The following is a 49962-nucleotide window of genomic DNA, read 5'->3' as shown; positions in this document are numbered from 1 at the left end:
GGGGAATGGGTAGAGTTAACAAGGGTTAGATCTCTTTTGAATGAAATTAAACTAAATAAAATCAAACTTAAACTTAAAAAAAACGTAGGCGTGTAACTTTAAATCATATCTAATTGCACAACTCAAAAATATGCTGTAGTTTAGCCATTCATTGATTCAGTATTAAATCCAACTATTTGATAAATGAGTACAAATAAAGAAGCCTGGGGTTCTCGGGTCGGACTGGTATTGGCTATGGCTGGAAATGCCGTAGGTTTAGGAAACTTTCTTCGCTTTCCTGTGCAAGCTGTTCAGAATGGTGGAGGAGCTTTTATTATCCCCTATTTGGTATGTTTTGTATTAATGGGTATTCCTCTCCTTTGGGTTGAATGGTCAGTAGGGCGTTTTGGGGGGCGTCAGGGTAATCACTCTACACCGTTTATCCTTGATACCATGGGTAAACGTAAGTTTTGGAAGTATTTTGGTGTATTTGGTATTTTTACCAACATTGCAGTAGCTGCCTATTACACCTATATCGAATCCTGGACACTTACTTATGTTTGGAAGTCTATCACAAGGGGTTTTGCCGGATCAAGCCCTGAAGCAGTTTCAGCCTACTTCGATTCCTATACCGATTCTTTTATGGGTATTCCTGTACCTGCACTTATCATTTATGTTATTACGCTATCTCTCAATATATATATATTATCTAAAGGCTTAAGTGGCGGGGTAGAAAAAGTGGCCAAATTTGGTATGCCTATGCTTGTCTTGTTTGGAGCTTTTCTTGCCATTCGCGGCATTACCCTGGGGCCATCTGGTGCACCAGAAGGTTGTACTGACTGTAACTCTTTCTTAGCATTAGATTTCTTATGGAAACCACAAGTATCCAGTATCTGGGACTTTAAAGTATGGATGGCCGCTGCCGGGCAAATATTCTTTACGCTCTCGGTAGGTATGGGTACTATTCAGTGTTATGCTTCTTATGTACGTTCTAAAGACGATATTGCCCTCAACGCAATGTCTGCCGGATGGATGAACGGTTTTGTAGAAATTGTATTGGGTGCATCTGTTGTTATTCCTATTGCAGTGGGTTACCTGGGGCTTGAGTGGGCACAAAACAATGCTGGTTTCTCTATGGCTTTTCAAACCATGCCTTACCTGTTTGACCAATGGGGCAGCGTACTGAGCGTAGTAGCTGGAGTAATGTGGTTTGGCTTGCTCTTTTTTGCGGGCATTACCTCATCATTGGCCATGGGTACTCCCTGGATGGGCTTTATGCAAGATGAGTTTAATTGGGGACGAAAAAAAGCCGCCTTATCGTTTGGGGTCATTACGCTTATTGTCGGTTTGCCATCAGTGATGTTCTACAGTCAAGGGGTCTTTGGAGAGTATGACTACTGGGCAGGAACCATTGCTTTGGTAGTATTTGCCCTGGCCGAAGTAATTTTGTTTGCCTGGGTGTTTGGCATGACCAAAGGCTGGGCAGAGATCAACGAAGGAGCTGACATTACCATTCCATCATTTTTTAAACCTATCATTAAATGGGTCACTCCTACGCTTTTGTTGATTGTATTCTTAGGCGCTTTGATAAAACCAGTAGGTGGCGATTGGAACAAGCTCTTTAACGGACAGTTTGCCCTTGCTGATGACAGTATCATTGGGCAAATTACTAATCAGGGAGTAAAAGCCAACAAGTCTTTCTTTGCCGATAGCTTTGAGAACGATGTAGAAGGTGAAAGTCTAGTAACCAAAATACAGGGTACTACTATACAGTTGAGCCAGAGTAAAAAGTACTACAAAACTCCTGAAGGCAAAATAAAAACATATGCCAATGAAAAGAGTATTACCCCTTTTGACTCTATGACTGTAATGCGGTCTATCAACGTGGCACAATATGGAGGCAAGAGCGCCAAGGTAATCATCAAAGAAGGAGACAAGGTGAAGTTTAAAGATAAAATAGCTACTGGTAGTTTTACCAATCAGATATTCTATATCAACCTTGGCCGTTTGCTGTTATTAGGCGTATTTATCTTTATTACGGTATTGGTATACCAAGCCAGTAAAAGAAGGACTAAAGAAAATCTGTAACCCTTCAAGTGTGAGCATTTACAAAACTAAAACATAAATTAAATGAGTACTTCAGCATTAATAATGATGATAACAGTACAAGTAACTGTTACTTTAACTATGGCTTATTTTTTTAGAAAAGTATTGACCACTCCTTCTAAGTCTAACTTAGAGGATGAATAATAAAATATAAGGAATGCGTAGCAATGAAGTCACTGCTACGCATTCTTATTTATAGAAGTCAGGTGCTAAGTTTTAAACCTCAAAAGCATCATACACGTATTCAAAATCAAGTATCTCCCTAAGATACACCTACCTTAACTAAATGCTTATGAAACGTGTAAAACTTTGGATACGTAATTATTTTGGATTTTCACGCAAAGAAACCAATGGCTTTATCATTCTTATGGCATTGTTGGTGGTACTGATTGCCATATTGCTGAGTAACCCACACCTAGGTAGTTTTAGTAAAAAGCAAGTAGACAATTCAGACCAAAGTACATTAGATAGTTTGGAAGCACTCATTGCCAAACAAACCGCTGAACTGGCGGCCGAAAAAAAAGAATACAAAAAATCTTCTGATTATATCAAAACCCCTCGCTACTCACGCAAAAAGAAATACAAAAAAACACCTGCCTACACTCCCAACGAATTTTTCACATTCGACCCTAACACTGCTACAGTACAAGATTGGCAAAAATTGGGGTTTTCGGCTAAAGTAGCCGGGCGTATTCAAAACTATGTATCCAAAGGGGGCAAGTTTCGCCAAAAAAGTGACTTAAAAAAGATCTATGGTTTTCCTGAAAGGGCTTATGATCAACTGGAGGCGTATATTCAACTACCAGACAAGTATGAAGCACCCAAAAACCGAAAGTACACCACCGCCAGTCCATTTGCTACCCAGGAAGATAAAACTGCACCGTTTGACTTAAACGAGGCCACTACCGAACAGCTGAAGCAAATCAAAGGAATAGGCGAAGCACTTTCTGAGCGAATAATCAGTTTCAGGAACCGTCTGGGGGGATTTTCTAACACTGAACAACTCAAAGATATTTATGGACTCAAGCCCGAAGTCATCTCTGCTTTATTACAATACGCTTCATTGACGCCCGCCAATATCAAAAAAATCAATGTAAATACTGCCAAATTTGAAGCCCTCAAAGCCCACCCTTATATCGGTTATAAATTGGCAAAAATCATTATCAATTACCGTGAACATCATGGCAATTACACATCAATCAAAGACTTGGGTAAAATCAAGATCATAGATGAAACCAAGCTTGCCCAACTTAAACCTTACATTGCTTTTTAACCTAAGTTAGCAGAGAAACAAAAAAATTGCATACCCTTCCCTAGAAATCAGAAAGGGCATGCAACTTTGTAGCTTATAGTCATCAACAAATCTTAACCGGTACTTGGCTAAAAACTTAGCAATTTTGCCAAAGATGCCACCACAGATTGGGTAAGCTGCCCTTCGATCCAGGGAATTTCACCCAAGCAAGGAACTTGGCTATAAGCCAGAATAGCTTCTTTGCTACTAGGCGTGGACTCACCATTAAAAATAATTCCTTTGATATCAACCTTATGTGCCTTAAGCAACTCTATAGATAATAAGGTGTGGTTAATGCTTCCCAAATAATATTTAGATACTAAAATAACCGGAATGCCTAGCTGCTTGATCAAGTGGATATTCAAAAATTCGTGGGTCAAAGGTACCATCAAGCCCCCAGCAAGCTCTACTACCAAATGGTTGCGAGTATCGGGGAGTTGTATTTTATTTGGCTCTATAGTTACCTCATCTATAGCAGCAGCAGCGTGGGGCGACATAGGTTTTTTAAACCTGTAAGCTTCAGGGTGAAATATCGCATTGTGGTTACTCACCAAAGCTTCTACTTTGTGGGTGTCGGAGTTGTCTAATTCACCCGACTGGATGGGCTTCCAATAATCGGCTTGCAATGCTTCGGCCACAATAGCTGACACTACAGTTTTACCAATTTCGGTATCTATCCCTGCAATAATATATTGATGTTTCATGTGAGATTAGTTTTTAATAGTTTCAATCATTCGTCGAAGCTCGGCTTCGGTATTAAAAGCATGTAAACATATCCGAAGTCGCTCTTGTTTAGCAGGTACTGTAGGGCTTAGAATTGCTTTTACATAAAAGCCAGCAGTTGCTAGTTTTTGCGATACAGCCATGGCTTGTGCGTTGCCTGGTACTATTACCCCTTGAATGGGTGAGGGGCTATCGAGTACTTGATAAGGTGTTTGCTGGCTCAATTGTTTTTGAAAAAAGTCAATCAAATATCGCAGGTGCTGACGTTCTGCTTTACAACCAGGCAATAACTCATAGGCAGCCTCTATGCTTAACAAAGAGTGAAAGGGCAATGAAGTGGTATAAATAAAAGAACGGGTAAAGTTGATGAGGTAGTCGCGTAGGTGATGGCTGCCTAATACTATAGCTCCATGGGTGCCCAATGCTTTGCCAAAAGTATGCATACGTAGCAAAACCCTCTCTTGCAGGTTTTCGGCTTGTACAACCCCCTCTCCCCTGCTGCCAAACACCCCCGTAGCATGGGCTTCATCTACAATCAGGTGGGCGCCATATTTTTCGGCCAAATCTGCTATAGCTTTCAATGGTGCCAGATCGCCATCCATAGAATATACCGACTCTACCCCAATAAAAACATTGCCTTCTGCAACGCCCAGCTTTTTTTCCAGATCTACCAAATTGTTATGTTTAAATCTCAACCTTTTGGCGTGGCTCAGGCGAGCTCCATCTATCATACTGGCGTGGGCAAGTTCATCAGTAATGATTGTATCTCCCCGATGGGCAAGTGCGGCAAAAATGCCTACGTTGGCATCATATCCCGAATTAAACAACAGCCCTGCCTCTGCCTGATGAAAATCGGCAATGCGTTGCTCCAGTTGTTCGGTATACTGAAGGTTGCCCGAAATAAGCCGTGATCCGGTAGCCCCTATAGTAGGGGTTATCTGGTTTGCTTGTGTTGCTTTTTGCTCAATCAACGCCTTGAAAGCGTCACTGCGTGCCATTCCAAGATAATCGTTCGAGCAAAAATCTATTAAATGGTGTTTATCTACCAAAGTACGTAGTAAACCATCTTCCCGGCGTTTTTGAAGGCGCTCATCTAAAAAATTCTGCGAAGTTTTTATCCTGTCCATATTTACTCAATTAGGCAACAAAGTTAGCAGTTAAATGCTTAAATTTGTGATAAGTTGCTCATTTAAACCCTTGCTTTATTATGTCTGAAAGATTTATTAACCCGTTTACCGATTTTGGTTTTAAAAAATTGTTTGGTGAAGAAAGCAACAAAGAGTTATTGATTGACTTTTTGAACGAGTTGCTCTACGACAAACAGCACATCACAGAGATTACTTACCTCAAAAACGAGCAAATGCCTAACAGTCCTTTAGACAGAAGGGCTATTTTTGACCTCTATTGTCAAAATGACCGGGGAGAAAAGTTTATTGTAGAGTTGCAAAAAGTAAAGCAAGAGTTTTTCAAAGACCGAAGCCTTTATTATGCTACTTTTCCTATTCAAGAGCAAGCCGTGACAGGCAGTGATTGGAATTTTAAACTAGAAGCAGTTTATACTATTAGTATTATGGATTTTGTGTTTAATAGGTTCCAGGAGGGTAATAGTAAGTTTAAACACCACATTCAACTAATAGACACCGAAACCCAAGAGGTTTTTTATGATAAACTGACCTTTATCTACCTCGAAATGCCCAAGTTTAACAAAACCGCTGATGAGCTTGAAACCCGCTTTGACAAATGGATGTATTTGCTTAAAAATTTATCCAGGTTTCACGAAGTACCACCAGCATTGCAAGAGCGTATTTTCAAAAAATTGTTTGATGCTGCTGAAATTGTTAAACTCAACCCAAAAGACCAACAGGCATACCGGGACAGTTTGAAACATGTATGGGACTTTAATAATGCGGTGAATACAGCTATAAAAGAAGGCAGAGAAGAGGGTAGAGAAGAGGGTAGAGAAGAGGGTAGAGAAGAGGGTAGAGAAGAGGGCAAAGTAGAGGCCATCAGAGAAACCGCCCGAAAAATGAAAGCCAAAGGCATAGATGTATCTACTATTCACAGCATTACTGGTTTATCAACAGAAGAAATCGAAGCACTGTAATTTTTACTTGTAAAACCCCACTACATTGCGTTAATTTGCGGGGTTTGCATAAAAACAAAAGCAGGCTAAAATCAATATCTGTTAAAATTTAACAACGTTACCATGCACGAAAATCACGAGCGTTTTATAAACAGGGCTATCGAGTTAGCAACCCAAGGAATGGATAGTAATTCGGGCGGACCATTTGGTGCGGTAGTAGTCAAAAACGGTGAAATAATTGCCGAAGGACACAATCGGGTCACTTCGACCCAAGACCCTACCGCTCACGCTGAGGTAGTGGCTATAAGAGAAGCTTGCAAAGTTTTGAACACTTTTCAATTAGATGATTGTGTCATTTACACCTCTTGTGAACCTTGCCCTATGTGCTTAGGCGCTATTTATTGGGCGCGCCCCAAGGCAGTTTACTATGCCTGTAACCGCGAAGATGCAGCACACATTGGTTTTGATGATCAGCTAATTTATGATGAGTTGGACAAAAGAATTGATCAGCGACAAATCAAGTTTATAGCTATAGGCAGAGACAATGGATTGAGGGTGTTTGAGAGGTGGCAAAGTAAGGGAGATAAGACTGAGTATTAATTGCAAATTTGAGAATCACGAATTACGAGTGAGTTCATATCATCGTAATTCGTGATTTCTATATTAGCTAGGCTTCTTTTTCCACAGTTTCTTTAGGGCGAAACTGCTCACGGTCTACATTTTTGTAGGCTTCACGAGGAGCCAAGCCCAAAATATCAAACATTTCCATATCATCCTTAAAGTCAGGATTAGGCGTAGTAAGCAATTTATCTCCAGCAAAAATAGAGTTGGCACCAGCCATAAAACACATGGCTTGCTCACTCAATGACATTTCTGTTCTTCCTGCCGACAGGCGTACTACAGTTTTAGGCATCAAAATACGCGCAGTGGCAATCATACGTACCATATCTTGTATGGGTACTTTGGGTTGGTCTTCAAGCGGAGTACCTTCTATCCTTACCAATGCATTAATAGGCACTGAATCGGGGTGAGGATGTAAGTTTGAGAGTACCTTCAGCATTCCAACACGGTCTTTGTCGGTTTCGCCTAAACCTACAATGCCTCCCGAACAAACAGTGAGTCCTGCTTCGCGTGCATTGTTGATGGTGTTCAAACGATCTTTGTAAGTACGGGTAGTGATGACCTCGCTGTAATACTCTTCCGAAGTATCTACATTATGGTTGTAAGCATACAATCCTGCATCGGCAAGCTTTTGTGCCTGGTTGGCATTGAGCATACCCAAAGTACAGCATACTTCCATGTCCATGTCGTTTACTGCCTTTACCATTTCCAGTACACGGTCAAAATCGCGGTTATCGCGTACTTCGCGCCAGGCAGCTCCCATACACACCCGCGACGAGCCAGCATCTTTAGCTTCTTTAGCCATGTTTACTACTGTCTCAAGGGGCATTAGTTTATGTACGTCTACATCGGTACTATAGCGTGCTGCCTGCGGGCAATACGCGCAGTCTTCGGGGCAACCTCCGGTTTTTATGGAAATAAGGCTGCTTATTTGAACCTCGGCATAATCTTTATTTTGGCGATGAATAGAGGCTGCTTCAAACATCAAGTCGAGCAAAGGTTTATTATAGATGGCTTCAATCTCGGCGAGCGTCCAATCGTGTTTTATCATATCACAAGTGGGTAAAATTTTATTATATAAAGAATTTACTATCAATAGCTTGGTTTGACTTGGGGCATATAAAACACCCCAAATTACCACGCAAATTAACAGACGAAGGGCAAGAAAGCGAAATTTAGGTAACTTTTTGTACAAAACCCTTATTTGAGAATCTTTCTAAATAACCCTGTAAGCTATAAAAAATGGGGCGAATGCGTTCTCAAGGGCTTTACTTGTCAAAGTAGTTTGCGCAAAATAAAGATAGGCTTTATTGTAGTAAAATAGAAGCATACCTACAGAAACTCAGGCATAGGTGCATACACTTAAACTAGGTAGAGGGGTTTTATGCCTGATGCTTATTGTTGATTTTTGCAGCTAAAAATTCACCTATATGTTTGACATAAGCAAATATATCGCAGTGATAAAACCCAATAGAATTGGCGCAACCACACTCTATAATATAGTACTCATGTTCGCCACTGCACTTTGCCACATCCATCGCAAAAATATCGTGTGGTTGGTACTCACGGCATCTTTCTTCTACAAACCTGATCATCTCTGGTGGCACATCGGTAGCTGACTTATACAACTCAAATGATTTTCGGTAAGCAGTACTTGTGACCACTTTGCCATTGACCACAATATTTCGCCATTCTTTTTCGATGTGGTAAGCAGTACTAAAGAAAATTTCGGTGGTGGCATTGACAGTTTCAGCCTCGTTTTGCACTACCTTATCATACCAGCTTTTAATTTCGGCAAATGTAAGTACCATTCCGGCAAAAGCCTTTGAATCGGCATTGGGTCGGATAAAAAACCGGGTATCCTGAGGGTAATCTCTTTCTCTCAATTGCTTGAATATAAGCACCTCGCCTTCTGAAGATAGCATAGACGCCTTCCATTGATTGATATAATTGCCCATGGTAAAAGTGGTTTCATCATAAAACAAACCCGCAGGTTGCCCCAAATCGTTATACACCCGCTCCATCATAGTGGTAGAGCCATAATAGATGTTTTCGTGGTGCTTATCTATTGAGAAATCAGGCAAAGTAGTGGCAAAAGGAATTACTTGCACCAATTCATAAGGCAGTTGCAACTGTTGACAGGCAGCTATTATTTTATCCCGGTCGGCAGTTGCATAATTATTTTCCTGAACAATCCATCTTATTTTTTTCATACCCTGCCGCTATTTTTAGTTTTACTCTTCACTATTTTTAAAGCTCAAACAACGCCTTGACCCTATCAGAAAAGCTGGCGCCAGAAGTAACTTTAGTGCCTTCTTTATCATTAAGGTGTAAGATATAGCGTCCCCGAAAGTATTTTTCAAATTGCTTGATAAACTCACTATTGACAATGTACGACTTGTGTACCCGCACAAACTGCTCTGGAAGTTTGTCATCAAGTGTAGTCAAGGTATAGTCCACCAGGTGTTTGTTTTGGTCGGGTGTGTGCAAATATACATACTTACCATCTGCCTCAAAATGCGTTACATTAGTCAATGGCACCAAACGAATGGTGTCGCCTACCTGAATAGGAATTCCCGTAATGGCTTTGGTGGGCTGTAGTTGCTGCAAAAGTTGCTGAATAGACTGGGCGTGCTGCTCGCCTGCAGTTGACTCTGCTTCAAACCGATGAAGCTTTTGAATACTGCGCTCAAGTCTTTCGGGCAAGATGGGTTTAAGTAAGTAGTCTATCGAGTTTTCTTCAAACGCCTGAATAGCGTATTGGTCGTAAGCTGTAGCAAAAATAACTATGGGCAAATGGTGAAGCTTGCGGAGCATTTCAAAACCATTCAACAAAGGCATTTCTATGTCCAGAAAGATCAAGTCAGGTTTGAGCGTGTCTACTACTTGTTGCCCTTCCTGCCCGTTTTGGGCTTCACCTATTACTTCAAAAACATCTGTATGTGCCTTTAGCAAACGTTGAAGACGGTCACGTGCCAATGCCTCGTCATCAATTATGATGGTTTTGTATCGCTTGTTTGTTTTTGGTATATTCATGGGCAAGCATTTTTTTGAGTATAATAACCAATTGTTTTTTGGGTGAGTTTTCAAAGTAAAAGTCGGCATTGCCCGGAAACAGCAACTCGAGTTTTTCACGGGTACTTTTTAACCCATAACCCGATACTAACTCATCAGAGAAAGCCGGACCGTTGTCGCCAATCATTACCTTGATCTGATCGTTTTCAGTATTTATTGTCAAGCTAAGCTTTCCCTTTTCAGCAAGTTTGGCTATCCCGTGTTTGAGGGCATTCTCGACCAAGGGTTGCAACAAAAAACGAGGAATCAGGTAGTTTTTTACCCCTGGTGGCAGATCTAGTTGATAGTTCAGCCTGTCACCAAAACGCACCTTTTCTATTTCCAGGTAAGTAGCCACCATGTCTAGTTCTTCGCCTATGGTAGTCAGGTGGTTATTTTTTCGATTGGTATTGTACCTAAAAAACTTAGACAAGAGTAAAGTCATTTGCTCGGCTTTGTCGGGGTTGGCGTGTATCAGGCTTGCAATAGAATTGAGGGTATTATACAAAAAATGAGGGTTTACCCTGGCATGTAATGCGTCCAGTTCAGCCTGAGTTTTGAGTTGTTTTAACTCCATGAGTTTCAATTCCTGCTCGGTGATTTTACTGTCCAGTTGAGCTCTTTGATGAATTTTAGTAAATATAATCATACCTAATGCAGTGTAGAAAACAATCAAAACAACGGTGACCCCTATAGAACTTGGGTTAGCCCCCCACCAGTGCACACTTATCCACCCGATGACTTTTACCCCTACAAAACAGTTGATCACCATCACCAAAAACACCAATGAAAAGCTGATTGGTTTCCAGCTGATTTTATCGGACAAATACAACGATATCTGGATAGCAAATGTAAGGCAACAACCAATGACTACTCCTTGGGTAACACCTATCAACAGGCTTACTTCGTAGTGTTTGTTCATCACACCAAATACCAATCCCACGCCTAAGCCTATGGGCAACGCTGTAAGCAATGTATGTATATAGTCTACCCAGGTAAAGTAGCGTTCGTGCCGACGCGACATTAACTTAGCAAAACGTTGTTGGCATTTTTTAAGTTTATTCATACAATTGTTTTAATCGGCTACAAATGCTTGACTATTGCTACCAACCCAATCCAACCTAAGGCTTCACCTCTGCTATAGCCATTTTTAAAATTTCATCGTGATCAAAAGCCATTTCAGGTAATTCATCCAATGCAAACCAAGTAGCATTGCGGGCATCGTCTCCTGCTATGGGCTTACAAGCATTGATGTCTACCAAGGCATAATGTGCTATAGACACTACCCAACCTCGTGGATCTCTGTCTGGTGCAGTAAAGGTGTATAACTGGTGTAGCTCTACCCCTTTCAGGTTTGTTTCTTCTTCCAACTCACGTTTTGCGGCTTGCAGAGCAGTTTCGTTGGCATCTATAAAACCACCAGGTATTGCCCATTTATCCTGAAAAGGCTCATGTGCTCGTTGAATAAGCAGTACTTTGGTAGCCTGGTTGGTATCTTGCCCAAATATGATACAGTCAACAGTAAGGGCAGGACGGGGATAATCATAAGTATGCGCCATAAATCATTTTTTTAAATTTAGTCATCTTCTATTTACCACAAGGGCAATCAAGAATCAAGTTGTATATTTTTGGTCTGAATAGGAAAAAACAAGGAGTGAAATTTACACAAGTAAGCCAGGAAAAACGAATAATGGCATTGAACAACTCTTTATACTGCCTGCCCGCTTTGTTTTTACCTCCAACTGTAATACTTGCTTTTTTGAACCGTCTTACTCACCAACAAGCTCCAGATGATGGTTTCAAGGTTACTTTTACCGCAAAGCAAATCACAGGGTTTTCCCGCTATTCAACAAAGAACGCCACCAGATTACAACTGATTCATTTGACCATCAAAAATAAGTATTCACCTAAAATATGCCCCACTTCAACAAAAATCAGTAACCTTTTTACTAAAGAGCAGTTTCTATTTTAAACAAATTACCCCTTAGGATATAAAGCACTGATTATAAACCATATACCTTAATTTACAGTGCTTATATTAAGCTTGTAACCACACTACAAAAACCAATGATATACAAATACTGCCACGAAAAAAACACCTTTGTATTGCAACCTGTTCCACCGGCCTATGTCTTTGAAATATCAACGTAAGAAATACACACATAATCCATATATTTTACTTTAAAGCATTATCAATAGATATTTACCATGAAAACTTTTACTTCATCATTCCTCTGTGTTTTACTATGTTGTGGAGGATTTTTGAGTTGGGCAAAACCTCCAAAAACAAAAAAACCCAATTCGCTCAAAGCAGTAAAAATAAAAAATAAGCCTACAATTGATGGCAAACTTGACGATGAAGTGTGGGTACGTGACCCTAGCTTTTACGTAGGAAACTTCATCCAAACCCGCCCAAGCAATGGCAAACCCTCTGCCCAAAAGACCGAAATTAAGGTGATTTATGATGACTTTGCCATCTACATTTCTGCCAAGATGTATGACAGTGAGCCCAATAAAATTCTCAAAGAGTTTGGGCAACGCGATTCGGAAGGTAAAAACTCTGATTACTTTTCAGTAAGCTTTGATACTTACAACAAACAACAAAATGCTTTTTCGTTTATAGTATCGGCGGCCGGAGTACAAACTGATAAGTTTATTTCTGCCCGAAACGAGGACGTAAACTGGAATGCCGTTTGGAAAAGTGCGGTAAAAATTACCGACGAAGGTTGGACTGCTGAACTTGAAATTCCTTATTCTGCCTTGAGGTTTCCGCGCGATGCCAACCAAACCTGGGGGGTAAACTTTATGCGTAGAGTACAGCGCAACCAGGAAACCAGCTATTGGAACCACGTAGATGCCTCTTTGAGTGGGTTTGTAAATCAGTTTGGACAATTAACCGGGCTCAAAAACATCAAGCCTCCTGTGCGTTTATTTTTGTTGCCTTATGCCTCTTTTTCAAGCCGTTATGACGATACCAATGGCAACTCAAACACTTATGGTGGAGGAATGGACTTAAAATACGGGATCAGCGAAAGCTTTACTTTAGATATGAGTTTGGTGCCTGATTTTAGCCAGGTACAGTCTGATAACGTAGTACTCAACTTAAGTCCTTTTGAGGTGCGTTTTCAAGAAAACCGCCCTTTCTTTACCGAGGGTACCGAACTGTTTAACAAAGGGGGACTGTTTTATTCACGCCGTGTAGGACAAAGTTCTTTTGACCTGAAAGATGAGCTGGGAGAAAATGAAGAGGTAGACAAATGGCCAGGAGAGACACAATTAATTAACGCCACCAAACTTTCGGGCAGAACTAAGGGCGGTTTAGGCATAGGGATATTCAATGCAGTAACCAAAGCATCGTACGCCAGGGTAAAAGATACTGAAACTGGAGAAACAAGAACAGTACTGGTAGACCCACTGACTAACTACAATACTTTTGTGCTAGACCAAAACCTGCCTAACAACTCTAACATCAGTTTTATCAATACCAATGTTTCGCGCGCAGGTGGGTTTACTCACGCCAATGTTACTGGAACCGATTTTCGTTTTCATAATAAGAAAAATACTTATCGCCTGCAGGGGTTTGCGGCAGTGTCGCAGCGTTATACCCGCGACAGCGAATCGGGTAGTTACATTCCAGACTTGGGCTATAAATACAACATCTCTTTTAGTAAAGTAAGGGGGAAGTTTCGTTTTTGGATGAATCGCAATGTAGAAAGCGACAACTACAACCCTAATGATATGGGTTTTTTGCAAGCCCCCAACGAAGTGTCACACAATGCCGAGGTAGGGTATATGACTTTTAAGCCTAAAGGCATACTCAACCGTTTTAACTGGTGGACTGGAACCTGGCACCGCATGCTTTATAAACCTTTTACTTTTAACCAGTTTGGGCTATGGACCAATATGAATTTCAACTTTACCAATTTTTGGTATGCTGGTTTTAATTTAAACACTACCCCGGTAGACAACTATGACTACTTTTCGCCCAGGGTTGAAGGACGCTTTTTTAAACGATTGCCTGCACACGAGGTAAACTTTTGGGCGGGAACCGACAGCCGCAAAAAATTTAGACTTACCGGATACGGTGGTACTTGGGCTCGCCCCGATTGGAAACAACAAGATACTTGGTTTGGTATAAGACCTCGCTACCGGGTGAACAACAAGTTGTCTTTTATTCATGACTTTAATTATACCCGCCGAAACAATGAAAGAAACTGGGCAACCAATGTAACCGATGACAACGACCACACCCATATTGTGTATGGTCGCCGGGATGTACGAAATATTACCAATACGTTTACCCTCGATTACGCTTTTAACCGTTTAACCAACTTTCGTTTGAGAATACGTCATTACTGGAGCAATGTAATATATGATAAGCTGTACTTGTTGCAACAAAACGGCGAGCTACTGGCTGATCAGGCAACTTTGAAAAGTTTGGAAACCAACTCTGAAGGGGTTAGTGAAGCCGTGACACATAACCAGGATTTCAATGCTTTTAACATTGACTTTGTATTTAACTTACAATTTGCACCGGGTAGTTTTCTTACCCTGGTATACAAAAATGCCGTATCTAATTTCTTGTCAGGACGCGAAGTAAACGACTTTAGCTTTGAGCGTAACTTCCGCAACAACGTAATGAACGCCCCCCAGGTTAACACGTTTTCGGCCAAAGTAATTTATTTCTTAGACTATCTATATGTAAAAAAGCTCTTTAAATAGAGACCCAAACAAACCATATACACAATAACCTTTGTATATTTTCTCAATAATAAATCAAAAGCCTGCCCTTGTTTTAGCGCAGGCTTTTTTGTTTTTATCAGTGGTTTGTTTGCCTGCCAAAACAACACTACCTTACAGTCACCTCAAACAGTTTTATATCAATATATTTGGGTTTGCTTCACGTTAGCCTAGACAATAAAAGTAATGCATTGACAGATATGAAGATTTTAATAATAGGCGCTTCCGGGGCGGGTACTACTACCTTGGGGCAAACTTTGGCGCAACACACCTCCTACACTCATTTAGATGTAGATAATTATTACTGGAAACCTACGAAGCCATCTTTTCAGGAAAAAATGCCTTTAGCAAAAAGAAATCAAAAATTAACCGCAGACTTCAATTGTTTACCCAAGGTAATTGTCAGTGGCTCGCTCATTAGCTGGGGCAATGAATGGTTACAAGCATTCGACCTGGTGGTGTTTCTTTACTTGCCCCAAAAAACAAGAATGGAACGCCTCAGGCAAAGGGAAATACAACGGCACGGAGAGGCGCTGCATACCCACGCACTCATTCGTCAAACTTCTCAAGCCTTTTTGGAGTGGGCAGCCCAATATGATGACCCTAACTTTACGGGAAGATCGCTGGCAGTACATCAACAATGGTTACAAAAACTTGCCTGCCCGGTGCTCAGGCTAAAGGGGGCAATAGAGCTTGAACAGAAAGTAATAAAGGTGATGGCACTGATGGAATAACACCTTGCCCATACCAAAAAAAATAGTGTAGGTAGTGGCACTTACTCACCATTACCTGCACTATTCGATTTCGCTTTAAGTTGCAGATTATAAAACAGAAAGCCCTAAAATCCAAGTGTTTGTGTTTTTTTTAGGATTTCAAAAGCAGGAACTTATCGCGCTGATATGCATCGGCACCTAAGGACTTGTTGCTTGTAAATCGCAACTTGTATTAAATTAATTGACCTTTACAACTTGTACTTCTACCCCTTGTTTTTTGAGCTGATTCACTAAAGCTGCTTCGCTTTGTTTGCTAGGCTTATACATTACCTTGGCGCTTTGACCATCTGTTGTAAAAACCTCAATATAATAATTGTAAGCACTGCTTCTTCCTCGGTTAGTGAGCACCTTTTCGGTTTTTAGGCAAACCCTTTCAACCTCGTTTAAGGCAAAGCTTTGGTAACTTTTTTTGTAGTAAGTACCAAAAATCTCCAGAAACTCGGCAGATAGTCTTACTGTAGACAGAGTTATTCTGGCAGAATAAAACATGTATGCAGCCGACAATATTAACATTATTCCAACGAAATTTTGCAGAAGTGCTGTGATGAACACTGCAAGTACAAATATAAGCATGATCACAGATTTATAACGTTTGTCTATTTGTCCTTTAAATTCTAAGGATTCTCCTTGCTCAGCAGAAGTAGACAAAAGTGGTTTTGTGGTAGTCATAAATTAGGTTATTTTATAATTAAGAATATGTAGTGGACTATATTAGTCCCAAGTGAGATATTACGTAAACCGCTTAAGAAAAGTTAAATGAATGAAAGCTACCTTGCTCTCTTTAAGTTTTTTGAAAGAAACTTGAAAACCTTTGATGAATGTAAATCGCCAGGCATAATATGGTCTATTTAAGTTGTTGATCGCTTAATTATACAAACCTGCCCCTACTGACTGGAGTTTTATAAGAAAATACCGAGCTGCATGTCTCCCTGCCATCTTTTGTTGCTCAAAGCTTATTCTTTGTTCAACTGCTGTTTAGCCCGTGTTTCGTTTCTGATTCGGCGCTGTAGCAAGTCATAATACTCTTTGCCGTACTTGTTGCCATACCTTATATACGAAGTTTGCGCCCATTCCTTGGCATTTTTCAAGTCACCTAACACCTCATATCCCACCGCTATGTTATAGGCCAAATAGCCCGACTCTTTGTTACGCGCTCGCCCCAGTCCACTTTTCCATACCTTAATGGCTTCTGCCCATTTTGCTACATCGGCATAGCGGCTACCTTGTTCTAGTTCAGGCGCTCTTTTGGCTTTTCCTCTAAAGTGTCGTGTAATACGCATAGGCATAGGTGATATACGGTAAGCATAATACCTTCCTATTTTTTCGCTCAACCTACGCGAAGCATTCGTTTTGGAAATCAACGTTCTGACAGCAGCAGCTTTGGAGGCTGCAGCAGCCTTCCAGGTTCCTGTTTTTTTGTACAGCTTTTGGTCTATCATACTTTGGCTGGCAGGTATATAAAACTTAATGCCTACTTTTATTTTGTTTACCCCACGGGCGTAAAATTCGTTTACTTCTACTTGCTTGGTAACCCCACCTTCTTTTACTTTCTTTTTGGTTTTTTGTGTTCCATGCGTGATTATAAAATCAGTATCAAAAATTTCAATGGCCACTACTGCATCGGTTTTATAAGTAGCACACAAAGCCTGTATTTTTGACCAACTCAAAGGTTTAGGAAAAGCAGTGGTCATACTGTTGCCTCCCTCTCGAATGGGTGCTACCTTAGATGTAAACCGGGTAGAGGCAGTGAGCTTGGCTCTAAATGCTTGAATCAATGCTTGGGTGGCTGCTTTGTCTTCTTCGGGAAACTCGCCAGTAAGTACACTTTCTGCCACGTTCAACAGATTTTTGTTAAACTTGGTACGGTCTACTACCAACAATGACTTTACCTTGGGTGGCACTAAAATATCGGCAGGGCGAGAGGTTCTGAGGGTGACTTTGCGCCTACCTGTAGAACAACTCATAACACTGGTTGCCAGTAATGTTAGGCTAATGAAGTATAGGGTGAGTTTGTTTGTTTTCATAGTTGTATCTATTATTCGATCTATTACACAAAATACATTTATTAAAGATAAATCAAAAACAATCATCTACAGATAGTTACGACAAGGAACTTGCTGTAGCATATAGAAAACAAAAAAGCACTTTAGGCATTATTCCCAAAGTGCTTTTTTGTAGACAAATAACAAGCAACAGTCAAATCATTTGTACACCTATTTCTCGTCGTTGTAATACAACTGATAATAGCTCATCTGGCGCTCTTCGTCAAACCCCTTTACCACATAATCGCGGTTGCCGTGGATATATACACTAAAGTTTTTGTCAAGCTTGAGCACACTTTTAAACTTCTTTTTGGTTTCTTTTACGGCATTAGACGAGATTTCAAAATCTTCAAACTTCAACTCTACATCTGCCTCTTCTTTGTGTTGCTCTTTGTACTGTTCTTTGTACTCACGGAAAGCTTCTACTACTTCGGGCTTTTGAATTACTTCTTGTTCGAACTCTGATTCGTTGAACACCTCTTTTTCTTTAAAATACTCTACCGATTTATTAAGCAATGCGATTTGTTCTGGACGCTCTACCTCCTGCTCTTCGCTCAATACCTCATCTACAAAGTCTTTGCACATGGTCAGGTAGTTTTGGGTATGGTAAAAGTTGTTTTCGTAAGGCTTCACCCGCAAAAAATCATCGCGCCAATATTGCGCCTGGCTACTCTTGTTAAGGTTGTCGACAATACATACTTTATAACCGTGTTCTTTTTCAGTATTAAAAATCAAGCAGCCTTTGTCAAGCTTGTTAATATTGATTCCATCAGCATAGTCAATGTTAAAGTTGTTGTTTTGCTGATACACCCGCAGGTAGGTATCTTTGTTTTCAGACTTAAACAAACCCACTGCATCTGCCAGTTCATCGTCTACTATACAGTCGGTAAAATGTACAATATAAAATTCTCCTCCCTTAATTTTATTGTGGTGAGAGGCCTCGTATAGGTGTTTGGCTATATTCACCGATTGGTCATAAAAATTGTCAGGGTTCTCAAATATTTGGTCTACATAATGATATACTTCGTTTAGGTTTACGTCGCTGTCGTGGCCAAACTGAAAAAAAGCATCTGTTTTGAATGAGGACAAAAAATATTTGAGCAACAAATCCTGAATCAAATCATCATTAAGGTTGAGCAAAGTCTTGGATAACTGCACCCCTTCTTCCTTAGATTTATTGCCTACATTATGTACTACAATGTTTTGTAAACTAACGCCGTCGAAATTGAACATCCCAAAAATATGATTGTGTGAAAAATACTAAGTTGAGTAGCTGCAAGTAATGAACAACAAGCATAAAGCTACAAAAATAAGGTGCATCATTCTATCTATATAGAATAACACACCTTCCTTAGGAATGGTGAAAAAATAAATTACCGATTTCGAGGGAGGGATTTTATTCTGAGACGAGGCACTTTTTGCAGGCGTAGCCATAGCTACGGCTAAAAAAGTAACGAAGTATCAGGATGAAAGAGCACCTCCAAACTGAAAAGTTATTTTTTTCCGTTCCTTATCTTTACGAATTTACAAAAAAATTGAGAGAGTCTGTCAAACTCCAGTAAATTTTAATCCTGTGCTAAAGCAGTCAAGCCCACACTGCAAAATTTACATTTGCAAAATGGGCTTGATTGTTTCAAATTTTTGAGCAAGGCTTCATGCACTTACTACTACTTTTTTTCTCTCTTTATACTTTCCGTTCTTACTAATCACAATGAAATAAATACCTTTGCGCCAAGATTTGGTTTCTACGACAAACTCACTGCTGATAGTTTTGAACCTTCCAATAATTCTGCCTACCGGATTGTGTATGCGTATTTGATAAACGGCTTTGTCTGTATCAAATTTCACTTTTACTTTTTCTCCCCGGTGTACAAAAATGGTTTCTGCTGCTTGAAACGCAGCCAATGCTTTATACGTTTTGATGTCATTCAAGGCATTTTTTAATTGGTGACCTTCTACGCTAGTTGAAATTGTAATGGCTAAAAATGCAAAAAAGCTCCACTTTATCATTTTATTCATACACTTTACTACTCTAAATAGGCAACAAATGTTACCGTGTTTTACTCTATCGGTATACATACGTGATTTTTGACAAAAAAACGCACTTTATTTAATCTCCTATGGCTGGTTTTACGTAAATATGTAAGGTTCAACCCCCCAACAATATTTACACAGCATGGAAACATATTTGAAAAACGAATTTATTACAATTCATTATAGCACTGAGCAAAAAATTATCCAGCTTACGTGGTTAGGTTTTATAGACAGTACAGCACTGCGGCAAGGGTTAAATATTGCCCTTAACCTGGCAAAACAAAATAAGTTGAATTTGTGGATTATGGATCAGCGACTTAGGCGAGTACTAAGGTCAGAAGATGCTACCTGGATCATCAATGATTGGTTTCCTCGCTTTTATAAAATAAACCCCAAAAGTAAAATCGCTATTTTATTACCCGAAGATACCTTTGGGGAGTACAATACCAGAAAAAACGTCAAAGAAATAGAAAGCCGTCACCAACAAATGATGCCTTACAAATATTTTAGTACTATCAAGCAGGCTTTGTATTGGTTGGCTCCAGCAGTTATAGCCTAGCAATCAACTCTGATAAGCTGGCCACAATACGAGCAATTTCTGCATTTTTTTCTTCCTCCGTCAAGCCTTGCTCATCCAATGTCTTAAGATTTTGAGCTATCAAAGCAACCGCAGTGTTAAGTTGAGCATTTCCTTCTGAATACTGTAGCAGTTGTACCACTACTTCGTTCACTGCCCCATCTCTCAATCGCTTTTTCAATTCTTCTTTAAAAGCATCATTATTTTCATCTTCCAACAAATAGTTGCTGGTTTCGCGGGCAATCACTTTTGCCGGAATCGCTGCATTTCCTTCTATTTTTATCCAGGCACGATTGGCTACTTTACGAGATAAGATGGCTATTCCAAATCTTTCGCTTACCCCTTCGTCGTGTAATAATTTTTCTATTTTTGCCAAAACCTTGCGCTCTTTATCGCTCAAAGTTTCTTCCTCAAGGTCAGTTTTTATTCCGTTGGTCATATCTGTCCCCGAAAAACTAATCTGACGGGCTATTGGTAAATCTTTGTCAAGGCTTGATATTACGGGCTTGTTTGACTCTTTGGGCAGGTCAAGCTCTTCGGCTTTTTCATAGTTTTTGACAAGTTGGTCAGCTATTCTTTTCTGATCTAGTAATCCCATATTTGTGGTGGTTCTGAAGTATTAAATTAAAAATTGTATGAAGGCTAATATACGCAAATTATTGATGACCTGACGCGACTCATCAACGATTTGCTTGTGATTTTTATTATGATTTCACCTAATTCTTATCATTTATTCGCTGATTTCGTGCTTTTTCCATGTTTACAAACCTATATACATACTCTGCCAAAAAGAAAGCACCCGCTACAGTAAACAAGTGCCAAAGCCAGTGGATGCCCATAGGCAATATAGATTTTACTACAGCCAAATGGTCGAACTGACGACAAGCCAGGGCTGCCAGAAAAAACAAGATCGCAATAAAAAGTATTTTGGCATTGGCGTAGCGGGTTCTGGTAAGTACCATAAGCATAGGGCTAAACATAAACACTCCTCGGGTAAAATAAGAAATATTAATTTTGTAAGGATTGGGCACAAACATCCAAACAGGTAACATCAACCCTACCATTGCCAATATTACAAAGATGGTATAAGACCAACGTCCCAAGGCTTTTGCCCAAAAATAAATGGTAAGGGCTAAAGTAATAATGATGATGGGCATAAAGTCCATAACGAGCAACCAACGCGAAGTACGAAAAGCATGAAACAAGGTACTGCCCAAGCCACCCAAGACCAAAAATGGCAAACAAAAGGTAATAAAGGGGTATTCACTATACCTCCCCTTGAGTTTAAGCCCCCAATAAAGCGGTGGCAACAAAAAAAACAAGGAAGAGTAAGCATTCCAGGGTTCTACTATCAGATTATTCAAATGCTCTAGGGTAGTTTCTGTATATACAGGTCCTCCGTCTACAAGTTTGCTGGCAATTACTTTTCTTAAGGTATCAGATACCATCATAACTATTTTGTTGATTATGTGAGCAACGTCTGCTGTACAAATGGTGGCACTTTGTGAGCATACTGTTGCCAGGTTTTAATATCACTTCGTTCAAATGTACTTAATTATTATATTTTAGTCTGCCATAAACCCAAATTGTTCTACAAAATTCGAGCAAATTGATGGGTTGAGAGAGATTGTTTGAGGTGGGATTGTGGGCAATTAATTAACTACCGATTTGACAGGGTAAATAAAAATATTATTTCTAAATTAAGGCTTAAAACCAAACATTTTACAGTTGAACGAATAGATATAATGAAAACCTCACGCTATTTACTTTTATTAGGCTTGACTTTGTGCAGCATGACTCTTGCGCAAGCCCAAGGTAGAAAATACATTCGTTATGCCATTGACGATATCAATAGGGGCAAAGAATGTATATACCGCAGTACCAAAGGCGATTCGTTTGCATACACTGCCAATAGCCGTTCAAAGCGCATTAACCTGATTTTGGTAAGCATGAAAAAAATTACCTACAGTGACATTTATAAGGTAAAGTTTCCTAGGAAATCTGCCACCTACCAACTGGTGTTCGAAGGCGAAGGGCTTACTTGTACCAACCCTGACGGTAGTCGGCAACTATTTCATAGTGAAGACAAGCTTGTATCTAAAGGCAAAAATGGACTTATAGAATACCTCTATACCAGGAGTGTTCCAGTCCGGTTTTATTACAACAACAACCGTAACCGTAAAAAAACCCAACTTCAATTTGTGTCAAACAATGGGGCTGTTATGAACATGAAGTTTCCAGGGTCAAACAAGATATACAAGCTCAAAACCTTGATCAATGGCAACGTGATTTGTACCAATCCTGATGGTAGTAAGCAAGTTTTTGTGTTGGAGGATTGAACAATCATTCATAGGCATAAGTGAAACTCCTTATCACCTGTGCTTTTTTGATGTTTAGGTAAATATTCATACCTATCCCAAAACTCGTGGTAATGTACATCAATATGCCTAATATGATTTTTCAGGATTTGACTTTGTTTTTTTTGGGAGGAAATTTAGCAGACCATTTTTGAACAATATCATTTTAAAACACTACAAATAGCTTAAAAAAACGAAATGCTTTGCCAAAAAAAATAGTAATTAACTATATTTATCATCTTTGATTACCATTTAATTCAAATTTTTTATTAGAACAGTTATGTATTACCATGTATCAATAACAACTACGAGAAAATTGGAACCTAACAATTCTAACCAAGTTCTCTATGAGCTTGATAAGACAAACCTAGAAGAACTTAAGGAAGATATTATAATGCCATACCTTCAACAAGGTGATTTTCATTTTAATGGTTGTTTACTTACAAGCACTGATATTATACAAATAATAATACAACAATCTCAAAAAACCACACAAGAACATGCTGCTGACGAAAATACACAAGCAAATATTAAAATGATCCCCTTGTACACTACTCCTTATGATATTCTCGCCTTTGATAATTATGTACAAGACATAACATCACAAGTTATCAAAGAATGTAAAAGTGAAATTTCACAAGAAACTCAACCTCCTGATAAAACTCCACAAAGAAATGGTTTTGATAATACTGAAGTTTTTATTGTCCATGGACACGATGACTCAAAAACAGATAAAGTAGCAAGATTTATTCAAACATTAAGTCTAGTACCTATTATTCTAAGTGAACAAGCAAGTGGAGGGCAAACTATAATTGATAAATTAGATTCTAATTCCAACGTAGGATATGGGATAGTACTATATACCCCCTGTGATCAAGGGTCAAAAATAGGGGATGAAAAGGATGCAAAAAAAAGAGCTAGACAAAACGTAGTATTTGAACATGGTTTTTTAATAGGTAAATTAGGCAGAAGCCGTGTATGTGTTTTGATAACAGACGAAGAAATAGAAAAACCTAATGATATATCAGGAGTATTGTATATTAAAATGCATGATTCAGGATGGCAATTAAGTGTAGCTAAAGAACTAAATAAAGCTGGTTATGATGTAGACGCCAACTCACTAATAAAATAATAAAAATTATCATAAACTATAGAAATGTATTATAACATACTAATTGAAACAAATAAAAAAGACAAGAATAGTAATAATCAAAAGATACATGACTTTGCCAAAACTGATTTAGAGGCAATAAAGAAGAAAATAATCATCCCCTACATGAGAGAAGACAAGTTTAGGTTTAAAGGATACCACCTAAACCATAATGATGTAGTAAGGTTGGTTATAACACAATCTGAGAAACCTCTAGAAGAGTACGCAAAAAATATAAACGATAGACGTTCTCTTCAGAGTACTAATATACTAATACTTAATTATACATCAAGTGCGGATATTTTTGAAGATGAAACATATACTAAAGTAATTACAGATGAAGTTTTTGAAGAATGTGAAGAGTTCATTAAAGAACAAACACCTGCAAAAGCCTCGATAAACAAAGCAAAATTAGACAAAACTAAGGTTTTTATTGTTCATGGGCATGATCAAGCAACAAAAAATGAGGTGGCAAGATTCTTAGAAAAGTTAGATTTGACTCCTATCATTCTTCATGAACAAACTGATGGAGGCAAGACTATTATCGAGAAAATAGAAAAATACTCTGATGTTGGCTATAGCATTGTATTATATACCCCTTGTGATGAGGGATATAAAAAAGGCAATCCAGATGATTTAAAAAATAGGGCAAGGCAAAATGTAGTTTTTGAGCACGGTTTTTTAATAGGTAAACTAGGAAGAAAACATGTATCAACTTTAATAAAAGGAGACATAGAAATACCCAATGATATTTCAGGGCTTGTTTATACTAAGATAGATGATTCAAGTTGGAAATTTAAGGTTTTAGACGAGTTAAAAAATGCAGGTTATGATATAGATGCAAATAAAATATTTTAGGTATCATGAGTTTCAAAAAACTGAAAAATAACATTCATTCAAATATTGATGTTTATATATCAATGTTAGCTGGTTTTGTGGCTGTGCTTTATGGGCTTTTGGGGGGCTCTGAAATTAAAGACTCCATTATTTTAGCTACAATTGCTGCTATTTTAGGAATTATAGCTTTTGGTATACTCAAGGACAGGCATACAAGAGAACAATTGCTTTCAGAAGTAAAAAACCTAAATATCAAATCGTCTAGCCACTTCCAGCTTTACCGCAGGAACAGTTATAAACCACTATCTGAGACATTAAAAAATGCAAAAGAAATTATATTCATTGGTGTTTCTCTCAATAATATTTTGAATAATGTGGGTGAGTCACTCAAAAAAAAGGTACAAGAGCAAAACCTTAATGTGACGTTAATTTATTTAGATCAAAACGTAAAATCTTTTGGTGCTAGTGCTTTTTGGCTTAACGAAACAACATCTTCATTGAAAGATCACATCAAGTTTACTGACAAAAAACTCAAAGATTTAGGAAACCATGGATTCAATGTAAAAAAAATAGAAGCATTACCAGGGTATAGTATGTTACTAATTGATCCAAACAAAGAAAATGCAAAAATTTTTGTGGAGTTTCACACATTCCAAGCACTACTAGATGAACGTCCACATGTTGTATTAAACAAACCTGAGAACCCTTTATGGTTTGAGTACTTTAAACACCAGTACGAAAAAATCTCAGATAAAGCTAAACAAGTCTAAACCACTGTTTCAAGTGTTCCGCAGTGATCATCTGACACTCTCGTGTAAAAAGAAGTCACCACTGACGCAAGTTTAACGAAGGACAACTTCGAACAGAGAAGGTAGGGGAAGCACCGTATAGCTTCCCCAAGGTCATCATTCACCCAAGTACTTTAGTCGCTTAATGCTGATGCCTTCAACATTTTGTGCTTGTAAAAGTATGACACCCCTACCGCTACCAGTGCTACAATTACAGGGGCATACCCTCCATCTTGAACATGGGCATGGGCACCTATCGCAAACAACAAGTTGAACACAAACCCGGCATAAGCCCACTCTCTTAGCATGGTAGATTTATCTGTCCATATAGCCACCAAACCTAAAATTTTGGCTATAGCCAGCGGATATATAATAAATACAGGAAAACCAGCCTTTGGAAAATTCTCGCTCACCATTTCATACTGTGTAAAATACATGGTGGCACTAAATGTCATGATCAATGTCAATAACCCGGTAGCAATTCTGTAAATTAATAAATCTGTCTTTTTCATAATAAAATGTGATTTAAAAATAATTTTATTCACCTTGTCATTATTCACCTAGGTAAATATTTGTGTAAAAAAATTTAATCTCTCAGTTTTTCTAAAGTTTCATTGATTAGTTTAGCTTCTTCGTCCGAAACATTCTCAATAAAGGCTATATATGACTCGTCATCTTTCTCACTCATTTGTACTAACAAATCTAAAGCAGTTTTTGCCACTTTTAAATGAACTCCCCTCCTACCTCTTGCTAACACAGTCATACATTTTTGATAAACAGTATTCTATAAACAAAAGCCCTCAAGTCTCCTAAAAAAAGGCTTAAAAGAGCCTGGTTTATTCGTTTGATGCAGGTGCTTTCAATGTTTTATGCTTATAAAAGTAAGATACTCCTACCGCTACCAATCCTACAATGGGAGGTATATATTCTCCATCTTGAACATCCAGATGGGCACCTATTGCCAACAACAAGTTAAACACAAATCCGGCATACGCCCACTCTCTTAGCATGGTAGATTTGTCGGTCCATATAGCCACCAAGCCCAAAATTTTGGCTATAGCCATCGGGTATATAATAAATGTGGCAAAACCTGCCGCTGAAAATTTTTGACTCACCATTTCATATTGTGTAAAATACATAGTGGCACTAAATGTCATGATCAATGTCAATAACCCGGTAGCAATTCTGTAAATTAATAAATCTGTCTTTTTCATAATAAAATGTAATTTGAATTGATATTTATTTACCATATAAATATTCACCTAGGTAAATATTTATTAAAAAAATTTAACTTCTCAATTTATCCAAAATTTCACTGGCAATTTTTGCCTCTTCGTCTGAAACGTTCTCAACAAAATTTATGTGTGATTTGTCATCCTTCTCATTAATTTTTATTAACAAATCTAATCCAGCTTTTGTAATTTTTAGATGCACTACTCTCCTATCTTCTTCACTTCTGGCTCTTTCGACCAACTGTTTTTCTACCAGCTTGTCGCAAAGGCGAGTAGCATTGGGAGACTTTTCTACCATTCTGGTCTTCACCTCGTGCATATTGAGCCAATCATTAGCGCCTCGTAAGATGCGTAAAATGTTAAACTGTTGAGGAGATACGCCAAAAGGCTTGAGAAAGCTCGCAAATTGGTTTTGAATCCAGTTTCGAGTAAATACTACATTTGCTAACAAACGATACTTGTTGTCTACAAATGAAGACTTTATTTCTTCGTCAATTTTTGCCATTTTTTTCTAACTTTTGACAAAGCTAATAAAAATTTATTTACCCTGGTAAATATTTATCAAAAAAAACAAAAAAACTTTAAGCAATCACACAATAGTCCATAGTATTTAGTCGGTAGTCCATAGCTGATTCGAGTAAATGTTTACCTTGTTAAATACTGTAAACCAGTATCTTATATTAAGATTGCGTACTCACTTTATTTTTAAAAGGGTTTCAGTTTTAGCCTACACCAACCAGTTAAATAGTTTTTAAATTCATAAATGACTGATTACCAGCAAACAACTTTCACCAAAAGTACTGCGGAGTATTGATCACATGAAAACTATTCTATTTATTGGTGCTCTTCTGTATGCTATTTTGCCTGTCTGCAAAGCACAAGATCGGGTCACTTTCTTTTTAATCGGTTTTTGGAGACTCACCCCTAGCGCAAGCATCCTTCGCTTGTGCTTATAATTGCGGAAGCATCTTGCCCCGAAGCAAGTTCGGGATGGCTCACTTCCATGTTTTTGCAAAAAACAAATACTCAAGCTTGAATTTGCTACGATGGACACAAGTCTGGAGACTTGCGCCAGCGTGGGATTGTTGCCAGTTTTTTACGAAATCGTTTCGACTCCAGACATACATTGCACTCACAGAAAATTGGTTATGCACACGAACATTAGCGCTATAAATCCACCAGGAATTAAAATGATTTGCTTGCTGCGCTTTTACTTGAAATGAAGCTAAACCCAAAAGCATACATATAGAAAATACTAATTTGATCATGCACTCAATATTGACCGAACTTTGAGAAATCTGAGGCATTAAAAAGTTATCGCCAGAATTCGGGCTGTTTTCGGGCTGTTTGCTTACTCACGCAAAATACAGCCCCAAACTCTGGCTAAACCTCATTGCTCCTACGCCTGATTTATAGGGGGATAGTTTAACTACCTTTAATTGTTATTGAGTAGTTTTAGCAACTCTTTGGCGGTAGCATTTGCTGATTTGTTGTTCTGACCTGTGACTAATTCGCGGTCTACAACCACGTGAGGAGCCCAGTCTTTCTTGCTACGAGAGTACTTACCACCCGCATTGGTAAGGGCATTTTGTGGCCAGTAAAATAATTGGTCACCACTCAGGTAATATTTAGTGGCAGTGGCTTCTTCTGAATTGCTGAAAACCGTCATTTTATAACCTGCATAAATCCAACCTTTAGCTGGTTTGGCTTTTTTACCAGCTCTCATATCAGCCTCAAACCCGGCGCTATTTGGCAAAGAAGATAACAAAGCAACCGGACCGTGGCATACCAACCCTGTAGGCTTAGATTTGGCGTGGAAGTGATGTAAGAACTTGCTCAGTAAATCGTTGTCCACTAAATCGCCTAATGGAGCGTGCCCCCCAGGTACAAATACAGCATCAAAATTTTCAATACCGATTTGTTCAATACGAGCGAAACTTACAACGGGACTGTGTTTTTTATCATTCAGCATCAATCGGTTAAACAAGGCTTTGTGAGCATTGTAATTTTCCTGACTCTCATCCAAAAAGTGTTTTCGTGTATCAGAAACCAAATCAAGTGTTGGTGCTATGCCAGTTGGAGTAGCAAAAGTCAGCGTATGACCTGCCTCCATAAATATTTTGACTGGCTCCATCAACTCATTTAGATAAAAACCTGTTTTGTAATCATACCCTCCTTTTAGTTTCATTTGCGACACATCTGACATTACAATCAGAATATTACCAGCAAATGCCGCCTGGTAGCTCACCAAAAAGGTCAATAAAACAAGCATATTTAACCTCACCATACGCTGTTTTAGCCCACGCATCAAAAATTTATTGAACCATCCACCTTTTTCTCTGTACCCAGCCGGGTCTTGAGTGTTAGCTGTTAAGATTAGTGCTTTTTTAGTACTCATAATTATTTGTGTTTTAAAATTTATTACGCCACAAAGATGAGGGGTTAGTGCTATAAAATGAAATAACTTATTTTACATATGATATAGATTTTATTATATCATTTAATCTGAAGATATTTCAAAACATTATACACATTTGCAACGGCTTTTATAAGTCACTAAAAATCAATATTATAAAAGGTGTGATCACTTGTGGAACAGCGTTTTTGAACCAAAACCTTCGTGCTACAAACCTACCAATACCTCCTCGGTTACTTGCATGCTATAGTCGTTCAGTTTTTGGTGGGTAGGCATCCAGCCTAACAGAAATCGGGTAAAGTCGGCAAGGGCAATGGGGTATAGTTGCCGCCATTCTTGCTCTAGAGCTTCGGCATCTACATGGGGTTTGGCTATAGCCAATGTCTTTTTCAATGCGACAAAATAAGTGTCTAACAACTCGCTTTCGTAGCGTTCACATTCGGCACCCGACAAACAACTGCCCAAAAAGTAAGTCACGTCTTTCATTCCGCAACCCCCGCCTACATATTGAAAGTCCACGGCAGCTACCTTTTTGTCATCTTCAGAAAAGCAAAAATTAGCGAGTTTGGCATCGCCATGTACAATGGTTTGGTACTTACATTGGTTAAGCAAGTCATCAAGTTGAGCGGCTTTAGCTTTGAGCCCTTGGTGTTCCATCTGCTCAAGTTCGTCGGGGCGGGTTGCCAAATGCCAATAGGTGCCCACTTCCCATAAGCCAGCAGGCGGTTGTTGCAAAAAAGTGGCGTGGAAGTTTGCCAACCAAGTCAAGCACACTTTTACCTCAGGCAAATCAAGCTGGGTTTTTCGCACTGGAAAGTGGAGGTTCAAATCCTCTAACACGATCCACTGATCATCGCCTTCGGCATAAGCGCCAATGAGCTTTGGAACTCGGCAACTATCGGGGCAAAGCTCGCTCCATTGCTTGTACCAATGGGTTTCTACCTGATAAGACTTTACTTTTCTATTGTGAGAGTTTTGGGTGTTCCAGCCCCTTGGGTGTTCGTTGGCTTGGTTTAAGGCAATGTGTTTTACTACCACTGTCTTAAGCAATGGGTTGTTCAATTGGTAGCGAACAATGCTCCCGTAGCCGCTCCATAAAGATTGGATGGTTTCAACTTCTTTGCATTCGGTAGATTGGGTGATTTTTAGCAGGTGTTTTGTAAAATTCATCTTTTTATGGCTTTATTGTGCTATGGTGCGCAAAATGGGGTTGTTTTATCATATTTGCAAAAGCAAGCAAGGCAAAGAACCAAAAATCTGTAAAGGTTTCCAACTATGCGTTGCTAACAAAAGTAATACTAAGTTAAATACAAAATCATCTACTTATTTTAACCCATTTATCAAGCAGTTCCATCGTTTTTCCTAAAAAAATGCTCATCTGAAGTATTTCCAAAACCATAAACTTTATATTGCTTATTTTGATTCCTCATTCACCTTTTGAGCAAGTGCATATCATTAAACTATAGTGATTTTACATGAACCAACAACAGAAAACTCAGAGAGATAAATACATTGATAAAGCAATAATGTCAGATGGCTTTATTAGAATTTATTCTAATAAGACAAAGTTAAACTATGATATCAAACTTCTCCAGGACAAGAAGTACAAAATAATAGAGTTTGATGGCAACTTTATTTCTACCAAAATGGAGTTGATGTTTGACTTGGAAAAAAAACTGCAATTCCCGAGTTATTTTGGTAAAAATTATGATGCTCTAACAGATTGTTTAGGTGACTATGAAATACCAAACAATGGTGTTGTTCTTATTTTTAGGCACTTGAATAACCTTGATTTAGAACACGTTCACACGCTTCTTGACATTTTCTGTACTTATTCACGCCAAAGCATTGTATGGAATAGAAAATTAATCACCTTAGTACAAGTTCGTGACAAAAATTTTGAGTTAACGCAACCAATAGGTGCGGTTAATTTTTACCTCAAATGTAGAATGGAAAAATAACACTAAACCTCTCGACTAACACCCACGTTTTTGCGGGTATTTCAGCGAGTACCAAACAGATCTGCAAGTAGACACATATACACACTAGCAAAAGATAGTTCAATCTAGCTTCTTACCTGCAGCCAAACCACATCTGAAAAAGCTTAATAACTTAACAATGCATAGCACAATCTATATATTCACTATTTTAAGCATCAATTTACTCTTTGAGAAATCTTTATACACAATCTAACCAAGTCTAAAAAATAACCCTATCAAAAATGAGTAAAACTATCATTGTATCTAATCGCCTCCCTATCAAAATTCAGAAAAACAATCAGGAGTTAACCTACACACCAAGCGCGGGTGGGCTTGCCACAGGCTTGGGGTCAATCTACAAAGAAGGTAACAACATCTGGCTAGGCTGGGCTGGTTTACACTTAACAAGTGAAGCAGAAAAAAATCAAGTCACTGAAGACCTGGAAAAGGAAAGCCTCAAACCTATTTTTTTGTCAGAAGAAGACGTAGAAGGTTTTTATGAGGGCTTTAGCAATGCTACCATCTGGCCTTCTTTTCACTATTTCCCCCAATACGCCGTTTACCAAGATATTTTTTGGGAAAGTTATCAACAAGTCAATCAAAAATTTGCGGAAGCTATTTTGGAGGTGTGCGAAGCAAATGATACCGTCTGGATACACGATTATCAACTACTGCTTGTCCCACAATTAATTAGAGAAAAACGTCCTCACATAAGCATTGGCTACTTTCAACACATTCCTTTTCCTTCTTACGAAATTTTCAGGCTCTTGCCTTGGCGTAGAGAATTGCTTTTGGGTGTGTTGGGAGCCGATTTAGTGGGTTTTCATACCTATGACGACATGCGGCATTTTTTGAGTTCGGTAAATCGTTTGGCAGGAATAGGTTATTTTCATGGAGAAGTTGAAATGGGCAACCGCAAGGTAGTGGTAGATGCCTTTCCTATGGGTATCGATTATGATAAATACGCTAAAAAAGCTTCGTCGCCCGACACGATTAATAGGGAGGTGCGTTACCGTTCGTCTTTAAATAATGAAAAAATCATTCTTTCTATAGATCGACTTGACTATTCCAAAGGCATCAAAAACAGGTTACAAGCCTTAGAAATATTCTTTGAAGAATACCCTGAGTATTTAGAAAAAATGGTGCTTTTTATGGTAGTGGTGCCTTCGCGCGATACGGTACCCAGGTACCAAGCCTTAAAAACAGAAATAGATGAGTTGGTAGGGCGCATCAACGGAAAGTATGGGCGGGTAAGCTGGACTCCTGTGCATTATTTTTACCGCTCATTCCCTCTTGAGGCACTATCGGCTTTTTATAGAATGGCAAATGTTGCTTTAGTGACTCCTCTACGCGACGGAATGAACTTGGTTTGTAAAGAGTACATTGCCAGCCGGTTAGACCAAACGGGTGTGTTGATTTTGAGCGAAATGGCTGGTTCTTCTAAAGAGTTGTCCGATGCCATTTTGATTAATCCTAACGACATCAAACAAATTGTAGCCGCGTTGCACCAAGCCCTTACAATGCCCAAAGATGAGCAAAAGTTTCACATGGAAATTATGCAAAATTCCTTGAAAAGGTATAATATTCACCATTGGGTCAAACTATTTTTAGACCGATTGACAGAAGTAAAGGAGCAACAGTCGTACATGCACACCAAAATATTGGAAGAAAACACCATCAAACGCATCAAAGCCGCTTACCAAAAAGCCGAAAAAAGGCTCTTATTTTTAGACTATGATGGTACTCTGACGGGTTTTGCCCAAAAACCTGAACAAGCCAAACCCAATCAAGAATTGTATGACATTTTAAATAATTTGATACAAGATCCCAAAAACCAAGTGGTGATTATCAGTGGACGAAAGCACCACACGCTGGAAGAATGGTTTGGAGACTTAGACATAGATTTGATAGCCGAACACGGCATTTGGAGCAAGCAGATGGGCAAAGACTGGGAGGTGCAAGAAGGGATGAACAACGATTGGCAAAAAGAAATTTACCCAGTAATGGATTTGTACGTCAATAGAACCCCTGGCGCTTTTGTAGAGCAAAAGGCGTATTCTTTAGTGTGGCACTACCGCAAAGTAGAGGTAGGCCTGGGCGAGCTAAGAACAAGAGAATTGAGCAGTCATTTGAAGTATTTGACCAGTAATATGGGGCTGCAAGTGCTAGAGGGTAATATGGTGGTAGAAATAAAACCCATGACTGCTAACAAAGGAGTGGGGGCTACCAAATGGCTGCAAAAGTTTCCTTCAGATTTTGTGATTGCTTTGGGTGACGACAAAACCGACGAGGATACATTTAAAGCCATGCCCGAAAATGCTTTTACCATCAAAGTGGGGACAGGTAATTCTGAGGCAAATTATTATTTGGACAGTGTGACGGAGGTAAGAGACCTTTTGAAAAGTTTAGGAAGAGAAAATAAATAACTCATGGATAAAAGACATACTTACGACTTTGGCTTGATTGGAAACTGTGCTTATTTGGCTCACATTGCCAAGAACACAAATATTGTTTGGTTATGCTTTCCAAGATTTGATAGCAGTTTTGTATTTGGGAGCCTCTTGGACAGTAAGAAGGGGGGCGAGTTTTCGGTATTACCTCCGCAAGACAACTTCGAATCTACGCAATATTATATCGAGAACACCAATGTTCTTTGTACTGAAATAGCTACCGAGGAAGGCAAGTATAGAGTGACCGACTTTGCGCCCCGTTTTTACCATTTCGACCGCTACTATCGCCCTTTGATGTTGGTCAGAAAGATAGAACCGCTTTCGGGTTCGCCCAGAGTAAAGGTAAAATGTAAGCCTGTGGGCAATTATGGCAACTTTACCCCAGAAAACCACCGAGGGAGCAATCATATAGAGTATTTGGGTTTAGAAAAAAAAATGCGCCTGACTACTGACGTATCCTTGACGTTTATAGAGGATGAATCTTATTTTTTGCTGAACGAAACCAAGTATTTGTTCCTGACCTACGGTAGCCCCATGGAAGCCAGTATTAAAGATACAGCAGAAACTTTTTTAAATAATACCATTCAGTATTGGCGGAAATGGGTGAAAAGTACCAGTATCAGCGATTTTTACCAAAATAAGGTGATTCGTTCGGCTTTGGTGCTCAAAATGCACCAATATGAAGACACCGGTGCTATCATTGCCTCGGCTACCTCGAGCCTGCCTGAGTCTCCCCAAAGTACCCGCAACTGGGACTATCGTTATTGCTGGATGCGTGATACTTATTATACCTTGAATGCTTTTAATAATATTGGGCACTTCGAGGAGCTCGAACTCTATTTTAAATATATTACCAATATTGCTCTGAGGGACGATAAGCGTTTACAGCCTTTGTACAAAATCAATGGAGATGCTTTTATTGAGGAAAAAATATTGGATTTGGCAGGTTATCAAAACAATAACCCTCCGGTGCGGGTGGGCAACCAGGCGTATGAACACATCCAAAACGACGTATATGGACAAATACTGGTGTCGTTGCTGCCCATTTATGCCGACAACCGCTTTGTTTTTGAAGAAAGACACGAATCTAAAATATTGATTTTTAGGCTTTTGCAAAAAATAGAGGAAACTATAGACGAACCAGACGCGGGCTTGTGGGAGTTTAGAAACAAAGCCCAATACCATACTTATACTTATTTGTTTCATTGGGCGGGTAGTGCTGCGGCTTTGCGCATAGGCAAGTTTTTGAAAGATGAAAAGATGGTGAACTTGGCAACCCAGTTGCAGAAAAAATCGGCTGAATACATAGAGAAGGCGTATGACGACACCAGAGGGGTATATACCCAGGCGATTGGCACGCCTAACCTTGATGCCAGCACGCTGCACTTGATTACAATGGGCTACCTCAAATCTGACAGCAAACGCGCCAAAAGTCACTTGCTTGCCTTAGAACAAGATTTGAAAACCCCTGAAGGTTTGTTTTACCGCTACAAGCACCAAGACGATTTTGGCGAGCCTGAAACCACTTTTCTTATTTGTGCTTTTTGGTATGTAGAGGCGTTGGCTTGTGTGGGTAGGTTAGACGAGGCCATTAGCACTTTTGAGAAATTATCGAGGTATAGCAATCATTTGGGCTTGTTGAGTGAAGATGTGAGCGCCAAGGATGGCAGTCAATGGGGCAACTTCCCGCAAACTTATAGTCACGTGGGTTTGATGAATGCCGCCGCTCGTATTTCTAAAAAGCTGGATAAACCTAATTTTTTGTCTTTTGAGAAGCGGTAGGTGTGGTTTTGTAATAATTTGCATTCCCAAGCAAGTTCAGAGACTTGCATTTATAAAAGGTTTGAAGGCTCTAAAGAAGACTTTTAACTACTGACCCCGATTCCAGCACCTGAAGGCACTTTTCAGTATTCCGAAAAACGAGAAGGTGTTCTGCGATTATTCTTTTGGTTGCTTGTGAAGACACAAGCAACGGCGTAACAGGGCTTAAAATAGCAGTGTCAAAACCCATTCAAATGCCTTTTGTAGGGGCAATCCTTTATGGTTGCCCTGGCGTAGTAAATTTCATCGCTTGGCGCCCCATAGTATTTTGTCAAGTAAGTTTGGAGGCTTCCATTCATCCAAGCCTTCTACGGAAGGCTTTTAACAGCCAACCCCCGACTCCATTAGGGCACTTTTCAGTATTCCGAAAAACGAGCGTAGAAGGTTGTTCTGAGATTATCTTTTGGTTGCTTGTGAAGACACAAGCAACGGCGTAAGATTATTAATGACGTACTGTCTTGGGCTTAAAAAAACGGGGGAAACGATATTATCAAGTTTTGTTTGCACAAATATGGTTGTAAACCATTCATTATCAATAGGTTTTAATTGGTGTAATTGAGCAATCCATAAAAAAAGCCATCCCTTAAAATCAGGATGGCTTCATTTTTTGTTAGGCTAAGCATTAGCTTAATCAACAATTAATCTTTTGGTCAATTTACTGTTGCTTATCTTTATAAAATACATTCCTTTAGGTAATCCCAGAGTATCTGCATCTAATGCTAACGTTGTTTGGTTGGCTTCAACCGCAAAACTCTTCACCACTGCTCCCAAACGGTTATAAATGGTTATTTGAGAAGCCTTCTCTTGTGCTTTCATTCTCACTGTAAAAGCACCTCTAGTCGGGCTAGGGAATACATTCAACTCTTCATTTGACACCAAACCATTTTTTACTTGAGTAGTCTTTCGCTCAGTTACCGCAATACTGGTAATCAAAGTTTTAGAAAACGATTTTCCAGACGCATTCATATTGATGTGGTAAATACCACTCACCAAGTTTTCGGTAATGCTGGCTTCGTAGTGATCTCCTTTTTTCTCAAAAATGACTGGGATTTCTACTTTTTCGACGTTGTTTAATTGCAAGTCCATCACTCTTTGGAAGGTGGCGGTAATTTTAACTTTTTCACCTATCAGGCTCCCATTAGCCTGCAAGATAGATGCAGATAAAGTAATAGGAGTATCATTGGTATGCACCAACTTTTCATGAGTCAAACCAGTATTTAAAACCATCTCAACGCCATTTTCTGGCAAAATAATTATTGGAGTTCCTTCTTTAGAGGCGATGGTATATTTACCAGGAGCTAGTTTACCCAGTGTGTAGAAATCTGCTTTGTTATCTTTGGCTGTTTTGTTCATCGGAATCGCCCTTAACACTTCTGATGAAGCACCTGTGGCACCTACTCTTTGTACTTTCAATTGCTCGCTTGAAGACAAGTCATTAGCCAATATAGTAATGTTACCTGCATTCTCCTCTACTACAAACTCCTGCTGCCCACCTACTGATTGAGTGATTTGCATTTTGCTATGGACAACCGCATTTGGGTTGTAGCTTTTCGTGGTGCGGGCAAGCTGTTGTCTCTGGTTCGATCCTTCCAAAATGCTTTTGAAATGAGGCCAAAATAGGTTTCCACGCGTTACCTCAAAATGGTCAAGGTCAGTTTTGTCAGAGCCGTCATAAGAATAAGTTATTCCTAAAAACTTCTTTGGCTTTAAGCCTGTAAAAAGTGAGGTACTATTAGGTCGTTTGGCGTTTTGGTAGGCAATTACTCCATCGTTCCCCCCTTTAGATTTGCTCCCTTCAGCCAAGTAAAGTATTGCTTGTGGAATAGACAATCTGGCAAGTGGCCCATTTCCCCATCCACCCAGAGTGGTCACCTTTACGGTATTGTTAGAGTTATTGTCGGTAATAGACCTGAAATAGTTCATATACCCTCTTTGCAAACATTTGGTAGCATCATTGTCTTGCATAAAAATGATATTTAGAAGAGCCAATAACCTCGCATTTGCCAGTTCTGCCAAGCTAGTACCAAAGTGCGCACCACCCACAGTAAATACTTGTGACACCTTAGATTTTGCTCCAAAATGGACAATGGCGGCATCGGTATCTACTGCCCCTTTGCTCCAGGCAACAATCACTACTTTTGACACTCCATAATAAGACTTAATCTGGTCAAGCATTTTAGACAGCATGTTGCCATTGGTCCACATATGTTTGTTGGGGGTCATAGATACAAATGCCGAACGGTAACCATCTCTATAAACATCAGCATAAGCATTATCAAATCCAGTATACCATACACTTGCACTACTTGCGTAGCCGTGTACAAATACGATTACTGGCTTGTTAGATGAATTGGAAGGTGTACGCCCATAATAAATGGTATTAACATCGTTGCCGTCATACAAATCGGTACCTACAGGAAATAGTTCTATTCCTTCTTTAGTAGAAGGATAACCCAGCAAGTATTGACTTGCAGCACCATAATTTTCTATAGAGGAAAAGTTAAACCCAGGGTTTTGATATGAAAATTGTGCAAGTGCTTTGTGATTAATTGTAAAAAGACACAATAAGGTAATGAGGTAAGTAAATTTTTGTAACATAATTTAGGTTGGTGTAAATTGAATAAATTTAATTATTATTATGAATATAGCCATACAATATTTAAAACACGTTATATTCTATTAATATAATGACAACTAAAAAAAATACTATAAACTAAATTATATTAAATATTAATTTTCTTTGAAAAAAATTACACACGTGCGTTTTTGTAGCTTTACAAAGAATGATATAGTTTGTTCGACCAATAGTTTTTTTTAACTTCTTTTTATCATGGTAAGATTTTTTTATTCAAAATAACGCAAGTCTAATAACCTCTTAAAATTGCTTAAACCTATTTTTATTTACAACTTCACTATAATCAACAGAAACAACTTCCTCCAAAAAACCATCCATTTACCTAGTAAGTTTTTTATTGATGCCTTGATATATACCCTACAAACAGGCAAGAAGGAAGCAGTTATTGAAAGTTTATAAAAACTCAAAATAAATAATCATTTGTCATTCATTGACTAATAGTTAAAATAAAAACTACAGGTAATAAAGGCAATAATAAACTGCACTTATCATATAAATAATTGTCAGGAATATATCTAAAAGGCCATTCATCCGAGCATTTGTTGTTTGGGGGTGCTCCCCTTAAGGTGTAACATCACATCAGGAGGCTTATATGCACAAAAATAACTACAGAATTAACCTGACTTCATCCAAAAAAGGGTAGATATTGCTACTTGATATTATTGATCAACATAATTACTTAATGATATGGAAGATAGAATTATAATTATCGCTACGTCCAAGTTGCTTGACAACCAACTGTCACAACTACAAGAAGTGGTGCAAGAACTACAAGCACATTGCACCAACACCGAAGAAGGCATGTTACAATATGACTGGTATGTATCTGACGACTCGACTACCATCAAAGTATTGGAAACTTATGTAAATTCTGAGGCAGTGATGTTTCATTTTGACAACTACAAATCTTTTGCCTCCAGATTGGGAGAATTCAGGGAGTTTGTAAGTTTAGAGATGTTTGGCAAGGCAAGCGAGGCATTGAGGCAACGGGTGAAAAAAATCAATGTAGCACATTTTACAATGATTTCGTCTTTGAATAAGCTGAAGTAGTATTTAAGCAACGGTAAGAACAACCATAAAATGTTCATTATCCTTGGGATTAAGTTATGGCTAAAAAGAACACCTTATATTTTACCATATAAAACCTAGAATAAACAAATGAGCTTTAAAAAAAACATCGTTCAATTTCTTTTCATCCCCCTTGTTTGTCTTGCCTGTAATTCGGCACGAAACGCAAGCCAAAATGACACAAAATCCGGCAATCTAATACCTTCTGAACTGTTCCATATTCCTTATGTCAGTGCAGGAACGTTGAATAGACCAACCATGATTTTAGTACTGCATGGGGATGCACCATTTAACAAGCCTTCTTATCAGTATGCGATTGCCAGGAAAATTGCAAAAGAGAATCAAAATGTAGTGGCAGTAGGGGTGCTCAGGCCTGGCTACACCGACAGTAAGGGCAATCGCTCTAAAGGAGAACGAGGAGAAGCCACTGGAGATAATTATACAAAAGAGGTGCTTACTTCAATACATCGCCTTGCGGAAAATTTGAAGAAAAAGTACAATCCTTCTAAAGTAGTTTTAGTGGGTCACTCTGGAGGAGCAGCTATTTCGGCAAATTTACTTGCGGAGTATTCAAGCGACTACACTAATGCCTTGCTTATCTCCTGCCCCTGTGATCTTCATCGTTGGCGAAAGCACATGAAGGCATTGCAAGACAACGCCCCAATATGGGATGCAAAGGTAAACAGCCTTTCTCCAATTGAAGAAGTAAAACGTATCAATAATGCCACACAAATAACAGTACTGCATGGAACGGGTGACAAAGTAGTCCCTCTCAATATTGCGAATAAGTATGTAAAGGCATTGGAAACTAACAAGCAGAAAGTCAAATTTGTCGCCCTCAAAGGTCAAGGGCACGCAATAGCTTTTAACAAAAAAGTATTTGAGCTTGTAAAAGAACTTATTCAATAAGGTAGGCAGGCAATATTCGGAGAAAAACAAGCGATATATAAAAATTTGCTGCGCAAGAACAGTCGTAAGCTGTTCGATATCGTTAGGCTTAAATTACTGCTGCGCTTAAACCAAATTGAAACAAAAAAATCCCCGTTTCAAAACCAGAAACGGGGATTTAATCTATTATTGAAACCCCGCTAAAAGCGAGGGTACTTGGTCAAAAACTTATACAGCTGCGGCTTCTAATGCCATATCTTTAAAGAATGTTTCGCCTTTAGCTGCCATGTCGCGTAGTTTGTCCGATACCTTGAAACGGTCGCCGTACTGAGCCGCCAACTCGTCACAGTCTTTTACAAACTGCTCGATGCCTACTGCATCTACGTAAGAGAAGGCGCCTCCAGTGTAAGGAGCAAATCCCCACGCTAAGATAGATCCTACATCGCCATCGGTTGGGTTACGCAATACACCTTCTTCCAAACAACGGATACACTCTAAGGCCTGACGGTGCAAGAAGCGTGTTTTCAAATCTTCGATGTTGGGTTGGTTTTCTGCCAATGGGTAATGCTCTTGCAAACCTGGCCACAGGTATTTCTTGCCGTTTTCTGGGTACTCATAGAATCCCTTCTTGGCTTTCTTACCTACACGGTCAAGCTCTTCGTTAAACTTAATCACTACTTTACCACCTGGCATTGCTTCCATAGGCTCACCCGTATCTTTTGAGGTTTGCTTCATAATCTTGTAAGCCAAGTCAAGTGCTACCGCATCGGCTACGTCAAGCGCACCTACTGGCATACCTGCTGACTTACCTGCGTTCTCGATCAAGATTGGGTTTACACCCTCTTGTAGCATTTCCATCCCTTCGGCAGTGTAAGTACTGAAACAACGAGAGGTATAGAATCCACGAGAATCGTTTACTACGATCGGGGTTTTCTTGATGCGTTGGATGTAGTCTAGAGTAGCTGCCAGAGCTTTGTCAGACGTTTTCTCACCCATAATCACCTCTACCAACATCATTTTGTCTACCGGCGAAAAGAAGTGAATACCAATAAATTGATCAGGGCGTTTAGAAGCTTCTGCCAAACCAGTAATAGGTAAAGTAGAGGTGTTAGAACCAAAGATCACATCTTCGCGAATCACCGCTTCAGTTTCCTGAGTGATTTTGTATTTCAGGTCACGGTTTTCAAATACCGCCTCAATGATATAATCAGCTGCGGCCAAATCTTCTACTTTATCAGTAGTTTTGATCAGCTCAAGCACCTGGTCAGCTTTCTCTTGAGTTATACGTTTCTTAGACAAACGCTTTTTCAAAAGATTGCGAGAGTAATCTTTTCCTTTTTCCGCATTTTCTACTGAAATATCTTTCAAGATTACGTTCATTCCAGCCATTGCCGACACATAGGCAATACCTGCACCCATCATACCTGCACCCAAAATGGCTACAGTGTTGATCTCAGTCTTAGGAATGTCTTTTGGACGAGCTTCGCCTTTGTTGGCATCCTGGATACCAAAAAACAAAGTGCGCACCATACCACGCGCCTCAGGTGTGCGCAATACTTGAGTAAAGTAACGAGACTCAATGTCAAGCGCTTGATCCATCGGTACCTGCAAACCTTCGTATACACAGTTCATAATCGCCAACTGTGCTGGGTAATTCCCCTTGGTTTTATCCATCAAAAGCGCTGTACCAGGCATCAATACCTGTACACCTTTAGGGCTTTGAATGTTACCTTTAGGTACACGGTAGTTTTTCTTTCCTACGATTTGTCCCTTGCGGTTCTTTTCGTCCCAAGGTTGCATAATGAATTTGTTCTCTGCGATGAACTTCTTCGCAGCTGCCATCATCTGGTCTTTATCAGCTACCAATTCGTTTACCAAACCAGCCTTAAGAGCCGCTTCTGGCTTGAGGCGCTTGCCTTCGAGCAACAAAGGAGCCGCTGCTTCGATGCCTATCATACGAGGCACACGTTGGGTTCCACCTGCACCAGGAATCAAACCAATTTGTGCTTCTGGCAAACCAATTTGCGCCTTAGGGTTGTTTACTGCCACGCGGTAGTGACAAGCCAAACATACTTCATAAAAACCACCCAAAGCAGTACCGTTGATTCCGGCTACTACTGGCTTACCGCTGGTTTCGTAACGACGAAATACCTGGTTAAGCTCACGGGCGTTTTCAAAAGCAGTTTTTACATCTAAATCTTTTTGGGCAAGCATTTTCTTGATCATTTTCAAGTCGGCACCTGCGCCAAAAGCATCTTTTTCAGAAGTTATAATAATACCTTTTACGTCTGCATCGTTTACTGCTTTCTCAGTAGCATCGGCAAAAGCTTTGATAGAGTCTTCGTTTAATACATTCATTGGGTAGCCTTCCATGTTCCAGCTGATAATGGCTACTCCGTCTTTTACGTTATATAAAATCATTGTTTATTTCTAGTTTTTTAGTTGGGAGTCCGTAGCTTCTGCAGCCTCAAGCTTTTAGCTATTAGCCTTTAGCTTGAGGCTGGTTTGCAAGCCTGTTACCGATTTTATAGCTCATTGATTGTTAACATTATAAAATCGCCAGATAGAAATTTCTGCTGCTTCAAGCTATTTTACAAGCTTCCACGTTTTTTATATAACTTTATAAGCTATACAAATTAAAGGTCTATAAACAGGTAATATACCCGAAAAACAACTTCAGGCTTGCGACTTGTTACTTATACCTTGAGGCTGTAGATGCTACTGACTATGGACTATTGACTGTGGACTGACTGTCTTCTAAATTATACTCTCTCGATAACAGTAGCGATACCCATACCACCACCAATACAAAGTGTAGCTAAACCTAAAGTTTTGTCTTGGCGCTCAAGCTCGTCGAGCAAAGTGCTCAAGATCACAGCACCAGTAGCACCTAATGGGTGACCCATAGCAATCGCACCACCATTTACGTTCATAATAGACTGGTCGATACCGATGCGATCCATAAACAACATAGGCACTACTGCAAATGCTTCGTTTACTTCATACAAATCGATGTCGCTTGCTTTCAAACCAGTTTTCTTAAATAATTTTTCGGCTGCAGGAGCAGGTCCTGTCAACATAATGGTAGGCTCGGTTCCAATGATAGTAAAAGAGTGCATTTTGGCACGGGGCTTCATACCAGCTTTTTCACCTGCTTCTTTGTTACCAATCAACAAAGCCGCTGCACCATCGGTAATCTGAGAAGCGTTACCTGCATGGTGTACGTGATTGATTTTTGCCAACTCTGGGTATTTTTGCAAAGCAAGGGCATCTAATCCACCCATTTGTCCCATCATTTCAAAAGAAGGCTTTAATTTGCCTAAACTTTCGGCAGTAGTTCCAGGCCGAATGCCTTCGTCTCTGCTCAATAAAGGAATACCTAAGTTATCGGTTACCGGGATAATAGACTTGTCAAAACGACCTTCTTTCCAGGCAAGTTCGGCACGTTCGTGCGAGATAGCCGAAAATTGGTCTAACTGCTCACGATTGTAACCATATTTGGTAGCAATCAAATCGGCAGAGATTCCTTGAGGAACCATTTTGTGTTTACCGATCATTTCGGGGCTGGTAAACATAGCGCCTCCGTCTGAGCCCATAGGCACACGAGACATAGACTCTACTCCACCTGCTACAATCATGTCCGACTGTCCAGACATTACATAGGCAGCAGCAGTATTGATAGCCTCAAGACCAGAAGAACAAAAACGGTTCATTTGAACACCCGCAGTAGTTTCGGCGTAGCCAGCTTCAATTACAGCGGCACGGGCAATGTCTGAACCTTGCTCGCCTACTGGAGATACGCAACCCATGATGGCATCTTCTACCAAAGAAGTGTCTAAACTGTTGCGGTCGCGAAGGGCTTTTAATACTGTAGTAAGGAGGTGAATAGGTTGGGTGGTGTGTAGAGCTCCGTCGGCTTTTCCACGTCCACGAGGGGTACGAGCAGCGTCGTAAATATAAGCTTCGTTCATAACTAAAACTCGAATTTATTGGGTTTTGGGTAATTTTTCTGACATAAGGACTGACCAAACTCCTTTAATTTTCTTATATTTAAAAGGCTTGGTCAAACCTGCAATAGTATGCACGCATACTATATATTTAAATAAAAAGGAGCAAAGCTCCAATCAATTAACATTTTCCAATAGCAAAAAGTTTCAAAAGGAATTGTGTGTATTGTTTTCAATGCCCTCGTTTTACTTTTCTATGCAATAATACAATAATTGTTTGAAAAAAGTAAGCATTACCCATTGAATCTTTGCCAGTGGGTATTTTTTTCGGTGAAAATAAAATTGCCCTTTCAGCCCCCTATACAATGCTGTTCCAGACAAAGCACCTTGGTTTGCCTCGCCTCAAAACCTTGGCACTAAGCAACTGTCTGATCAGTCCATAATCTTATTTCTAAATCAAGGCAGACACAGTGGAATATTACCTGGCTTCATCAGGCAAGCGTAAATATTCTAAAAAAAGAAGATTGATTATTCATCAAAATAAATGTCACAATGGGGCAACCACGATTTTATCCTTTGAAGTTCAGCTGGTGCTATATTATTTCCCGTCAAACCCAAACTTTTTAACTGCCTCAACCTTCCAATGCTTTTGGGTAGAGTGGTAAGGCGATTATGGCTTACCTCTAATACTTGCAGCTGGGCTAACTGTCCTATACTTTCGGGCAGTGTGTCGAGCTGGTTGTGGCTTACATGCAAATAATAAAGCCAGTTCATATGCCCAATGCTTTCGGGCAATTCAGTCAATTGGTTATGGTCGATATGGAGGTGGTAGAGCCAGTTCAATTGTCCTATGCTTTTGGGCAATTGAATGAGTTGATTATACTCTAAACGTAAATTATATAACCCCGTGATTTGCCCTATACTTTTGGGCAACTCGGCCAGTCGATTATGGCTCGCCTTCAACTCGTTAAGTTGGGTCAGTTGCCCAATGCTTTCGGGTAGGGTGGTGAGTTGGTTATGCGCTAAATACAACTTTTGTAATTGCCCGCACTGCCCTATATTTTTGGGCAATGTTTTGAGTTGGTTATGGTTTATATACAGTTTTTGAAGTTGGGTAAACTGTACAATATTTTCGGCGAGTTGAGTAAATTTGTTATGGTTGAGGCTTAGCTCAAGTAGGCATTCAAACGATTGGATGCCTGAAGGTAGATCAGAGAAGCTATTTTGATCTAAATTCAATAGTGTCAATTGTAATAGTTGGGCAAAGCTTTTGGGCAAGTCGCTTAACTGATTATCCTGCAAATACAGCTTCTTCAGCTGTTTGAGTTGTCCTATGCTCTCAGGTAAACTCGTCAGAAAATTATTGCAAGCGTCTATAGATTGTAGTTGAGCAAGCTCTCCTATTTGCTTAGGAAGGTGGGCTAGTTGATACTTGGGCAATTTTAAATCTTCAGTATTGAGCCTGGTGATCGCTTCTACACTTACTTCTTCCTTTGTACCAGGGCGCAACAAGGCATTCATTACCTGATACACCTCCAGGTAATGATCCAAATCAATCGCAGGCATCCCTTTGGCTACTTCCAATGCCAGGGCAACATTGACTTGATCGGTCGAGCGCAAAAGCTGTAAAAACCTTTTTTTATTATACATGAACCTGTGGCGTATAGGCAATTAATCAAGTTAAATAAGTACCTAGTTTTACACATTATACCTTTACCCCTACTATAGTAATATCATCACGCTGATCGGCATCTTCCTGATAACCGACCAATGCCTCTATTAAACTCTTGTGTTGCTGTTTGACAATAATACCCACCTGATCTGCCAATAGTTTTTTCAAGCGACTTGTTCCAAAACTTTTACGTTGAGGGTTGGGGTTATCTGCATAACCATCGGTCGTGAGGTAAAGAACATCTCCACTTTGTAATTCAAGAGTTTGCTCGGTAAAGCTTTCCCGGGCTTTTTTGCTCCACCCTCCAATCGACATTCGGTCGCCTTTGAGCTCACCAAATTTACCCCCTTTTATATAGTATAAAGGGCGTTTGGCACCAGTAAAAGTTACCTTCACGTTTTTTTCTGGCATTTGCTCTAGTTTACACAAACAAACATCCATCCCGTGGTTTAAACGGGAGTCCTGATTTTGTTTAAGCTCTTGTTGTACTTTTTCGTGCAAACGGGTTAGAATTTTGGCAGGTGAAAGAACCCTGGCTTCGTTTACTATTTCATTGAGCAAAGAGTTGCCAATCATACTCATAAAGGCACCCGGTACCCCATGCCCGGTACAATCTACCACCGCTAAAAAAACAGTTTCGTTTCTGCTGGGAGTAAGTCGTTTGGTAGTAAGCTGTATTTCTTTACCTGGCAAAGACAAATTGTCTAATTGCAAGGCGGTATTCACCTTGCTCACCCAATAAAAATCGCCCGAAACAATGTCTTTAGGTTGGTATAGCACAAAATAGTCGGCTACAAATAGCTCCTCCAGTCGTTCGTCGCGGGGCAATATGGCTTGTTGAATGACTTTGGCTGCCCGAATACTTTCGTGGGTTTGTTTACTTTGGCGCTTAAGCTTCAGATTGGTTTCAGCAATAAATTCATTTTGAGCAACGATCTCTTCTTTTTGTTGATGCAACTCTTCATTTTGGGTCATCACTTCATCGCTCTTTGCCTGTAGTTGTTGGGTACGCTCTTGCACTTTTTGTTCCAGCTTATCATTTACATCTTTTTGCATTTCCAGCATTTCGTCCTGTGCATCCTCTTTTTCTTGTTTAATAAGTCGGTAACGGTCGGCCAAAGCCAATGAAAGCAATACCACGGCAAAGATGCCCCCCATCTCACCTAACCTTCGAGTAAATACATTGGTGGGCAATACTCCAGATAGCTGCAAATTAAACAACACTACCCCCACTATAAAAACTACCCAAGCCAAAATAAAAAAACGTGCGGCAATCAAGCCTTTGCGATAACATTTTACCGATAAAAGTATTACTAGTGGCATATTCACAACTCCTAAAATAGCCAGAAACTTGATCGAAAGTGGAATGCTCACCAAGGAAATAATTGCTAAAATAACTGCTCCTCCAATTAAGCCATGCAAAACGTTGCGCCAACGTGGTAAGTATTTTTTGATTTCGAGAAATGAAATGGCATATAATAAGAAAAACAGATGAAATAAAGCACCCACAAAATTCAGAGAATAATTGCCAACTATAGGCATATTACCCCATAAATACTGAAAGGCATGTCCGTTGATGGCAGAAGAAAACAATGTGCCCAATGCTATAAAAACAGCATACAACAAATAACTACCTACTCTCAAAGAAAAGTAAATAAACAGGTTATACAATGCCATGACCAGCAGTACTCCATAGTAGAGCCCAAAAGCGAGCTGTTCTGTGTTTTGATACTCAAGAAAAGCCACTGGTTGATACACCGTAAGTGGTAACTGAAGTGTGCTGGTAGTATGTATGCGGATATAAAATGTATGTGTAGTGGTATCGATAAGCTGAATAGGTAGGACAAAGTGCCTTGACTTGACCGGACGCTGGGCAAAAGGCAGCTTGTCGCCTAACCTAATGCTTGTCCATTGACCATTTTTCTGATAATGTATATCTACAGTGTCAAGTAAAGGGTGTGCCAGCTCAAGCAACCAATCAGTTTGTTTAAGGTCCTGTTTTTTGAGTTTAAAGCGAAACCAATAGGTAGCAGGCGACAACCCAAAGTTATTTCCCTTGTGGGTCACAGGCTTAAAACGCCTTTTGCTCACCTGATCCCGGCTTAAAATGTCCTCTTTATCCTCAAAAAAATGTAGGGTTTGATTGGTCAAAAATACCTGACGCAACTCCTGGGTAAGGCGCTGGGTTGTTTGTGCCTTGGCTTGATAAGGCAAGTAACTTATACCCCATAACACCAAACAAACTTTCATAACATAGTCAAACATCTAAATCAATTTAATTAAGATAATGTACTGGTACACATTTAGCTCAAATACTCAATAAATATTCCAACGCAAGGCAAAACTACTCCAATATATTGCAGAATATTTTATCAACAAAATAAGTTTTTGTATAAAATAGCTGCAACTTGTAGTGTTTATCTTTTCAGGTAGAACACAAGACAATCTATGGATACTTGCATAGTTTTTGGAATAGAGGCTGATTATACGCTTTATCAAACCCTTGATCCTATGAAAACACTCTCTACTACTTTATTGCTAGTTTTGTTTCTAAGCATTGGCAACCTGTTTACCTCTAAATATGCCTACGCTCAAAGGCATGGCAGACAGTATTTGCACACTATATTGGGAGGTGGGTATCATCAAGTAAATGTAAAAGCCGACGGGCTTAACTATGTCATAGATCAATTTAACCAAACCCGACGTCTGACAGGAGATCAGGCAATGGCCAAAGTAGAACGCTTGACAGGGTTTTCGAGCTTTTTGGGCACTTATGGCTACCTGGGACGCACACCATTTTTGTTAGAGTTTCGCTATGGTAATGCTGGACAAACCTTAACAGCAACCGAACGTCCACCAGGGCAACCCCCTATTGACCATGAGCTGCGATTTAACATGCATAACATTCAATTAGGCTTGGGACTAATGGCTACCAGCAGCGAATACTTTGGTATAGGTATAGGCATTGCACCTGACATAGGCATCAACACCATCAATGACAAAACAGGCGCAGGCAGTGCCGAAATTGTCAACAACTTTAATTCTGGGGTATCGTTTTTTTTGCCAGTATACGCCCTGTTAGGCCCTATAATGTTAGGAGTTCGCCCTTATTATACCCTACAGTTGGGCAGTAGCGACTACACAGAACTCAACGCCTCGCTCAACCCCAGTACTTATCAGACCAACCCTGCCGATGCACAAAACAGTACGATGAATCACTTTGGAATCGAGTTTAGGGTAGGCCTACTGTTGAGCAAAAGAGAACGCAGGTAGGTGGCTTGGGGGCAAAGCAGAAGCTCAACCAAGTTAAATACGGTAGACTATTGTATATGAGCATTGTATATGTTATGTTCAATGGATAAACAGCATTATTGGACACGACAAACTATGAATGGTATGCCTTACCCTCTGGTAAATATTCACTCAGATTTTCCCATTGTTTTACTGGCAATTTCGCCTGTACTTGCTGGGTTTACCATTGCTGTAGTAGTCCTTATAACGGGGGCAGCTATTGGGTATTTTGTGCGACAAAACCAGCTTAAAACCACTCGTCAACAAGCCGTAAAAACCTTACAACACTTGCAACAAAAGCTTGCGGGTTTGAATGAAGCCCTCGTCTACCTAAACAAATACCCTGAAATAATCAACATAGAAGATAACATACACGCCTCTGATGTTTCGCAGCTTATTTCGGAGTACCTCCACTTTACCGAAGCCAATATTTTGGGTGACTCCAGCATCAATAAAGCACCTATGAGCCAAAAAGAAGCACAAGAGTTTATCAATCGGGTAAAAAACAACCTGGCTATAGTTGCTCCTATGGCCAGCAACAATGTATTGCTGGTAGAAGGGATTAAAACACTGGATGTACTACAGGAGAAAAAAAATGCGTACGCAAAACAATTACCCCAGGTAGAACAACAGATAAGTGCGCTTATAAGCACCAATACTGATTGGTGGAATGAACAAACCAGTTTTACCGGGTTTGACAACTTCATGCACTTATATACTGAGATTGATCAAGGTGTTGCCAAAGGGTGGGAATTTCTTAAAAAAAGCGGTTCGACCAAAAGTGAAGGCCAAGGCATTCGAGCCATTAATCAGGAACTGAATAAAGTATGTATTAGTTTTGAACAAATGGTGTACGAAGCTGCACAGTTGGAAAAAACAATTGGAGCATACCAAACTCGATTGGCTCAAGCTCCCCAGCAGATACAGCACCTAAACGAAGACATTGCCCAGTGGCAAGAGAGGTATGCTTATATCAACAAAAGTCGTGAACTAAAGCAAACAAAAGACCACGAACAACAAGTAAAAAAATTGGCCACAGCCGAAAAAAAAGACTGGAAAAACTTGATGCACCATGTAGACCTAGCCTTGCAAACACTACAACAAGTCAAAGATTATTTCATAGGTTTTGATCAAGCCCATATTAACTACGAACACAAGCTCGAACACACCATTCATTCGCTTGGCACGGCTATACACCAATGGCAACAAAAGCCTGTTTATACCCACTTGCCAAGCTTTGACAAGTACAGCCAATACATACAGAGTACACAGGGTGGGCTGGATTCTCTGCTGGCAAAAAAACCAGTGGTAGATTGGTTGATGGTAGAGGAAACAGCTCAGGGAACTTATTAGCCACCAAAAAGGTTTGATAATAGAGTTTGAAAATTATAAAGCTGCCCACGAAAAA

The 49962-nt window shown here is 39.6% G+C and carries 43 protein-coding genes; 19 read left to right on the top strand and 24 right to left on the bottom strand.

The features are described from left to right. Positions 1-183: 183 nt before the first annotated feature. On the top strand, positions 184-2067 hold the full coding sequence (locus M23134_RS33385; RefSeq protein WP_002704423.1) for a sodium-dependent transporter: 1884 nt from the start codon (positions 184-186) through the stop codon (positions 2065-2067). A 310-nt stretch (positions 2068-2377) separates the two neighbouring features. Continuing rightward, positions 2378-3358, top strand: coding sequence for a helix-hairpin-helix domain-containing protein (locus M23134_RS33380; RefSeq protein WP_045114849.1), 981 nt, complete (start codon positions 2378-2380; stop codon positions 3356-3358). 107 nt (positions 3359-3465) lie between these two features. Here the strand turns inward: M23134_RS33380 and bioD are convergent, their stop codons facing one another. Together bioD and M23134_RS33370 are read right to left on the bottom strand one after the other, a co-directional pair. Beyond that, entirely contained in the window at positions 3466-4080 is a 615-nt protein-coding gene (gene bioD / locus M23134_RS33375; RefSeq protein ID WP_002704417.1) for a dethiobiotin synthase, read from the bottom strand. 6 nt (positions 4081-4086) lie between these two features. Then, on the bottom strand, positions 4087-5226 hold the full coding sequence (locus M23134_RS33370; protein ID WP_002704415.1) for an aminotransferase class I/II-fold pyridoxal phosphate-dependent enzyme: 1140 nt from the start codon (positions 5224-5226) through the stop codon (positions 4087-4089). A gap of 80 nt (positions 5227-5306) precedes the next feature. On the opposite strand from M23134_RS33370, the gene M23134_RS33365 reads away from it, so the two are divergent. Both M23134_RS33365 and M23134_RS33360 read left to right on the top strand, forming a co-directional pair. Beyond that, on the top strand, positions 5307-6203 hold the full coding sequence (locus M23134_RS33365) for an Rpn family recombination-promoting nuclease/putative transposase (RefSeq protein WP_002704413.1): 897 nt from the start codon (positions 5307-5309) through the stop codon (positions 6201-6203). A 102-nt stretch (positions 6204-6305) separates the two neighbouring features. Continuing rightward, entirely contained in the window at positions 6306-6782 is a 477-nt protein-coding gene (locus tag M23134_RS33360; protein WP_002704411.1) for a nucleoside deaminase, read from the top strand. A gap of 67 nt (positions 6783-6849) precedes the next feature. On the opposite strand, the gene bioB is transcribed toward M23134_RS33360, so the two are convergent. The 5 genes from bioB to M23134_RS33335 all read right to left on the bottom strand — a co-directional run bounded on the left by bioB (position 6850) and on the right by M23134_RS33335 (position 11416). Next, positions 6850-7854 (bottom strand): biotin synthase BioB, encoded by a 1005-nt coding sequence (gene bioB / locus M23134_RS33355; protein WP_002704409.1) that lies wholly within the window; start codon positions 7852-7854, stop codon positions 6850-6852. Positions 7855-8185: 331 nt separating this feature from the next. Then, positions 8186-9016 (bottom strand): ATP-grasp domain-containing protein, encoded by an 831-nt coding sequence (locus tag M23134_RS33350; RefSeq protein WP_002704404.1) that lies wholly within the window; start codon positions 9014-9016, stop codon positions 8186-8188. A 37-nt stretch (positions 9017-9053) separates the two neighbouring features. Further along, positions 9054-9839 carry a LytR/AlgR family response regulator transcription factor gene (locus tag M23134_RS33345; RefSeq protein ID WP_002704402.1) on the bottom strand — a complete coding sequence of 262 codons (786 nt, stop codon included), beginning with the start codon at positions 9837-9839 and terminating at the stop codon, positions 9054-9056. Then, entirely contained in the window at positions 9793-10923 is a 1131-nt protein-coding gene (locus M23134_RS39330) for a sensor histidine kinase (protein WP_002704399.1), read from the bottom strand. The genes M23134_RS33345 and M23134_RS39330 overlap by 47 nt, the downstream gene beginning before the upstream one ends. Positions 10924-10978: 55 nt before the next feature. After that, positions 10979-11416, bottom strand: a complete 438-nt coding sequence (locus M23134_RS33335; protein WP_002704398.1) for an NUDIX domain-containing protein — start codon at positions 11414-11416, stop codon at positions 10979-10981. A gap of 95 nt (positions 11417-11511) precedes the next feature. Between M23134_RS33335 and M23134_RS33330 the strand changes: the two genes are divergently transcribed. The 3 genes from M23134_RS33330 (at position 11512) to M23134_RS33320 (ending at position 15331) form a co-directional block, all read left to right on the top strand. Then, positions 11512-11829 carry a hypothetical protein gene (locus tag M23134_RS33330; RefSeq protein WP_157558776.1) on the top strand — a complete coding sequence of 106 codons (318 nt, stop codon included), beginning with the start codon at positions 11512-11514 and terminating at the stop codon, positions 11827-11829. Positions 11830-12065: 236 nt separating this feature from the next. After that, entirely contained in the window at positions 12066-14579 is a 2514-nt protein-coding gene (locus M23134_RS33325) for a DUF5916 domain-containing protein (protein WP_045114847.1), read from the top strand. A gap of 218 nt (positions 14580-14797) precedes the next feature. Next, complete coding sequence (locus M23134_RS33320; protein ID WP_002704389.1) at positions 14798-15331, top strand: AAA family ATPase; 534 nt, start codon at positions 14798-14800, stop codon at positions 15329-15331. 216 nt (positions 15332-15547) lie between these two features. On the opposite strand, the gene M23134_RS33315 is transcribed toward M23134_RS33320, so the two are convergent. The 4 genes from M23134_RS33315 to M23134_RS33300 all read right to left on the bottom strand — a co-directional run bounded on the left by M23134_RS33315 (position 15548) and on the right by M23134_RS33300 (position 19431). Continuing rightward, on the bottom strand, positions 15548-16039 hold the full coding sequence (locus M23134_RS33315; protein WP_045114846.1) for a hypothetical protein: 492 nt from the start codon (positions 16037-16039) through the stop codon (positions 15548-15550). A 284-nt stretch (positions 16040-16323) separates the two neighbouring features. Next, positions 16324-17394 (bottom strand): DUF6340 family protein, encoded by a 1071-nt coding sequence (locus M23134_RS33310; protein ID WP_002704385.1) that lies wholly within the window; start codon positions 17392-17394, stop codon positions 16324-16326. Positions 17395-17583: 189 nt separating this feature from the next. Beyond that, positions 17584-18645 carry a nucleoid-associated protein gene (locus M23134_RS33305; RefSeq protein ID WP_002704383.1) on the bottom strand — a complete coding sequence of 354 codons (1062 nt, stop codon included), beginning with the start codon at positions 18643-18645 and terminating at the stop codon, positions 17584-17586. Between the two features lie 420 nt (positions 18646-19065). Further along, positions 19066-19431, bottom strand: coding sequence for a T9SS type A sorting domain-containing protein (locus M23134_RS33300; RefSeq protein WP_002704382.1), 366 nt, complete (start codon positions 19429-19431; stop codon positions 19066-19068). 157 nt (positions 19432-19588) lie between these two features. On the opposite strand from M23134_RS33300, the gene M23134_RS33295 reads away from it, so the two are divergent. Next, positions 19589-20005: a hypothetical protein gene (locus M23134_RS33295; protein WP_002704381.1), complete on the top strand. Its 417-nt coding sequence runs from the start codon at positions 19589-19591 to the stop codon at positions 20003-20005. Here the strand turns inward: M23134_RS33295 and M23134_RS33290 are convergent. Together M23134_RS33290 and M23134_RS33285 are read right to left on the bottom strand one after the other, a co-directional pair. After that, positions 19995-20621, bottom strand: coding sequence for a hypothetical protein (locus M23134_RS33290; RefSeq protein WP_002704380.1), 627 nt, complete (start codon positions 20619-20621; stop codon positions 19995-19997). The genes M23134_RS33295 and M23134_RS33290 overlap by 11 nt on opposite strands. A 118-nt stretch (positions 20622-20739) precedes the next feature. Next, a complete protein-coding gene (locus tag M23134_RS33285; protein ID WP_045114844.1) occupies positions 20740-21474 on the bottom strand; it encodes a ceramidase domain-containing protein in 735 nt (244 codons plus the stop codon). 294 nt (positions 21475-21768) lie between these two features. Here M23134_RS33285 and M23134_RS33280 point away from each other — a divergent pair, with 294 nt between their 5' ends. The 4 genes from M23134_RS33280 (at position 21769) to M23134_RS33265 (ending at position 25137) form a co-directional block, all read left to right on the top strand. Then, complete coding sequence (locus tag M23134_RS33280; RefSeq protein ID WP_045114843.1) at positions 21769-22362, top strand: hypothetical protein; 594 nt, start codon at positions 21769-21771, stop codon at positions 22360-22362. A gap of 334 nt (positions 22363-22696) precedes the next feature. Beyond that, the gene (locus M23134_RS33275; protein ID WP_053337439.1) at positions 22697-23512 is read left to right on the top strand and encodes a TIR domain-containing protein; all 816 of its coding nucleotides are present in this window, start codon (positions 22697-22699) and stop codon (positions 23510-23512) included. A gap of 24 nt (positions 23513-23536) precedes the next feature. Then, positions 23537-24388, top strand: coding sequence for a TIR domain-containing protein (locus M23134_RS33270; protein WP_002704373.1), 852 nt, complete (start codon positions 23537-23539; stop codon positions 24386-24388). Positions 24389-24393: 5 nt separating this feature from the next. Beyond that, positions 24394-25137 carry a hypothetical protein gene (locus tag M23134_RS33265; RefSeq protein WP_002704371.1) on the top strand — a complete coding sequence of 248 codons (744 nt, stop codon included), beginning with the start codon at positions 24394-24396 and terminating at the stop codon, positions 25135-25137. Positions 25138-25289: 152 nt separating this feature from the next. Here the strand turns inward: M23134_RS33265 and M23134_RS33260 are convergent, their stop codons facing one another. From M23134_RS33260 to M23134_RS33235, 6 genes are all read right to left on the bottom strand, one after another. Beyond that, positions 25290-25667 (bottom strand): DoxX family protein, encoded by a 378-nt coding sequence (locus tag M23134_RS33260; protein WP_045114841.1) that lies wholly within the window; start codon positions 25665-25667, stop codon positions 25290-25292. Positions 25668-25741: 74 nt separating this feature from the next. Then, positions 25742-25918 (bottom strand): hypothetical protein, encoded by a 177-nt coding sequence (locus M23134_RS41530; protein ID WP_157558775.1) that lies wholly within the window; start codon positions 25916-25918, stop codon positions 25742-25744. 73 nt (positions 25919-25991) lie between these two features. After that, complete coding sequence (locus M23134_RS33255; RefSeq protein ID WP_232296859.1) at positions 25992-26369, bottom strand: DoxX family protein; 378 nt, start codon at positions 26367-26369, stop codon at positions 25992-25994. A gap of 73 nt (positions 26370-26442) precedes the next feature. After that, entirely contained in the window at positions 26443-26892 is a 450-nt protein-coding gene (locus M23134_RS33250) for a MarR family winged helix-turn-helix transcriptional regulator (RefSeq protein ID WP_002704363.1), read from the bottom strand. A 930-nt stretch (positions 26893-27822) separates the two neighbouring features. Then, positions 27823-28785 (bottom strand): type 1 glutamine amidotransferase domain-containing protein, encoded by a 963-nt coding sequence (locus tag M23134_RS33240; RefSeq protein WP_002704362.1) that lies wholly within the window; start codon positions 28783-28785, stop codon positions 27823-27825. Positions 28786-29010: 225 nt separating this feature from the next. Then, positions 29011-29973: an oxidoreductase family protein gene (locus M23134_RS33235; protein WP_002704360.1), complete on the bottom strand. Its 963-nt coding sequence runs from the start codon at positions 29971-29973 to the stop codon at positions 29011-29013. A gap of 305 nt (positions 29974-30278) precedes the next feature. On the opposite strand from M23134_RS33235, the gene M23134_RS33230 reads away from it, so the two are divergent. From M23134_RS33230 to M23134_RS33220, 3 genes are all read left to right on the top strand, one after another. Beyond that, entirely contained in the window at positions 30279-30764 is a 486-nt protein-coding gene (locus M23134_RS33230; RefSeq protein ID WP_002704356.1) for a barstar family protein, read from the top strand. Positions 30765-31024: 260 nt separating this feature from the next. Beyond that, positions 31025-33208, top strand: coding sequence for a bifunctional alpha,alpha-trehalose-phosphate synthase (UDP-forming)/trehalose-phosphatase (locus M23134_RS33225; protein WP_002704355.1), 2184 nt, complete (start codon positions 31025-31027; stop codon positions 33206-33208). Between the two features lie 3 nt (positions 33209-33211). Further along, on the top strand, positions 33212-35014 hold the full coding sequence (locus M23134_RS33220) for a glycoside hydrolase family 15 protein (protein WP_002704354.1): 1803 nt from the start codon (positions 33212-33214) through the stop codon (positions 35012-35014). Positions 35015-35680: 666 nt separating this feature from the next. On the opposite strand, the gene M23134_RS39325 is transcribed toward M23134_RS33220, so the two are convergent. Next, positions 35681-37651, bottom strand: coding sequence for a T9SS type A sorting domain-containing protein (locus tag M23134_RS39325; protein WP_002704353.1), 1971 nt, complete (start codon positions 37649-37651; stop codon positions 35681-35683). Between the two features lie 724 nt (positions 37652-38375). Between M23134_RS39325 and M23134_RS33205 the strand changes: the two genes are divergently transcribed. Then, positions 38376-38738, top strand: a complete 363-nt coding sequence (locus M23134_RS33205; RefSeq protein WP_045114838.1) for a putative quinol monooxygenase — start codon at positions 38376-38378, stop codon at positions 38736-38738. A gap of 108 nt (positions 38739-38846) precedes the next feature. Continuing rightward, entirely contained in the window at positions 38847-39665 is an 819-nt protein-coding gene (locus M23134_RS33200; RefSeq protein ID WP_075164103.1) for an alpha/beta hydrolase family protein, read from the top strand. A 207-nt stretch (positions 39666-39872) separates the two neighbouring features. Here the strand turns inward: M23134_RS33200 and M23134_RS33195 are convergent, their stop codons facing one another. The 4 genes from M23134_RS33195 to M23134_RS33180 form a co-directional block, all read right to left on the bottom strand. Continuing rightward, positions 39873-42065, bottom strand: a complete 2193-nt coding sequence (locus M23134_RS33195; RefSeq protein WP_002704349.1) for a 3-hydroxyacyl-CoA dehydrogenase NAD-binding domain-containing protein — start codon at positions 42063-42065, stop codon at positions 39873-39875. A 341-nt stretch (positions 42066-42406) separates the two neighbouring features. Next, positions 42407-43615: an acetyl-CoA C-acetyltransferase gene (locus M23134_RS33190; protein ID WP_002704347.1), complete on the bottom strand. Its 1209-nt coding sequence runs from the start codon at positions 43613-43615 to the stop codon at positions 42407-42409. A 504-nt stretch (positions 43616-44119) separates the two neighbouring features. After that, the gene (locus tag M23134_RS33185; RefSeq protein WP_002704340.1) at positions 44120-45241 is read right to left on the bottom strand and encodes a leucine-rich repeat domain-containing protein; all 1122 of its coding nucleotides are present in this window, start codon (positions 45239-45241) and stop codon (positions 44120-44122) included. A gap of 55 nt (positions 45242-45296) precedes the next feature. Further along, positions 45297-47528 (bottom strand): 7TM diverse intracellular signaling domain-containing protein, encoded by a 2232-nt coding sequence (locus tag M23134_RS33180; RefSeq protein WP_002704338.1) that lies wholly within the window; start codon positions 47526-47528, stop codon positions 45297-45299. 183 nt (positions 47529-47711) lie between these two features. On the opposite strand from M23134_RS33180, the gene M23134_RS33175 reads away from it, so the two are divergent. Together M23134_RS33175 and M23134_RS33170 are read left to right on the top strand one after the other, a co-directional pair. Next, positions 47712-48536 carry a hypothetical protein gene (locus M23134_RS33175; RefSeq protein ID WP_002704335.1) on the top strand — a complete coding sequence of 275 codons (825 nt, stop codon included), beginning with the start codon at positions 47712-47714 and terminating at the stop codon, positions 48534-48536. An 81-nt stretch (positions 48537-48617) separates the two neighbouring features. After that, positions 48618-49907: a hypothetical protein gene (locus M23134_RS33170; RefSeq protein ID WP_157558773.1), complete on the top strand. Its 1290-nt coding sequence runs from the start codon at positions 48618-48620 to the stop codon at positions 49905-49907. Positions 49908-49962 lie beyond the last annotated feature (55 nt).

Source organism: Microscilla marina ATCC 23134 (assembly GCF_000169175.1).
In the GTDB taxonomy this organism is placed as follows: domain Bacteria; phylum Bacteroidota; class Bacteroidia; order Cytophagales; family Microscillaceae; genus Microscilla; species Microscilla marina.
The sequence above is the reverse complement of the archived record's forward strand: the minus strand, read 5'-3'. Positions and strand labels throughout refer to the sequence as shown.

What these genes read in the sequence shown, in the direction of transcription:
- M23134_RS33225 (WP_002704355.1), top strand. Translation starts at nt 31,025, where the DNA reads ATGAGTAAAACTATCATTGTATCTAATCGCCTCCCTATCAAAATTCAG.
- bioD (WP_002704417.1), bottom strand. Translation starts at nt 4,080, where the DNA reads ATGAAACATCAATATATTATTGCAGGGATAGATACCGAAATTGGTAAA.
- M23134_RS33200 (WP_075164103.1), top strand. Translation starts at nt 38,847, where the DNA reads ATGAGCTTTAAAAAAAACATCGTTCAATTTCTTTTCATCCCCCTTGTT.
- M23134_RS33235 (WP_002704360.1), bottom strand. Translation starts at nt 29,973, where the DNA reads ATGAATTTTACAAAACACCTGCTAAAAATCACCCAATCTACCGAATGC.
- M23134_RS39330 (WP_002704399.1), bottom strand. Translation starts at nt 10,923, where the DNA reads ATGAATAAACTTAAAAAATGCCAACAACGTTTTGCTAAGTTAATGTCG.
- M23134_RS33345 (WP_002704402.1), bottom strand. Translation starts at nt 9,839, where the DNA reads ATGAATATACCAAAAACAAACAAGCGATACAAAACCATCATAATTGAT.
- M23134_RS33250 (WP_002704363.1), bottom strand. Translation starts at nt 26,892, where the DNA reads ATGGCAAAAATTGACGAAGAAATAAAGTCTTCATTTGTAGACAACAAG.
- M23134_RS33240 (WP_002704362.1), bottom strand. Translation starts at nt 28,785, where the DNA reads ATGAGTACTAAAAAAGCACTAATCTTAACAGCTAACACTCAAGACCCG.
- M23134_RS33300 (WP_002704382.1), bottom strand. Translation starts at nt 19,431, where the DNA reads ATGAATAAAATGATAAAGTGGAGCTTTTTTGCATTTTTAGCCATTACA.
- M23134_RS33380 (WP_045114849.1), top strand. Translation starts at nt 2,378, where the DNA reads ATGAAACGTGTAAAACTTTGGATACGTAATTATTTTGGATTTTCACGC.
- M23134_RS33220 (WP_002704354.1), top strand. Translation starts at nt 33,212, where the DNA reads ATGGATAAAAGACATACTTACGACTTTGGCTTGATTGGAAACTGTGCT.
- M23134_RS33290 (WP_002704380.1), bottom strand. Translation starts at nt 20,621, where the DNA reads ATGGGATTACTAGATCAGAAAAGAATAGCTGACCAACTTGTCAAAAAC.
- M23134_RS33335 (WP_002704398.1), bottom strand. Translation starts at nt 11,416, where the DNA reads ATGGCGCATACTTATGATTATCCCCGTCCTGCCCTTACTGTTGACTGT.
- M23134_RS33370 (WP_002704415.1), bottom strand. Translation starts at nt 5,226, where the DNA reads ATGGACAGGATAAAAACTTCGCAGAATTTTTTAGATGAGCGCCTTCAA.
- M23134_RS33195 (WP_002704349.1), bottom strand. Translation starts at nt 42,065, where the DNA reads ATGATTTTATATAACGTAAAAGACGGAGTAGCCATTATCAGCTGGAAC.
- M23134_RS33320 (WP_002704389.1), top strand. Translation starts at nt 14,798, where the DNA reads ATGAAGATTTTAATAATAGGCGCTTCCGGGGCGGGTACTACTACCTTG.
- bioB (WP_002704409.1), bottom strand. Translation starts at nt 7,854, where the DNA reads ATGATAAAACACGATTGGACGCTCGCCGAGATTGAAGCCATCTATAAT.
- M23134_RS33285 (WP_045114844.1), bottom strand. Translation starts at nt 21,474, where the DNA reads ATGATGGTATCTGATACCTTAAGAAAAGTAATTGCCAGCAAACTTGTA.
- M23134_RS33280 (WP_045114843.1), top strand. Translation starts at nt 21,769, where the DNA reads ATGAAAACCTCACGCTATTTACTTTTATTAGGCTTGACTTTGTGCAGC.
- M23134_RS33175 (WP_002704335.1), top strand. Translation starts at nt 47,712, where the DNA reads ATGGATACTTGCATAGTTTTTGGAATAGAGGCTGATTATACGCTTTAT.
- M23134_RS33230 (WP_002704356.1), top strand. Translation starts at nt 30,279, where the DNA reads ATGAACCAACAACAGAAAACTCAGAGAGATAAATACATTGATAAAGCA.
- M23134_RS39325 (WP_002704353.1), bottom strand. Translation starts at nt 37,651, where the DNA reads ATGTTACAAAAATTTACTTACCTCATTACCTTATTGTGTCTTTTTACA.
- M23134_RS33350 (WP_002704404.1), bottom strand. Translation starts at nt 9,016, where the DNA reads ATGAAAAAAATAAGATGGATTGTTCAGGAAAATAATTATGCAACTGCC.
- M23134_RS33360 (WP_002704411.1), top strand. Translation starts at nt 6,306, where the DNA reads ATGCACGAAAATCACGAGCGTTTTATAAACAGGGCTATCGAGTTAGCA.
- M23134_RS33310 (WP_002704385.1), bottom strand. Translation starts at nt 17,394, where the DNA reads ATGAAAACAAACAAACTCACCCTATACTTCATTAGCCTAACATTACTG.
- M23134_RS33205 (WP_045114838.1), top strand. Translation starts at nt 38,376, where the DNA reads ATGGAAGATAGAATTATAATTATCGCTACGTCCAAGTTGCTTGACAAC.
- M23134_RS33255 (WP_232296859.1), bottom strand. Translation starts at nt 26,369, where the DNA reads ATGAAAAAGACAGATTTATTAATTTACAGAATTGCTACCGGGTTATTG.
- M23134_RS33365 (WP_002704413.1), top strand. Translation starts at nt 5,307, where the DNA reads ATGTCTGAAAGATTTATTAACCCGTTTACCGATTTTGGTTTTAAAAAA.
- M23134_RS33315 (WP_045114846.1), bottom strand. Translation starts at nt 16,039, where the DNA reads ATGACTACCACAAAACCACTTTTGTCTACTTCTGCTGAGCAAGGAGAA.
- M23134_RS41530 (WP_157558775.1), bottom strand. Translation starts at nt 25,918, where the DNA reads ATGACTGTGTTAGCAAGAGGTAGGAGGGGAGTTCATTTAAAAGTGGCA.
- M23134_RS33270 (WP_002704373.1), top strand. Translation starts at nt 23,537, where the DNA reads ATGTATTATAACATACTAATTGAAACAAATAAAAAAGACAAGAATAGT.
- M23134_RS33170 (WP_157558773.1), top strand. Translation starts at nt 48,618, where the DNA reads ATGGATAAACAGCATTATTGGACACGACAAACTATGAATGGTATGCCT.
- M23134_RS33295 (WP_002704381.1), top strand. Translation starts at nt 19,589, where the DNA reads ATGGAAACATATTTGAAAAACGAATTTATTACAATTCATTATAGCACT.
- M23134_RS33190 (WP_002704347.1), bottom strand. Translation starts at nt 43,615, where the DNA reads ATGAACGAAGCTTATATTTACGACGCTGCTCGTACCCCTCGTGGACGT.
- M23134_RS33385 (WP_002704423.1), top strand. Translation starts at nt 184, where the DNA reads ATGAGTACAAATAAAGAAGCCTGGGGTTCTCGGGTCGGACTGGTATTG.
- M23134_RS33305 (WP_002704383.1), bottom strand. Translation starts at nt 18,645, where the DNA reads ATGTTCAATTTCGACGGCGTTAGTTTACAAAACATTGTAGTACATAAT.
- M23134_RS33185 (WP_002704340.1), bottom strand. Translation starts at nt 45,241, where the DNA reads ATGTATAATAAAAAAAGGTTTTTACAGCTTTTGCGCTCGACCGATCAA.
- M23134_RS33265 (WP_002704371.1), top strand. Translation starts at nt 24,394, where the DNA reads ATGAGTTTCAAAAAACTGAAAAATAACATTCATTCAAATATTGATGTT.
- M23134_RS33260 (WP_045114841.1), bottom strand. Translation starts at nt 25,667, where the DNA reads ATGAAAAAGACAGATTTATTAATTTACAGAATTGCTACCGGGTTATTG.
- M23134_RS33180 (WP_002704338.1), bottom strand. Translation starts at nt 47,528, where the DNA reads ATGTTTGACTATGTTATGAAAGTTTGTTTGGTGTTATGGGGTATAAGT.
- M23134_RS33325 (WP_045114847.1), top strand. Translation starts at nt 12,066, where the DNA reads ATGAAAACTTTTACTTCATCATTCCTCTGTGTTTTACTATGTTGTGGA.